Here is a 57,671-nt window from a genome sequence, read left to right as displayed (position 1 = left end):
AGTTGGATATTCTCTTGTTTCACTTCAAGTAGTGTATAAGCTCTGTTAATAACAAGTTCTATTTCCTCTAGTTTTGCTGGTTTTTCTAAATAATCAAATGCACCTGCCCTTATAGCGGATACAGCGCTTTCTATATCGCCATAAGCCGTCATGATGACAAATACCTTTTGAGGATAGAGTGCCATGAATTCCTCTAAAAGTTCCAAACCATTTGCATCTGGAAGATTTAAATCGAGGAAAACAAGGTTGGGGCCGTCTTCTTTCATTCTTCTTCGTGCTTCTTGTCCATTGGCAGCAAGAATTACTTCATATCCCTTCTTGCGAAATGACAATGATAGAACACGCAAAAGTCTAATTTCATCATCCACAAACAGAATGCTCTTCATATTCATTCTCCTCATGTTTTAGTATTTCAATATGTATTGTGGTTCCTTGAGAGAATACGCTTTCCGCCCATATCTTCCCACCATGTTGAACTATAATTTCGTGAGCAATAGATAAACCTAAACCTGTTCCCTCTGGTTTCGTGGAATAAAACGGATTGAAGACCCAGTTTAATTTTTCTTTCCTAATGCCTTCTCCGGTATCCGAAATGGAAAGCTGCCAATATGCCCCTTTCTCTTTAAGCGCAACATGAATATTACCCTCATCTTTTATCGCTTGAATACTGTTCAAAAATATATTTAAAAGCAATTGAGTCAATTTATGCCGGTCCCCCAAAACGGGAGCTTTACTAGAATTGTATTCGGTTGTGACCATAATGTTTGCATCATTAAATTTTCTTCTTAATAAATTTAGCAATTCATCAGTAATCATAACCAAATCTGTCAGAACATGATTGTTATATTCATCATCTTTTGTTAGCTTCAGAAAATCAGTTAACAGTTTGTTCATGCGATCAGATGCTGTTAAAATATCTCCTGTCAATTCATCAATCACTTCTTTTTCTTTAAATTCATCTTCTATTTGTAGGCGAATTGTTTCAGCAGCAACCTGAATAATACTTAAAGGATTTTTTATTTCATGGGCAATCCCAGCAGTGAGCTCGCCAAGTGATGCTAGCCGTTCACTTTGTTTTAAGTATTCTTCAAGCTTCTTCACTTCACTTACATCACGAATGACAAGAATGGCGCCGATGTACTCATCTTGTTCTCCTTTAAGAAGTGATGCATAGATACGGACATCATGAAATCCCTTTTCTTTATCAATAATATAGCTTTCGACTTCTTCAAAAGACTTCCCTGCATTAAACGTTTTTAAAAGAACGAACTTTTGTATATCATGCTTTATCGGCAAATTAAAAATAAGCTGATTTAATACTTCTTCCCGGCTATAAAGCATTAAATCTTCTGCTCCTTTATTAAAGGTCATAATCCTACCATCCTTGTCCGTAGTAATAACACAATATGGAATGGACTCCAGGATATAAAACATACTTCTTTCTTTTTCCCTCAATTCCGTTGCCATCTCTGATAAAACAATCGATAATTCCTCAATTTCATCATTTGTTTTCACTTTAACGAATGCTTTCCGCTTACCTACTTTATATTCTTGTACATGCTTGATGAGAGTCGTGACAGGAAGAATCACTCTTGATGCACTGAACATAGCAAGTCCTATTGCGATAATGAAAACGATGGAAAAACCTTGTAAAAGTAAACTTTGGACCACTTTTGCAGGCATTAGTGCTTGTTTAATTGGTTCTCCCACAATCAAACTAATATCACCCAAGAGAATGGGCCGATACGCAATGGCCATTTCTTTGTTAAAAATCTCGCCATTCCAAACATCAAAATCTTCTTTTTGAAGATGAATCCCAACCTCATGATTCCGAATGGATTTGCCAATATAACTTTGGTCGGTATGTGCAATAATTGTTCCATTACGGTCAATTATTGCATTCACTCCCTCCTTCCCGATTGCAAATTTTTGAAGGTGTTCTGATAAAACGTTTAAATTTATATAAGCTACAACGCTCCCCTTAAATTCTCCCTTTTCATTAATGGATGGATATGCAATCGCAATGGTCTTGCGGCCGTCAGGCAGTTCCATCATATTTGAAATATAGCTTGTCTGACTCCAGGTGAGCCTTTTTAAAATAGAACCATTTTCTATAAAATCAGAAAATGGAACATTCGGAATACGTAGGTTCAACTTATCCTCTTTATATACTTCTATGAACAGATAAAGTGGATCCTGTGCCAAGATCGTCTCTATTTCTACATGAAAAGCATTCTCTGCTTTGTTATCAATATTTGTAACAATGGGCGATATCTGTCGCATATCGGAAATTGAATTTTTGAAGATATTCTCTGTTTGGTTGCCAAGGGTTTTGGCTATAAGTTCATCTCGATATTCCATTTGTGACCGTACAGATCCATTCATTACATGTACGGCAATCAAATAAAGAGAGGCCAGTACAAACAAAATGACAACTAAAACAATAGTTACATAACGCTTCATTAGCCGTGATTGAAATACTTTCATTTACAAAACCTCGATATGTGAGAAATGAAAAAAGCACTTTATACATTGTTATTAAAGTGCTTTTTATGTGTGCTTCTTAACACCCTCACTTTTAATTGTTACCTATTATTAAGTTTACTAACGATTCGAAGCGCTTACAATTGTAACTTCTTTACCAGTTCCCTATAAAAAATCGGCCTTCTTGATAGTAATAGCTTATGTTGATCAAACCACCAATTATGTTCCATTTTAGAATTAGCCACTATCAATGCCTCTTCACTGTGAGAAGAGGCAACTACGGGCAAGTCACTTCCATAAATCGGATCAGGTGTATAAAGGGCACTCCCACCTTTACAATCGATATCTGAACCAATAAAATTCGCAATGAGTGTTTTTGCTTGCGAAAATCTTGCCGTGGCGTCCCATGTCGTCATCGAATTTATCGGAAACTTATTTTCCATTATTTTTTCTGGAAGCGCCAGTGTTGCACCAAATTCACCATGCCAGCATGAGGGGATGGTAATAAAATCGGCACGTTTTACGGCAATAATGCCCGCTACCTCAGGATATGCAGCATCACAACCGACTATTAGGCCCACACGCCCTATATCCGTTACATTTGCTACAACCAATTCCCAACCGGCAGAGGCCCAGCGTTCGTCCGATTCTGACAAATGAATTTTACGGGCTTTAGTAACTATATTGTCAGCTGGCGTCAGAAGAACTACTGTATTATAAAGGAGATTCTCTTCTTCCTCTATCATACCAAAAATGATATTAATTTGATATTCAGTTGAAAGCATTCTCATTTCTCTTATGGTTTCTCCATATATGGGTTCAGCAAGTTTCCGGATTTCCTCAGGGCTAAGTGAATTAACGGGACCTGTTAAGGAAAGTTCCGGGCAAATAACTAGTGATAACAAGCTCTTTTGTTTTTTTGCCTTGAAGCTAGCATCCGCCAGGAGCTTTTTTATTTTCTTAAGATTTTCTTTTTTATCTCCTATTACCGGTTCATACTGCAATAAAGCAGAAGAAGTCTTTTTTTCATAAGTCCCGGTATCCATTTGCTCTGATGGTGATTTTTTATACTCCCAAGGTCCGACATGCAACATTAAATCAGAATATAGGTCTGGCTTTCGTTTTTCCATTCTTTTTTTTGCGGGATTTTCATATAAAGCAGGGTCAATATCCGCATATAAAATGACTGTCTCATCTCTCGCGTGACTTTTTTCTACGTATGGGGTTTCAGCAAGTTTCCTACCTAAAGGTGACCAAATGGCACTTGCACCGATCATATGGTAATCGGTTTCAGTATTGGAACGATTCGCACCTATGACGTACAGACCGTTCATTTCAGCCCATGCCTGCAGCATCGAAAGCGATCCACCTGTTGAATTCGTCGGAAAGCAAAGAATATCCGCTCCCTTCACAGCAACGATCCGGGCCGATTCAAAATAGCTTGAATCCATACAAATAATGACTGCAATCCTCCCAATAGACGTTTCGTATACCGGAATGCCCATGTCCCCCCAATGTGCCCAGCTATCTTCTGTTGCCCATTGATGCACTTTCCTGTATTTTCCGATATATCCCATAGGACCCACAAGCGCAGCCGAATTATAGCAAAGTCCGTCTTCTTCATCTACCTCCGCCATTCCTATGATAATATGTGTATCGTAAAATTTTGCGACTTCTTCAAAACGTTTAGTGGTTTTCCCCGGGATTGTATCTGCAAATGGAAGTATAGACTGACGATTCTCGTAATGATAGCCTGTTGTAGCCATTTCCGGTGTGACAATCAATTTGGCTCCATTTTTTGCTGCTTCTGTTACCGCCTCAAGCAAATGATCAATATTGTTGTCCAATTGATTTAATAGTGGATTAAACTCAATAATAGCTGCTTTGAAAGGATGCTTATTTTTCATAAAATTGCTCCTTTTGATTCAAAATTTAAAAAGACAGATGACAAAATAATTTGCCACCTGTCACGCGATTATCTATTTTACCCTTGCATTTGGATGACTTTAATATTTTCTTCCTTTTTTATTAGAATTTCACCAAAGAAAGCTTTAAGCGTTTCAATTAAATCTTGGAAAACTTCATGCTCATGATACATGAAATCATTATGCTTACCATTTATTATATAAAGTTTTTTCGGTTCATTTGCTGCTTCGTACAGTTCATTTGCCTCATCAAGTGGATGTAATAAGTTATCTTTTCCATGGGCAATGAAAAGCGGCACCGTTACATTTTTCACTTCTAATTCTGCGTTCATGCTAATTATTGAGTCTGTAAACTGCAATACTGTCTGCTTACCAAATGGAGAAAGAACGGCCAGTTCCTTTTCAACATAATCCGCTGTGGCCGGATCAAGCGGATAATGAATAAACGTACTTGCAAGTTGGGACTTCCCAGTTAATACCCGTTGTTCTCGATCTGTTTCAACCGTTTTCAAGATTTCATTCCATTCAACATAGGAATGAATAGAGCGTAACCATCTTTGGCCATTATAAAAACCATTTAGTGCTGCAACTGCCTTAACCCGTTTGTCTCTTGCGGCCACACGGACCACATTCGAACCGCCCATACCCCAACCTATTAATCCTATTCTATCTGAATCTACTTCTTCCTGGAGGGAGAGGAATGTTATCGCATTTTGAATATCTTCTACCTGCTCATCCAAAATAACGCGACCTTCTTCACCTTCACTTTTTGCGAAGCTCCGATAATCAAATCCTAAGCAGACATAACCTGCCGCTGTTAAATTTTTCGCAAATAACTTTGGATAAAATTCATTAAACCCTTGATATCCAGAATTCGGAATAATAGCCGGTCTTTTTTCTCCTTTTTTATAATCGTCTGGAAGATACACTGTGCCCTCTAATTTGTAACCTTCACTATAAAATTGAATTTGACGCTCTATCATGCCCCTACCTCCAATAATTTTAATTAGCTTTCGTTACTAGTAATTGCAAGCAGCGTGCCAGATTGGAATTTGAACATTAGGATAAGAAAAATGGAGAAAATAAAAGGGAAATCTCCAAATTGTCATAGCAAGGATCTATTAAAACAGAAAATGTGTTAAAATTTTTTTACATGGAAAATTATTTTTATGACAAATAGAGTTATGAGCTGTCTATTGAATCTAACATGCATACAAATACTCTTATTAGCTTCAATTGCTTATTAAATTAAACATCATCAACCATCCCTCCTAGTTTTTTCATATTTATAAGCAAGTTATAACAATTAAAAATAAAAAGCCACCATATACGCATCTTTCACTTATCACTTCAATTATTTCAGCACCATAAGAGTTGTCGATTGTCGCGGTTCTTTCCATAGAGAATTTTTTCGTTTGATATATACTTTGAACAAATTCAACTTCTTTAGCAGAGACGTTAGAGAAAAATAGGCGTGCGTGAAGTTCTTGAAAATAAAGATTCATTTCGTGAAAACAGAAAAATTCATAAAAAACGCCATACTTTCTGTATATTTCTACAAAAAGAATAGCGTTTTTTTATATTAATTTTTTTTTAAGAATTGATTGATTGAACCTGAAACAATTTTCCCTTTGTGCATAACCCCATGGCGCCTTGCACGTCTTGCAACTGCTTCTGCTGAACAACTAGCTTCCACAAAAACAGCATCCGCATTATCACCAATAGTCGGCCAAACTCGCTCCCCCTCTGAATTAAGAGGTGTTTTCCCGCCAGTAATAAAACCAAGGGCCCGTCCTAATGACCACTCATCAATCCAAGCGAAACGTTCAGCCATCAGACTAGCTTTGTAAAGCACGTCCCCTGTGCCGAATGGGTCCCAATGATCCGTTATACTGTCATTTACAAGCGAGACATTTATACCCTTTTCATGAAGCAGCGGGATTGGAATTGTGGGAATATCGATAGGTACAGTAGAAGCGATTGAAATACCCGCTTGAGCTAAAGTTTCCGCTGCATCTGCTGCCACTTCAACTGGAACATCCCCGAGTCCAAACGCATGTCCAATTGTAACTCTTCCCTGCCAGCCTGTTTCTTCTGTAAATTTAGCCAATCGTTTCATCGTATAAATTCCCAGGTGACCAGGTTCATGTAAATGCAAATCTATATCTGCATCCGCTTCAACTGCAAGATCTATGAGTGCATGTAATGAAGCTTCAATATTTTCATCTACTATGGCCGGATCCAATCCCCCTGCAGCAGTGGCCCCCATTTGCAATGCTTCCCTTACAAGTGGAACGGAATTACTTCGCAAGAGTCCGTGCTGAGGAAAAGCAACTAACTCGTAAGAAAGCTGTCCATCGTATGATTTTAACGCCCGTAAAACTGCTTCCATGTTTTTCAACCCAATTATAGGGTCAACATTACACTGAGCCCGTATGTGGGTTACTCCATTCTGTAAAAGCAGCTCCAAAATCTTCTTCGCCCTTTCTTCCGTGACAGGAAGAAGTGACGGAAGCATGTCTTCTTCTTCTTTCATTCGGCCAAATACATCCACAAATGGGGTACATGCTTTCCATTTACCTCCATAGTATGTTTTATCCAGATGAATATGCATATCCTGAAAACCAGGCAGTATAAGCAGTCCACCCGTATCCTGAACTGGTAACCCAACAGGTAAATTCTCATGAGCTGGGATTATTCTCGTGAATTTTCCTTCTTCAACAAGGATATGACAGTTTTCTGTAATTGTTTTTGTAACCATGCCATCCTTACGAGTGAAACCGCTTTCAAGTAATACATTTGCTAACCAATAAGATTGTGTCATTAAAGCATCATCCTTTCATTTCATTCATATTTAATTCCGGTGGAAGTTTTTTGAAGAAATTTGTATTGAGTCCTAAGTAAATAACTCCAACTGTCAACCAAATTAAACCTGCAGTCTTTGCATACATATCCAATTTGTATAAAAAGAAGAGCGTGATTAATGCTCCGATAGAAGGGAATAACAAATATCGTACAATGTTTATCCCTTTACGTTTTTTCTGCTTAATAAAATAATAGAATATTACAGATATATTTACGAAGGTACAGCCAAACAGTGCGCCAAAGTTTACTAAAGAAATGACTGTTTTTACGTCAAGAAATAAAGCAGTTAAGCTAAGAGACCCAATAAATAAAATACTATTTGTTGGAGTAGCTTTTTTAGGATGAATGTAGCCAAAAAACTTCGGTATAATTCTGTCGCCACCCATTTTACAAAGCATACGGGAACAAGAGGTTTGTGCAGCTAAAGGACCCGCTATGGCTCCAATCAAGGTGAAAAAAGGATAGATAACTGCAAGGATACCTAATCCAATCTTTTTAAATAATTCAAGTGCCCCCGTATTTACATCTGTGAATTCACTCCAGCCAGCAGGCCAGGCTAACAGCATTAAGTAAGATACAGTTGTAAATAAAAGCCCCGCACCCGCACAAATGATTAATACCGCTCTTGGAACATTAACTCTCGGATTTATAGCTTCTTCCGCTACCATCGTTACAGCATCAAAACCAAAATATGATAGTACAAGTATGGACGCACCAGTAAAAATGACTCCCCATCCTACTTCGGGTTTAGCAAACTCACTAGAGTTTACAAATACATCCCAGGAGAAAAAGGATCCCATTCCTCCACCTTGGGAAATAAATTTAATTAAGAAAATCGTTACAATAGCTATAATGGAGAGCTGAACCAAAACAATTATATTGTTTACTTTGGCAGTAACGTTAATGCCAACATAACTAATCGTTGTCACAAGGACAGTTAATCCGAGGATCCATATCCAATTAGGTATTTCAGGGAAAATCGCATTCATATAATTAGCAGCAATAACGTAAGATAGCATAGGTACAAGAAGATAATCCATCATAACAGTCCAACCTGTTAAAAAACCAATATATGGATTTATCGCCTGTTGGGCATACGTGTATGCAGAACCTGAGACTGGGAAAGCGGCAACCATGCTGCCATAACTAAATGCTGTAAACAGTATAGCAATTGCGGTTAACGCGTGAGTTAAAGAAAACATTCCGTGAGTTATATTCGATACAATTCCATACATATCAAAAATTGTTGTAGGAATTAAATAAGCAAGACCGTAAAATACAAGGGAAGGAAGGGTTAGAACTCTCTTAAAATTCGACTCTTCTTGAATTAAACCAGAAGTAACGGTGGCTTTAGCTCTCAATATAATTCCCCCTATTATTGGTATCAGGTGTATGGGTTTTGGACGCTCTTATACTCCTCTACCATTTTGATATAATGGCTTTTCACATCTTCAATATGTTCTTTCATTAATTTAGAACTTCTATCTGAATCTCCTTTTTTTACCGCCTTCAAGATCTGTTGATGGTAGTAAAGTGCTGTTTTTGGATCATCATAAGTTGCCATTTCAATCCTTACTTTTTTGAAGAATTCAGAAATATTATTGTACATATCAATAATCACTTGGTTGTTTGTTGATCTTGCAAGCGTTCTATGAAATACAAGATCGGGAACGATAATGGAAGATCCCATTTTAATACAAACTTCTAAATCGACAAGCGATTGTTCAAGGATATTGATTTCATTCGGCTTTATCCTTTTTGCAGCCAAATATGCGATTTCAGCTTCAATCACTTTGCGAAGTTCTAATAAGTCTAGAGAATTATCGATATTGACAGATACTTCGAACGTGCTAGAAAACGCCTTGTCATTGGGATGTAAACTTTTCTTAACATACACCCCCTTTCCTATTTTTTTTTCAATAATTTCTTTTTCAAAAAGTGATTGCAATGCCTCTCTTACAGAAGATCTGCTTACTTCTAATAGTTTAGCCAGTTCTCTTTCAGACGGAAGCAGGTCACCACTTGTAAGATTATTCTTGAGAATAAAATCACATAAAAATTTTTGAACAGTTTCACTTACAATTGCCATCTTTAATTTCAACTCCATAGCTTTAGATATCCGACCGGTCAGACCAGTTTAAACAAAAATACCTTCGTTATTTGAAAAATATATTTCTCTCGCCCCCTTTCTTTTTTGAATTTTCTATATTCACTATGCAAGTCCCATTCCAAATTTTAAAATACTGTTATACCGGCTAACTATTATTAAAATCAGCAATATCATCATGCGTATTAGAATAAAAAATTCAGTATTGCATAATTCATTGTTAATTTTTAATATTTCGAGATGCAAAAAAACGAAATATATAGGACATTCGAAACCTAGCATCTCTTAAGAGCATTAGCCCATATGATGATGAAGTGGCTGATTTTTTCTACAACCGCCCTAAGAAGTCCCCGCAAAAATGTGAGCAAATCACTAATGTTGAACAAAACGCGCATCTAGTTGGACAAAATAAAAAAGCCCAAACCCCTGTTATTACAAGGATTTGAGCCTTAGGTTCATCTTTGTTTTTTGCATGTCCCCGGTAACTTGCTTTTATTTGTCATAACCCAATATAGATTACTATAATAACAAACATAGAAAGCAAGAATTGGCGGGATTGAGTGCGGTTCAATACCGCCTTCACATTATTCAATTAACAGCTTAGTAAAAAGCTTTTGGGGCAAAACAGTTAAACGTCCTACTTCACTTTTACCATGAATGGGGACATTTCTACAGTTCCCCCACTCCATCGAGATTATTTGACCCAAAGTTTTCGAGCAAAGCACGCGCTTCATCTGTTGACTTAGTGTTCATTAATTGATTTCTTAATTCACTTGCCCCTCGAAACCCACGGACATATATCTTAAAAAAGCGATGAAGAGCCTTGAACGAACGTAGCTCCAATTTTGAATATTTATCATGGAGATCCAGATGCAACCTTAAGAGATCAAGCAATTCCTTACTGCTATGATCTTTCGTCTCCTTTTCAAAGGCAAATGGATTATTGAAAATACCACGCCCAATCATAACCCCATCAATACCGTATTGATGAGCGAGCTTTAAGCCAGTTTGACGGTCAGGGATATCCCCATTGATCGTCAAGAGCGTATCTGGTGCCACTTGGTCACGAAGTTTCTTAATCTCCGGGATTAGTTCCCAATGAGCATCTACTTTACTCATTTCATTTCTTGTACGCAAATGAATGGAAAGATTAACAATGTCCTGTTTCAGTATGTGTGTTAGCCAGTCGTGCCATTCGTCTATATCTGTGTAACCTAGCCTTGTCTTTACACTTACAGGCAATCCTCCAGCTTTTGCTGCTTGTATTAATTCTGCTGCAACTTCTGGACGACGGATAAGGCCACTTCCCTTTCCATTCTGTGTCACATTAGGTACAGGACAGCCCATATTGATATCCACACCCCGAAAGCCCAGTTCCGCCATACCTATGCTCATTTGCCGAAAGTATTCAGGCTTATCCCCCCATATATGGGCTACAATTGGTTGTTCGTCCTCTGTAAAAGTCAAACGCCCACGCACACTGCGGATGCCCTCTGGGTGACAATAACTCTCCGTGTTTGTAAACTCTGTAAAAAATACATCAGGTCTGGCTGCTTCACTCACTACATGGCGAAAAACTACATCCGTCACATCTTCCATTGGTGCCAGTATAAAAAAAGGTCGTGGTAGATCACGCCAAAAATTATCTATCATATTAAAATTCCAATCCTTTCATTATGGGTTACCAGGCTAACCCCTTATCCCAAAATTAAAAAGCAGAATGTCCCTGCTTCCTTTACACTTATACCATGCTTAAGCACTTTTTATCAAACTGCAGAAATGTTTTTTTTTCACGAAACCATTCCGACTTCCATATTCCCCCTCCTAGTTTAGAGACGCAAATGCTCGAAATGGTTTTTAATACAAGCAAGTACATAATTTCTTGGGGGCAAAGCCAACATATAAGGAAAGAAATTGAAATGGTCGAGGAGGGAATAATTTGAAGGCATCTGATTTGTTTGTAAGATGTTTAGAGAATGAAGGGGTACAATATATTTTTGGTATACCTGGTGAGGAAAATACGGATCTTATTGATTCTCTAATAAGCTCTGATATTGAATTTATCTTGGTTCATCATGAACAAGCTGCAGCTTTTATGGCAGACATCTATGGCCGGCTAACTGGAAAGCCAGGCGTCTGCTTGGGCACATTGGGACCGGGTGCAACCAATTTATTGACAGGGATAGGAAGTGCTTATCTGGATTATTCCCCTGTTGTCGCGATTACAGGTCAGGCGGGCCTTGATCGCATTCATAAAGAGTCGCATCAATATGTGGACATTATTGGCGTTTTCGAGGAAGTAACGAAATGGAATCAACAAATTAAGGTGCCGCATACGATTCCGGAAATTATCCGTAAAGCATTTAAAACGGCTGTCATTGAAAAGCCGGGAGCTGTTCATATAGAACTTCCGGAAGATGTGGCGATGATGGATACAGAAGGGGAACCTCTTCCGGTTACACCAATGCCTAGATCCCGCCCAGCAGAGGAAGAAATCAAAAAAGCCTTCGAATTAATAAATCGCGCTAAAAAGCCTATCATTCTAGCTGGTAATGGCGTGATCCGCGATGGAGCTTCTGAGGTTTTGCGGAAATTTGCAGAAGAGAAGCAAATTCCCGTTGTGAATTCATTCATGGCTAAAGGAGTTTTACCTTCCGACCATCCATTGTCCCTTTTTACAGTAGGGATGCAAGCAAGGGATTATGTTCTATGCGGATTTGATTTGGCCGATCTTATTATCACCGTCGGGTATGATTTCGTCGAGTATTTGCCAAAGTATTGGAACGATGAGGCAATGAATCCGATTGTTCATATTGATGCTCGACCTGCCGAGATTGATGCTTATTACCCCGTTCAAGCAGAATTGATCGGGAACGTTACGGAGGCACTTGAAGCCTTGACGACTGGTGTAGCAAAAAAAGAACTTTGGCCAGAGGTGAAAAGGTTAAGGTCCCAAATCATTGAAAAATTTCATTCTTCGGATGATGTATCAGGAAGCCCTATCATCCCTCAGCGAATCATTGCCGATTTGAAAAGGGCGGAAAAGGGTAATGCCATTGTCATTTCGGATGTGGGTGCCCATAAATTATGGATTGCCCGGATGTATCAGCCGGAAATCCCAAACCACACGATCATTTCAAATGGCTTTGCATCGATGGGAATTGCCATTCCCGGTGCGATTGCAGCCAAATTGGCAAAGCCTGATAAACCTGTCATTGCGGTTACAGGGGATGGTGGCTTCCTGATGAATGGAGTTGAATTAGCAACGGCAAAACGTCTAGGTCTTGCCTTCGTGATAGTCATTTTCCATGATTCTAAATACGGCCTAATTGAGTGGAAACAATTGAATAAATTTGATCGTACGAATGCGATTGAATTTACAGATCCAGACTTTTTAGGGTTCGCAAAAAGTTTTGGGGTTAAAGGTGTGAAAGTAACCCACTCCGATGAATTGCTACCTGCATTAGAAGAAGCGCTTTCGAGTCAGGAAATTGTCTTGATTGATGTGGATGTCGATTATTCGGAAAATGTAAAGCTCTCGAAAACACTAGGTGATTATATTTGTAAATTATAAAGGCAGATATTATTGGAGGGATTTCAGATGAAGAAAAAGTGGCAATTGTGGATCGGTGGTAAATGGCGGGAGGCTAAATCATATGAGCCATTATATAATCCCCATTCAAACGAAGAAATTGCACAAATCGGACAGGCTGAACCAGCGGATGCCATTGAAGCGATTGTTGAGGCAAATGCTGCTTTTCAGAAATACCGATCCTACCCGGCTCATGCACGAGCAGAAATTTTATTTAAAGCTGCAGCAATCATGGAAGAACGCAGTGAAGAACTTGCAAGAATCATTTCTCTGGAGGCGGCGAAAACGATTCGAAATGCTCGTGAAGAAATGAATCGTACGGTTCAGACCTATCGTTTCGCTGCAGAAGCATCTAAGAACAATTATGGAGAACAAATCCCGATGGATGCGGCAATTGGTGGGGTAAACCGTTTTGGATTCACGGTTCGCACCCCGATTGGCGTCGTCACCGCGATTACCCCATTTAATTTTCCCTTTAATCTGGTTGCCCATAAAGTGGGTCCAGCTATTGCCGCTGGAAATTCGATTGTGTTAAAACCTGCCGAACAAACCCCATTGAGTGCACTGGTTCTTGCCGATATTTTTAAAGAAGCCGGATTGCCAGATGGAGTATTGAACATCATACCTGGCAAAGGCGATGTTTTAAGTGAAGCCTTGACGACCCATCCACATGTAAAAAAAGTGACGTTCACAGGCAGTGTTGAGGTCGGACACCTTATCCAGCAGCAGGCAGGCTTCCGTAAGCTTACACTTGAACTCGGGTCCAATTCCCCTTTCATCATTGATGAAGGAGTCGACATCGATCAAATTATTCAAAGAAGTGTAATGGGTTCATTTACGAATAATGGGCAGGTGTGCATCTCGATTCAACGGATTTATGTCCACAAATCACTATACCAACAATTTTTAGATCGTTTCGTCAGTACCACAAAACAGCTTGTCATCGGTTCACCTCTCGAGGAAAATACAAATATTACAGCGGTGATTTCAAAAAAATCATTGGAGCGGTTACAAAGTTGGATTGATGAGGCAGTACAGGAAGGAGCAAAAATTGAGTGCGGCGGTACAGTGGAAGGCAATGTACTATTGCCTACCGTTTTAACCAATGTAAATCGTGACTCAAAGGTATTTCGTTTCGAAGTATTTGGTCCGATTGTCTGCATTTTCCCTTTCGATACACTGGATGATGCCATCAATGATGCAAATGATTCGCGTTACGGATTGAACTCAGGAGTGATGACTCCGAGTATAGAACGAGCTTTTTATGCGGCGGAACGCTTGGAAACAGGTGGAGTCGTAATCAATGATATCCCAACTTACCGAATTGATAATATGCCTTATGGCGGCTGGAAGGACAGCGGTGTTGGCCGGGAAGGCGTCAAATATGCGATGCAAGAAATGATGGAGCAGAAGTTTATCAGCTTTAAAATAAGCGACCATTGAGGAATATTAACCCGTGGTAAATGAGGCGGCGATATCTTAAGGATCTCGTCTTCTTGTTTTGTCGTAAATTTATGTATTGATTGTAGCCGTTGTTCTTATTATTGGGTACAATCATTTCTTCATTTCATCATCACTTCTATACATAGGCAATTTTTTACATACAGATGTAATCTAGTTGTAAAAGATAAAAAGCCACCAAATACGGCAGCTTTCACTTATTACTTCAATTCTTCAATTATTTCAGCACCATAAGAGTTGTCGATTATACAGCGCCATGTATCGGTGGAATCTTTTTTAAATACATATGTCGCGGTTCTTTCCATAGAGAATTCGGAATCTTCCTTTTGATTGGCACTTAGCTGGGCTTGTGCCACAACCAATGCCGTATCACCTGTTTCGATTATTGCCACCTTTTCTTGATTGACGATTAAACTATGATTTAAAGTATTCAGCGATAGCAATGAATGCCCGGCGAATTTCCTCGTCCCTTTTGCGACTGTTCCAGGTTTGACAACTAAAGTCGCATCCTCTGAATAGAACTCCATTAAATGATCGAAATCCTCATTATTTATTGCCCTGTCCGCATTTTTTATGACTTGTTCCAGCTCATGATTCTGCATACTCACCCTCCTATTCAGATTCTCTTCATACTTCTCATCATACTTCTTCATACTCTATGGTGTTCGACTGCGATGATGGGGTATCCTGCTCATATAGTGAATAAAGTAAAGAACAAAGTAAGAATGATATACAATGGTGCCATCCCTGCTCCCTACCTTCACCCTATTAACAAGAAGACTTCTTAAGAACAATGCCTGGCTCCATTTATCGAATTAAAGGGTATATCAATTCTTATGGCATCCCTTCCATACAAAATCAGATTTAAAGGTAAACAATATTCTAGTGTTTATTGGGGATGGATTAGATCACTGCTACCTACAGAAAACACTCAAAAATTCAGAGAAAAATAGCATGTCCTTGGAACATTAACTTTTGCTGAACGTTTTAGTATTTGCAGACGGCTTAAAAAAGGGGTAAAATAACATCATTCAAATCGTAATGATTACGCTTTGCGCAATCATACAATATTTATATGAGAAAGGAGAAATCCAATTGGCAAATAAATAGAAGGTGGAAAAAGTGAAGCAACCCCTGATATTAGTTGAAAATTACGCTTGACCTGAAAAAGGAATTAAAAGCGAAAAGTAGTCTCATCCCCTACTCGATTGCTTAATCGTTTCTAGTTTACAGGAAGACCTTAAGGATATAAGAAAGATTAAGATGTTTAGAATCGCCTTTCGGGAGTTAATACAAAAAGGTTTACTTCTAAGCATCAAAACTCCAGTTGGTAAAAACATCCTTTAAGGATATAGCTCTACTAAAAATGCTTACTCGGTAATTTAGTGAATTTAGTCGTTTAGAAAGTTAAAAATGAGACAATAATTGATTTTAAATCGTAATTATTACGATTTAACTGGAGGGAAAATTAAATATGGCCACATGGAATTTAAGTAATACGAAGCATCATGTACTCATTTGTAATGGTAGCAGCTGTACTGAGGTCGGATCAGAGGAACTGACTCAAGCAATTCGTAAAGAAATCTCAGACCGACAGGTAGACGACACCATTCACACAACTCGCACACGTTGTAATGGAAGATGCCATGATAAGTGCGTTGTCATCGCCTATCCGAAAGGAACTTGGTATAAAAATTTAAAACCTGAGGATGCCTCCCCCTTCGTCGATTCACTCCTTGCTAATGAGGATTATACAGAAAAAGTAAGCCACTCATTCCTTGGGGACGGTTTTAAACGCGCAGAAGGAGTCGTTGCCGGGGTAACAAAAGACAAGGAAAAAGTAATTAAAGTATCAAAAATAAAATAAATGGAGAGAAAAAATATGACTTTGATAGAAACAAACAAAATCCCGGTCACCATTCTGACTGGCTATTTAGGTGCAGGTAAAACAACGCTTTTAAATCGGATCCTAACAGAAAAGCACAATCAAAAGATCGCGGTTATCGTTAATGAGTATGGAGAAGTTGGAATAGACAACCAGTTAGTAGTTGATGCTGATGAGGAGATCTTGGAAATGAACAATGGTTGCATCTGTTGTACGGTTCGTGGGGATTTAATTCGCATCCTACGAACTCTGGTTTTTTCAAGTGAACAGGGGCAGACAAAATTCAATCGTGTTTTGATTGAGACAACGGGTTTAGCTGATCCGGCACCTGTTGCCCAGACCTTTTTTATGGATGAATTACTATCCGAAAAATTCGAAGTGGACAGTATTGTCACTGTCGTGGATAGCAAGCATGTTACAAAGCATTTGGATAGTCATGATGAGGCACAAGAGCAAATTGCTTTCGCTGATGTGATTATTCTAAATAAAACGGATTTAGTATCTGGTGACGACCTGAATACGTTGGAGCGAAGACTTACCAACATGAATCCTGCAGCTAAGAGAATGCATGCTCAAAATTGCAATATTAATTTAAGAGATATTTTAGGAATTAATACGTTCGATGTGAATCGCAAGCTAGAAATTGACCCTCATTTCTTAGAAGATCATCACCATCACCATCATGATGATAAGGTATCATCGATTGCCTTTCGTGAAGAAAAGCCACTCGATTTCGATAAGATAAATGAATGGATGAGTTACCTCGTTCAAGAAAAAGGGGAAGATTTATTACGGTATAAGGGAATTCTTCATATACAAGGAATCCAACAACGAATAGTATTCCAGGGACTTCATATGTTATTTTCAGGAAGGCCAGATCGGAAATGGAAAGACAGTGAAACAAGACTAAGTGAACTTGTTTTTATTGGAAAGGACTTAAATAAAGATGAGTTAGAACAGCAATTTAAAAATTGCATAGCAAACTAACGGAAAGAACCCGATGTAGAGTTTAACTGATAATTTTCAGTTAATCTCTACATTCACAATGAAAAGGGAACTTCCTTACCCCACTTGCTAACTGATCTATTGATAGTGTTTTGAATTAATCAATCAATGCTAAAAAGTTTTTTCCAAGTATATATTCCTTTTGGTTATCAGGAATTTGAAGTGAATCAACCCAACATTTCTTTGTCAAATAGTCATATTCATTAAATTTTTTCATTCCATATGGTCCGTCGCAGCCATAAAGAACTTTACGATATCCTAAAGAATCAACTGCGTTCTTTACAATAGATGGATTAAGATAATCACTTGAGGTATCAACAAATACATTAGGTTGATTCTTGACGTAGTTCCATAGTTTTTTCCAAAAAGGAAGACCGGCGTGAGCATAAATTAATTTAAGTTCAGGGTAATTTTCAGGTAAGTACTTATAGGAGTCTGGTTCTGAAGATAGATGAATAATCATAGGTATACCTTTTGTTTCACACATAGCTGCAACTGGATCAAGTGCCTTAATATTATATTCATGCATGAATGGATGAGCTTTCACTCCAATAAAACCAGGTTTATTAAGATATAATTCTACCTCTTCCACTGATACATGTATCATAGGGTTAACTGCTACCCAGCCTAGAAACCGGTCTGGAAATCGATCAATTGCAGTAGCAACAATATCATTGTCCGGCTTGGTGAAAATCTTGTATGAATTTCCATAAAGTTTCAAATATCCATCCTTTACTAGACCATCATAAATTCCAAGCCCAATTTGAGGTACATTTAGAATTAGAAAACGGAATAAGTGTTGTAAACCTTGTTGAAAAATGCTATCCAATTCAAACATTGTTCCATTCATGGGGGCAATTAGCGCTGTTTTGGTTACATCATTTTTATCCATACCCTCTATCATTTTTTCTAGAGTCAACATTGTTTCATCCACATGAAAATGGCAATCAATAATCATTTTAATCCTCCCCTTCGAATTACTATCTTAATTGTATGATCAAACCACTTAACAGTATCACCATCCATGCCCCGAACTAACCTGCCTCTTTAGCACCTAAAAAAAGAGCTGCCCATGCAACTCCCTACTAATTGAAGAAAAAACCCTTAGATTAAGTCATGAAGTTGGTTTTTATCTTAAATGGTTTTGTATAAAAATATTCTACTAATGCCTTAATCTCACGGCTTTCGGCTCGTTCGATATAGCGGCAGTAGCTATAAATGGTAGAGGAACCTACCGAATTCAAGCGAAGCATGAGTCATACAGGTAGTCGTTAGCGCATCATTTAATGCCGCAGCGATACGTAACATGTAAGGAGGCGGTTAAAACTCCTTACTGTACAATCTGTAGTGCTACCACACGAATTATGTTCAATAAGAAAAAGCGTCCATACTTTCTTGTAGAGCCGCCCCATTTAAAAAATTCGGATGGTAAAAATCGTTCAAGTCGGGTAAATTTAAAATAAGAAAATAATTATTCCATCATCTTCCTCATATTCTGTATCTCTATATTAATCTTCCGTATTTGCTTGTCAATTTCATCAATTTGAAGGTCAGTGACTCCTTGTTTTCTTTTTTCAAACAGTTCGTCTCTTAATCTTTTTAAAAAAACCACTCTACCTAACAAGCCCATCTCATCCCCACCTTTGTTTATAAATTTCTTTAACCAAAGAGGACTAGTATAATTTTTTACCTTTCTGGACCATTGCCTCACATATTTCCCCAATCATTTTTCCTTTATAACTAAACACTTCAATCAAAAACTCTTTCCTGAAATTTAGACAGACTTATATAGAAGGTATTTTTAAATATAATTGGTAATGGAAAAAAAAGCAATTAGCATGTCAGGTTAAATAACATATTTCATTGACCATATTAATCAACTAATATATTTTCTGGTTTAATTAGTACAATGAAGGCCTTTTTAGTAACCATCAAATTATATCGTCCGAGGGATAATTTATTTTTCAAATGCACTTTATCTCTATCTGAAAATGGAAAAAGACGATTAATTACAAATAATCAATAGAATTGATCATTACTTTTAACACCAAAAATAGAAATTATATAACATCGTGGAAAGAACAAGATGATACCCCAGAAATTAAAAAATGAATTTTAATTTCTGCATAACGCTTATAAAAAAATGAGCCGTTCGTGACTTTTACAGACAATAGCAACAATGCTATCCCGCCCATCTCGGAAATATTATATGCTAAGAAAATCCCAATCTGAAAAGTCGATCTCCTCTACTGTAAGGAATCGACTAAAAAAAGAGCACCTCTTGGGCGCTCCTTTTCATGAATATTTTTTCAACGTGATTCACAAACATATCTTGTTGCTTTTCGTTCAACACTATATTGTATATCCTCAATTTAAGCATTATTAACCGCTGTTATGAGTTTAATATAATTAGCAGTATATCGAACCCATAAAAGTATTACTCGTCTCTTTCATGACCTGGAACCACAATCACTTCTACCACATGTTTATTTAAGATTTCCTGCATGTTTTTTGGTACTTCTTTGTCTGTAATCACTATATCAACGGAGTTTAAGTCACATACCTTTTGAAAAAAAGTTTTATTAAACTTCGTTGAATCTGCAATCACAATGACCTGGTCAGAACGCTTAATCATTTCGTGAACGAGGAGACCTTCTTCCTCGATGGATGTAGACAGTCCTTCAGCAGATATACCGCAAGTACCAATGATGCATTTATTCACCTTATAATCTTGTATATCCCTAATGGCTCTTGAACCATAAATGGCTTGGTGTCTAGTGCTTAATGTTCCGCCTAATAAATTAACTTTTATATCTTCCCTCTGGCTTAATACACTGGCAATGTTAATAGAATTAGTCACGACAGTGTTGTTCCGGCTCGTTAAATATTTAGCTAAAAATTGAACTGTTGTAGAGGCATCCAAAATAAGATGATCCCCGTTGTTTATCAAAGAAGCTGCAAATTTTCCTATCTTGCCTTTAGCTTCCGATGCCATGTTCATGCGCTCACCATAATTATGGACTTCATTGGAAAGCAAAGCCTTTTTCGCCCCACCCCGTATTCGAATGATTTTCCTCATCTCTTCTAAATTGATTAAGTCTCTTCTGGCAGTATCTTTAGATACATTATTTATTTTACAAATTGTTTCTATATCAATCCGTTCGTGTTCGTTTAAATATTGAACAATGGCGTCTAGTCGTTCATCCTGTAGCATGATCTCACCTCGTACATTTAATTATAAGTTAATCCAAGTTTAATCACAAAGAAACATGAATTATTTTAAGGATAATTAAGCTTTTGAGGGTAGATTATTAGTTAATACTGAAGACATTATCAATATATTTTTAACAGAATTCCAAATCGGAGATATTAACCAGGGATTAAACATGACGGTTTGCCCATCAAATTATAGATCCCGACCATTGGAAGGATATTTTCCGGGCATGAAAAAAAATCAACCTTAAAATGGAGATGCTACTGTCTTGGTGCAAGTCCCTTTTTAGACAGGTTCATACATCTCTTTTTTACTTTCTTTTTCCCTTTGATGTCGATTATATACGAATTTAGATAAGCTGACACTGCTTTCATATAAGAGTAATAAAGGTATTGTAACTAGGATATCTGATAGAAAGTCTGGTGGAGTAATCAAAATTGAAATAACTATTAAAATAAAGTAAGAATATTTCCTGATTTTTTGCAAACGGTATGGATTTATAATTCCTAAACTTGTTAGAAACATGATAACAACGGGCATTTCAAACAGAAATCCAAAAGGCAATGTCATATGAAGCATAAACCGGAAATATTTCTCCGTTGTAAAGAAAGTAGTAAACATGCCGTTTGATAGAGACATTAAAAAATTTAGGACAATAGGAAATAAAATAAAGTAACCAAAACTGATTCCTAATATGAATAGAATAAATAGAGCTGGAATATAAGCGCTAGTAACCTTGCGTTCTTTTGCTGTTAACGCTGGACGTACAAACAGCCAAGTTTGGTGAGCAGCAACCGGTATAGTAGCCGCGATGGCAACGACGGTGGCAATAATTAAATAAACGAGTATGATATCACTCGGTCCTAACAGGGCTAGCTTAAACGGCAAGTCTTTAACTATTACATTATAAATATCTTGAACATATATAAATGTCAGCACGAGGAACAGCGTGAAAACGACTAACGTGATAATAATACGTTTACGTAACTCCTCAAGGTGCTGAATCATGCTCGTTTTTTTTTGATTTTCCAACTTCATCACTCCAGGAAAAAAAGATGTAAGACAGATCCTACATCCCCTCTTCATTTATTTGATTAGCTTTCTTTCTTATTGGTCACATCTGCATTAGTGTCATCTGCTACAAGGTCTCTGGTAGACTTTTTAAATTCTCTTAATGTTGAGCCAAACGCCCTTCCGATTTCCGGTAACTTTGAAGGGCCGAAAATAATAAGGGCAATCACTAAAATTAGCATCAATCCTGGTATTCCAATATTTTGTAGCATAACTTCCCCCATCGGTATTCATATTTTGTATTTCCTTAAAAACGTTAAACGTTAATGTGCTCATCGAACCTATCCCAATTCTTTATTACCAAGGTTCATTAACATTGTCATACCCTTTTAATTGGTATGAAGCTTAGGCTTCACGCTATCCAGAGAACCCGAAGAGAGAGTTCCCTTATGCAATACGGCAGCACGCATAGGCAGTCGGGCTACGGCTTCGGCCGAGCAGCTTGCTGGAATGAGTACAGCGGTCGCGGCATCGCCTACCTTTGGCCATATTTGCTTGCCAGCCTCGTCTAACGGTGTAATACCACCGGTAGCAAGGGAAAGTGAGCGAGACAGGTTGTATTCGTTTGACCATCCGTACAAATCTGAGGCGAGATGTGCCTTTTGCAGCGTATCTCCAATCCCGAATGGTGACCAGTGATCCGTAATACTATCATTACCTAGCATGACGTTCACCTTATGCTTCTGAAGGAGCGGAATCGGCATTACTTCTTTGCCGATTGGAACGGTTGAGGCAATGGAAATACCCAGGGATGCAAGACGCTTTGCCATTTCTACGTCGGCGCCATCCCCTAACGAAGCGAGCGAAAACGCATGACTGATCGTCACTTTTCCCTGCAGACCCGCTTCCTCAGTCATATCAGCCAATCGACGTATTGCCTTCAAACCCGTTTCGCCACCTTCATGAAGGTGAATATCAATACCTGCTTTGTAGTCAACCGCGATCTGTACCATCGTTTGCAACGATTTTTCCATATCCCCGTCAACTAAGGTTGGATCAAGTCCGCCAACATGTGTAACTCCGAGCTGCATGGCTTCGCGTATCAATCCCTGAGAATTTGAACGAAGTAGGCCATGTTGAGGAAATCCAACGATTTCATGTGATATTTTATCTGAATAGTTCGCTAAGGCCAGATTTAGCTTTTCAAGATTTTTCAAGCCAACGACTGGATCGATGTTGCAATGGCTTCTGACATAAGTTGAGCCATAGCCAAGAATTAGTTCAATTAATTTCTCCGCACGCTCCTGAGCTGTTGGAAGAAGCTCCAGCAGCAGTGTCTGCTCCAAGGTAATCATGTCAAAAATGCCATTTTTCCTCGTCGCAGCCGCTCTCCAAGGACCGCCATAAAAGGTTTTATCCAAATGAATATGCATATCTCTAAAAGAAGGAAGTAGCAGCATGCCTTTCGCGTCGTAGCAATCGACACCTTTTCCATAAGGGGACTTGGTATCTAGTATTCTGGTAATGATGCCTTTTACAATATGGAGGTTCCTCAATACGGTTTCGGTTGCGACGACCTGGCCATTTTTATACTTGTATCCACTTTCCAATCTAACATTCATCAACATGTAGGAACTGTTCTTTCCTGGTTTTTTGGTGTTATGGCCAGCCTTCCTCTCAGCATCCGCACTTGCCGTCTCAGGCATAAATAATCCCACCGTGTCCGTGACACCGAGAACAGCGGAAGCGCTTCCAATTTTACAGACGTTACCTATAAACTTTCTGCGGGACAAACCTTCTTTTTCCTGATTCACCTGTGAAATCCTCCTCTAGTACGTTTGTATTTTAAGATGATCATGATTATAAACTTCATTGGAGAACAAGAGGCATCCAGCCCGGTATTTGATTGGATTTACTCTTTTCTTGCAATCTTTCATATCTCTTCTAGTGGTGTTTTTGGATTTATTTTTTACAATTTCAATCCATTCATATCTGTTGAAATAGTCACTGCTCCAGTTACATGATGTCACCCTATAGATTCAATTATAAGTCTACTTAATTTTAATAGCAATAAAATCTGCATTATTTTAAGTTTTTTTAAGTTTTTCGAGGTAATTAATTGATTTCTCATTTTAATTTCGACATAAGATATCTTTGTTGTTTCATTCCTTGTTAATGGAAAACAAAAAGGAATGGTAAAATCCATTCCCTTTTTGACTGTTTGCAAAGCCCTTGTAGTAAAATTTAACCCTTAACGCCAGAAGGCCGCCAATTGGCGGCCTTCTGGCTTTCAAACACCTTTTATTGATTTCCGTATCCCTTGTCAATTATTCGTTCAAATACGCCCATGCATATTGGGCATAAAGTTCTGAACCGGTAGCAAGGGCATCCTCGTCGATGTTGAATTTCCCGTGATGATGCGCCCATTCCGTATCCTTTTCAGCGTTTCCTGATCCCACTAAAGCGAAGCTTCCGGGTACTTCATCTAAATAGAAGCTAAAGTCTTCTCCCCCCATTGTTGGCTTTTCATAATATATTGCGTCTTCGCCAAAAGCTTGTGAGGCCACCTTTTGCACTAATTTGGCACTATATTCATCATTAATGACAGCTTGCGTGCCACGGTAGTAATCAACCTTTGCGGTCGCACCGTAAATGTTCGCAACATTTTCAGCATAAATCTGGAGCTGCTTTTCAATATGGTCACGTGTTTTAGAATCAAAACAACGGACAGTCCCTTCAATGACGGCATTTTCTGCAATGACATTAAAACGTGTGCCAACGACCATTTTTCCAACTGTCAAAACAGCGGGATTTTGGGGGTCGACCGTTCTTGATACGACAGACTGTACGTTCATGACGAATGAAGAGGCGATAATAGTAGCATCGATACAGTCCTGCGGCATTGCACCATGTCCCCCTCTTCCTTTAAAGGTTACAGTAAAGATATCTGCTGAAGCGAATGAAGGTCCTTGAGTGCAAGCGACTTTATTTGTTGGCATTTGCGACCAAATATGTATGCCAAAAACATTATCAACACCTTCAACGGCCCCCTGTTTAACCATTTCCCTTGCACCTGTTGCCACTTCTTCGGCTGGTTGAAATATTAAGCGCACATTCCCAGGTAATTCTTCTTTTATTTCGTTTAGTGCCTTCGCTGCAATTAATAGCATGGATGTGTGTGCATCATGACCACATGCATGCATTTTCCCTTCTTCCTTTGAAGCATACGGCAAGTCTTTATTTAGTTCTTCTACAGAAAGGGCGTCCATATCTGCTCTTAATGCGACGGTCTTTCCAGCCTTACCGCCTTTAATTTCTGCAATGACACCTGTTGGTTCTGCTTTTCGATAAGTAATTCCTAATTTTTCAAGGTAGTCACAAACAAAGGCAGTTGTATTTTCTTCTTCCCATGATAACTCAGGTTCGCTATGAAGTTTTCTACGTATTTCTGTTAATTCATCACTATAATTTTGAATCGCTTCTTTTATCGTTTGATTAATCATTCTTATTCCACCTCCGTTAAACATTTAGCCACTTCGTAAAATATTTGCACTCCATTTGCCAAATGACGTGCATCAGACCATTCCTCTGGACAATGACTTAGTCCTGCTTTACTTGGAACAAAAAGCATGCCCACATCAGTCACATCGGAAAAAACCATCGCATCATGACCTGCACCACTATCAATGGAACAGTATGGAATTTCCAAATCTGAACTTTTATCTTTTAATAAATCCTTAATCTCATTACTCAATATCTTTGGCGGCATATACAACAGCTGTTCCGCCGTTGAATGGATCCCCTGTACCTGATAGGATTCGATTAATTCTTTCATCCGCCTGATGACATTGTTAATATGTTCTTCCTTGCTTGATCGAATATCTACCGAAAATACCACTTTATTCGGTATGACGTTTGCTCCATTTGGTAAAACATCTAGTCGCCCTGTCGTTATAACCGTTCCTTCTCCTTCCTCAATTGCAAAGCTCGGTAATTGAGAAATAATTTGAGCGGCAGCAACCAATGCGTCCGTACGGCGATCCATTGGGGTTGTGCCTGCATGTCCTGCCTTTCCTTCAATGGTTACTTCAAATTGGGTTAAACCAACAATAGCTTCTACAACACCAATGGGGATATTCTTCTCTTCAAGGATTGGACCTTGTTCTATATGCAATTCGAGAAATGCTTTAATGCTATTGGGATTTCTTCTTTTCGGAAGAGTGAAATCCAGTCCAATTTTTGACATCGCTTCAATTGTGGTGATACCATCTTTATCCTTTAAATTTTTAAAACTTTCCTCACTAAGCGTTCCCACTATTCCTCTCGACCCCATTAGCCCTCCGCCAAAACGAGCTCCTTCTTCTTCAATCAGGGCAACGATTTCTAATGGATATTTAGGTGTTAATTGATTTTCTGCAAATAGGGCAGCCACTTCAAGTGCGACAATTACACCGGCTGGTCCGTCATACGCACCGCCATTTGGTACGGAATCAAAATGTGAACCTAACAGAACGCTCGGTGCATCTTTTAAAGTACCATCAAGCTTTCCAAAAATATTTCCAAATCCATCTTCCTTTACTGTCAGGCCGTATTCCATCATTTTATTTTTTATATAATTACGTGTAAGCAAGTCTTCCTTGCTATACGTAAGCCGGGTAGTCCCTTCTCCGGGTGTTGATGTAAATTCGCTCAAATCATTTATTTGCTTTTCTATACGTTCGCTAAGCCTCACTTAGAATCCCTCCTATTTTACAAGAATTGTACGAATATTCCTGCCAAAATAACAGATACGATTGTTACCGATATAAATCCGCCAACAAGCATCGGCGGCAGCATATGGCTTAGCAATGCTTCTTTTTCATTTTCGTCTTTTGTTAATGAATTGACGACTTCATTGGTGATAATGTAATCAGCTGGAAATCCGTATAATGCAGTTAAAGATACAGCAAAGGCCATTTCTTTGCTGACTTTTAACAATTTCCCTGCTATGAATGAGAATATATACATACCAATCACAGCTAAGATAATGCAAACAACAAGTGGGTAAAGAATCTCCATCATCATACTTGGTGTTGCATTTTTCAATCCATCAAAGACGAAAAGCATAAGGGCCATGATGGCAAATCCAAATCCATTTGCTTTTTGCAGTGTCTGTCTTTCCAAGAAACCGATACTTTTTCCGATAACCCCGAATAGTAAGCAAAGAACAAATGCATTTATAGATATAATCGGCTCTAATCCACTCGAAACAAGGTAAGCAAGTAAGGCAACAACTGCAAGTCTTAAAAATTTGAAATACTCCGTATTATATTTTTCAGGAAGTTTCTTAAACAGCCTAAGTTCCGTCATGCCTTCTGCAGCGGCTGCAGTTTCATCCTTTTTTACCGTTAACTTTCCATTGCGATATTGCCCCAAAAGCTTCTTCCCTTCTTTCTTCAAGACAATTGACGTTAAAGGATATCCGGCGAAGCCTTGCATGACATAAATAACAATGGCAAAAACGGACAAGCTCGTAAGTCCTGCATCTGCCGCTCCTTCTGACATGATTATTGAAGAAACCATACCTCCCACTAATGGTGGAACCGCTACAAGGACAGTTTGCAAATCAAAAATAAAGATGCCAATTCCGAATAATAGTGCAACAATGCCAAGAATACCTGATAAGGAGATGACAATCGTCTTCCATTGATTCACCAATTCCCTTATTGAAAGCAATGTTCCCATATTCGTGATCAATAAGTACATCATCATGGTTGCCACTACCGGTGGAACACCTGCTATTGAAACGATGTCTTGCGGGAAGAATGTCCAATAACCACATAGAAATAGGATCGCCGAAATGAAAACGGAAGGTACCCAGGCTTTTGTTCGAACCGCCACTATGTCTCCTACAAATAAAATCAGAATTACGATAACCAAAGCCAACATCTGTGACATATGAGTTCCCTCACCTTCTCATTTAATAGTTTGAATATTCTTATAAAATAATAACACTGAATCATCTGAATTTAAAGATAATTTCATATTTCCAGGTAATTATACACAGATAATAGGAAATGTAAGTGTTTTAATTTCAATTTCACACACCAAATTTTCCCGAATAATCAAGGATTGGATATATCAAAATAATTTTAATCTTAAAACAGACACTTTATCTCCTTTAAATATCAAAAAGAAAAAGCCGTTTATTGACGGCTCAGACTGTAGACAAATTTGGACGTTGATTGGAACGTAGGGTACTCGCTTTCCGAGAGCGGTCCGCCCTCGGCGCACTTGCGCCTGTGGGGTCTCCCTTGGACTCGCTATTCCCGCAGGAGTCTCGCACCCCTCTCCAATCAACTATGTTTAAAGCTTCAGACGGAACCCTTTTTGATACAAACTTAGCCGACAAAGGACATTTCTGTTAATTAATAAAAAATATCATTAAGTAAATTGCGGCGCAATGAACTCGGATTTATATAGGAGAAGGATGCTTTGGGACCCCAGAATTTCTCTATCAATAAAAAATACTTACCTTAATAATTGTTGCAGTAGAGTCGTCATCGTGATTTGATAACTTTATATTTAAATTGTTGGAGGTATGATCTCTGTTTAAGGTTATTAAGTCACCTTGCTCTAAAACAATTGTCTCTTTTTCATCAATATTCATTCTACTCCTTCCTTTAAAACAATAGAAGGCGTCAGTTCTTTTCGAAGAATCCCGATTATCCAACACTTCAGCATGGGTTCCATCATTCATATGAATCGTGCTGATGTCACCTTCACATCCTTCCGCTAACATCAAATTAAAGTCAGTGACCTTCCCAATACTTCGGGTTGTCCAGCCTCCATCAAACCGATCCTGTTCAAATGGGCTTAAATGCACACTGGGCTTTCCCTGATGTTGCAGCGACATTTCGCCATCAAGGATCATGATGATTCTCTGAATGCCTGGAAGGTGAGTAAATAAGGATTCGTCCACCTCGACTTCTGCTGTGCTTATCCGCCATTTGAAATCACGCTTCGAGTAATCAGCTTCTTCAGGATAAATGGCTAGTTGAGTTGTTTTACCACCTGACCAAAGACTGGTTATTTGTTCACTTTTCTTTATTATTTTTAGTGAAAATGACAATGATTTTCTCCCCTTTAATTATTACATTTTTTCAGTACAATTCAATTTAGGCCAGGATGGATATCATTAACAGAAATTAATAACAGAGCTTAATTCCACTGACCTCTGATCTTCACAGCAGCATTCTTACTAAATCAGGCTGTGAAACGATACGATACATACATGTAGATGATGCGAAATTGATAGGGTTCCGGTGCATTAATAATCATACAGAAAAACCATTGTGAATTACCTACTATATGGGCAATTTCGGAATAAAAAAATCAATACCGAATGTTTTGGCATTCCCAAAAACATTCGGTAACACTATATTTTTTGATTCCTTATTTAATGACAAATTATCATTTAAATAGATTAATACTTATAATGATGATGGGCATGGCAAAAACATCAATAAGAAATGCACCGACTATCGGAACGATTAAATATGCTTTACTTGAAGGTCCATATTTCGCAGTGATTGTTGACATATTTGCCATAGCATTTGGTGTAGCCCCTATACCATGTCCGATGAATCCTCCAACCATAACTGCCGCATCGTAGTTTTTGCCAAGAAAGCGAAACATGATGAATATACTTAAAAGGATGATGAAAATTACTTGTATCACTACAATTAAAATAATTGGTAAAGCAAGGTCAGCAACTTCCCATAATTTTATACTCATTAATGCCATAGATAAGAAAATACCTAAAGTGATATCTCCAATAAAATTAATACTAGGCATTTCGATAATTTTCCCGTTTATTTTATCTATAATATTCCGAACTATTACAGCCACTATCATTGCTCCAACATAGTTCGGTAAAACATAACCTGTCTTTGCCGAAAATAACTCTCCTAGATATGAACCTAAAGCCATACAAAATGTCAGTATTAACACTTGTTTCATAAATGAAGCTACATTTAATTCTATTTTGTCTTCCATTTCTTTCTTTTCTTGAATTTCAATATCCTCTTTACTTGGTGTTAATTTGTGTTTATTAATTAAATACTTTACAGTGGGACCTCCAACTAATCCACCAAACACTAATCCTAATGTAGCTGCTGCTATTCCAATTGCTTGGGCAGATTGAATGCCCAGCGATTCAATCGTACCGCCAAATGCTGTAGCTGCACCTATGCCGCCTTCCATGGAAATTGCTCCTGCCATCATGCCTATCAATGGATCAATCCCAAAAACGGGTGCTAAAGAAATGCCGATTAAATTTTGAGCAAATGCCAGAAACCCACATAACAACCAATATATTAATAATAATTTACCGCCGACTTTTACTAATTGGAAACTGGCACCCAATCCAACGGACGTAAAAAATGTTAACATGAATAATCCCTGGAGTGTCGTATCCAATGAAATGGTTATGTTTAAAAAGGTTTTAAGACTTGTAGCGACGATTGCAAAAAGTAATCCCCCAACAACGGGTGCAGGGATGCAAAAGTGTCTAAATAATTTGACATTCTTAACGATAATCCCGCCTAGTGCTAAAAGCAGTATCGCTAAAAAAATAGTGATCGTTTGATTAATCTCGATGTTCATATTGCTTATCTCCTCTCCACACACATGAATACTTCATTTATTAGGTTTGCAGCTAGTTTGACAGTCCGATTATCACAATCTAATGATGGATTCACTTCACAGATATCAAATGAAATAGTTTTCGTATGTGAAGTAATCTTACGAATTAATTGCCTAACCATTTTTCCTGAAAGACCAAATGAGGAAGGGGCACTCACACCCGGTGCTTCAGAAGCGTTTATAACATCCATACAAAGTGTCAATATAATATAATCATGTTGATTTATAAAATTCAGAATTTTATTTTCATTTTCTTCAGAATTTTCATCTACTAATTCTTCTTCCAATATCCAAGAGCAACCAAGTGTAGTTGCAGTGTCAAATAATTTTTTAGTATTTCCATAACGTTGAATGCCAATTGGCAAATAACTAGCTTGATGATCATTATCTAATATTTGTTTAAACATCGTTCCAGAAGAAGTTATATCTTCATAAGAGCGTAAGTCAAAATGAGCATCAATGTTAAGAATGCCTATTTTGGCATTGGGTCCAACACTCGACCTAATTCCTAGATAATGACCATAAAAGGTTTCATGTCCGCCCCCCAAAATAACAGGAAACATATTTTTAGATAATATTTTCTCTACGTGGCTTCCCAATTCAGCTTGAGCTGCTTCTAACTGTTGATTTTCACAAATGATATTTCCGAAATCAACTAGGCTATCTGCTGATTGGCCGTGCCAAGATAGAGATGATAAAGATTTACGTATTTCATTGGGAGCTTCTTTGCTTCCAAGTCTTCCTTTATTCCTGCGTACGCCTTCTTCACAAGAGAACCCTATTATTCCACATGTATTATTTGCTGATGTTGTTTGATTATCTTTAACTATTTGATGAATTCTAAATTCATCTTTATCTATTAGACTATCTGTTCTGCCTTTCCATAAATCCATATTTGGTAACGCATACATTTATTTTTCCTCCCCATAAATAAAAATACTTCATATTTGCAATCGCCAATAAATTTCGGGATGTACTGTTATAAAAGCTCTGGTTCAATGGCTTGTCCTTTTGTTTTCGTTAAATTTGGATAGGCCATTGACTTATCCTGCCTGATGCATTTTGCACATCCCCGCTTTCGCCGCACTGTAACTTCCAGTCCAGCTCTGTAGACCATTATGTTGTATATCTATGTTCCCTCCATTCTGCTTAATGGTTTTACAACAATTTTATTAAGCAAGTTTCATGCCAGGTTCATTTCCATAAAAACAGTGGAAAATTCAGATATATTCAAAATAAAAAGTAGGCGAAAATTGCCGCTCGGCAATTTCCGCCTACTTTTCTTCCCGATATTTCTTCAACTTGTCCCGCAATGTCCTCTCCCCGATGCCAATTGTTTGCGCTGTCTTCCTTTGATGACCGTTAAAAGCGGCAAGGTTATGAAGTATCACTCTTTTTTCGATTTCTTCAAGCGGTTCGCCGACATATACGGGGATTAGGGTATTGCCGAAAAATGGGCGCGAGCTCTTTTGGATGTCGGAAGGTAAATCGGCTTTCTGTATGTAAGAATCATTCGTAAGCGCTATTGCTCTTTCAATCACGTTCTGCAGTTCACGAATATTTCCTGGAAAGTCATATTGCTGTAAAAGCTGCAGCGCTTCATGGGAAATTCCTTCTACAGGTTTTCCCATTCTATCACTGATTTTTGCAATGAAAAATTCCAACAGCAAAGGAATATCCTCTTTTCGTTCACGTAAAGCCGGAAGGTGAATCGGAATCACATTTAATCTGTAATATAAATCTTCACGAAATCGATTCTCTTTTACTTCTAAAACCAAGTCTCTGTTTGTCGCTGCAATGATCCGGACATCGATGCTGACTTCTTCTATCCCGCCAACGGGCATTACCTTTCTCTCTTGTAGAACGCGCAATATTTTCCCCTGCAGTGCCAAATCCATCTCACCGATTTCGTCAAGAAAAATTGTTCCTCCTTCCGCCAGCACAAAAAGTCCATATTTTCGCTGTGTCGCCCCTGTAAATGCGCCCTTTTCGTATCCAAATAATTCTGATTCCAACAGGTGAGTCGGAATGGCGGCACAATTAATAGCCTGAAACTTTTTGTTTCTGCGCTTGCTTTGATTATGGATGGTTCTGGCGACGACTTCTTTACCGGTTCCACTTTCCCCTTCTATGAGAATGTTGGAATCGATATCCTTCACTTTTTCGATGAGGGAGAATATTTTGCGCATGGCCAAGCTTTCACCGATGAGGCCGTTCACACCTGCCACCTTATCCAATTCTTCACTAAGCCATTTCACTTTGGACTGAAGGGTGTACACTTCTTCTGCTTTTTGCATCAGCACTTCCAATTCATCAATATGAAGCGGCTTTGTCGCATATGAAAACGCCCCCTTACGCATTGCTTCCACGGAAGAAGGAATGGTGCCGTAGGCCGTCATCATAATGACAACAGTCGAGGGGGAGAGGCGTTTGATTTCTTCTAACACTTCCATCCCATTATATCCCCCGATTTTTAAATCCAGCAAAACGATGGCAATTTCTACCCTTTCGAAAAGCGGAAGCGCTTCACGTGGGTCTGTAAACGAATAAACGTGATACTGGTCTTCCAATGCAAACGTAAGTGACTGACATATGGTTGGCTCATCATCAATAATCATGATATCGTGCATCGTTTTCACCCTTTCTGTATTAATGCTTTAAACAAATGGTCACTACTGTTCCCTTTCCTACTTCACTTCTTGTCTCGATAATGCCATCGTTTTCTTTGACAAGCTGATACGTAATAGAAAGTCCTAGCCCGACCCCGTTGGGTTTCCTGGTGTAAAACGGTTCAAAGATCTTATCAATGTCTTCTTCCGAAATCCCAATTCCTTCATCCTCGACTTCAACGACAGTGAACACATCCCGATAGTATGCCCGAAAAATAAGTGTTCCCCCTGTATTGGACGCCTGTATGGCATTGAGAATGACGTTCACCAGTACTTGTTTGATCTGCTGTGTATCTGCAGTTGCCTGAATGTCTCCAGCGAACTCTCGAACAATGCTCAGGTTTTTTTCTTTGATTTTCGGCTTTAGCAATAGCTCAATCCCTGCCATGGCCTCATTCAGCGAAAATGTGACAGGCTCTGATTTTTTAGGGCGGGCATAATCGAGCAAATCGTTAATCAATGTATTAAGTCGGGTAATTTCACTAGTGACCTGTTCGGAAAAGAACGTTCGGAAATCTGCGCTTGCAAATTTTTTCGGCAGCAATTGCGTATAGGTAAGGATGGATGTTAACGGATTTCTTATTTCATGAGCGATACCCGCCACGAGTTGACCCAATGAACGCAAACGGTCATCCTGAGCCACTTTTCTCTCCAGTTGTTTTTGTTCCGTACTATCGAAAAAATTCAACACCGCACCTACACTTTCTCCCCCAATAGTCTGAATTGGATACATGCTGTAAGTTATATGCCTTTTTTTGCTCGCATAATGAGACCATACCGTTTCCTTTTGCAAGAAAACTCTCTTTTTCTCTAATGCAGCCTTAATCTCCTTTTCCGGGATGAAACGGGCAGTTGGCAGATCCTGAAAACGTTTTCCAACAACATTACCGTCCACCTCCAAATATTCCATGGCCCTAACATTAATCATCGATACAAGACCTTGCTGATTCAGTGTAATAAGCGAACTGTAGGCACTGTTTAATACTTGCTGCTGAAAGTTGATGTTTTCCTCAAGAAGCAGCATCTTCTCTTCCAAGTCTTTATTCACGTGCTCAATTTGCTCGGTTCGCTTAGCCACTTCTCGTTTAAGACTGAGATTCCACCATAAGATGAGAGAAATCACAATGAAGGTAAGAATAAGACCAATTTCCAAATACAACAGCGTTTTACGGAGCCGTTGAGTATTTGGCAGGATATATTCGCCGAACCACTTTTTCTCTATCTTTTCATACGTTCCATCTTTCTTGATTTGAGAAATGGCCTGATTGAATAGTGTCAGCAACTCTTTGTTTTTCGGCATAACGGCTACAGCATAATTTGTGGTGTCAAGTGGCTCACCGACAATCTTAATGAGTGATTGCTGCTCATTTTTCTGTAAAAAATATTGACCCGTAATCCGATTTCCAATGAAAGCATCCACTTTACCGTCGATAAGCGACTGAACGGCTTCTTGTTGATTATTAGTTTCCACCAATTGCAAACGATCGACTTTACTTAATAGACCGCTTGCAACATCTCCTTTTTGTACAGCTACTTTCCGGCCTTTAAGATCTTCGATTTTTCGGATATACATGTTTTCTTTCAACACAAAAATCCCTTGTGAACTTGTGAAATACGGAGCTGAAAAATCATAAAACTCTTCACGTTCTTGATTGTACTTCATGCCTTGAATCGCATCCACTTTTCCAGAGCGCATAGCTTGTACTGCCTCGTTCCATGGCATGGGATAGTATTCGAACCTAATGCCAGTCTCGATAGAAATGGCGTTCATTATATCCACATTAAAACCGGTATAAACACCCGAATCGCTCAAGTATTCAAAAGGTGGAAAGTTATTATCCCCTGCAACCCGTATCACTTTTTGGGCTTCCGAATGGGCTGCTGAAGGAAAGAAACAGTAAAAAAAGAAAAGGTAGACGGTTATTACGGCACAGATAGTATGTAAATTTCGCATCGTCTCACCCCTTTTTTCTATACATGCAGTTTTGTATCATAAATGTGTATATATACAATGTACAAAGACTCTATTATGATAACTTTTTAAAGGATATAAGAAAAGCTAATCTGCATTTCATAACACCATACATGGCAGATAGTCGAATTACAATATATTTTGAATGGAAAATGGATTATATATAAAAAAGGCATGCTCCCTTTTTCGGGAATCATGCCTTTATGCAATGTTGTAGCAGCCTAGGCGTTTCTAGCAACATTCTCACTTAAATGATAGGTTTGACTGTGTATAGTATACTTTTTGATTTTTTCCATGCTTGGTTCATAGCCGATTCCAGGCAATTCTGGAACACTGATCATTCCGTTTTCCACTGTAACTTCAGGGTCAGTGATATCTTCTGCCCAATAGAGGGAGGAAGCTGCGGTATCACCGGGAAGAGTGAAGTTCGGCAGTGAAGTGATTGCAATATTATGAGCTCTTCCAATGCCTGATTCCAGCATACCTCCACACCATAGCGGAATGCCATGTTCAAGGCATATATCATGGATTTTCTTAGATTCAGTCAAACCTCCGACACGGCCAATCTTGATATTAATAATTTTACAGCTGCCCAATTTAATAGCTTTCCTGGCATCCTCTAATGAGTGTATGCTTTCATCCAGGCAAATAGGTGTTTTTAACCTTGACTGTAAATCTGCATGGTCAATGATATCATTATAGGCAAGCGGCTGCTCAATCATCATTAAATTAAAATCATCCAAGGCGGATAACCGGTCTATATCTTTTAAGGTATAAGCTGAATTTGCATCGGCCATGAGCGGGATTTCAGGATATACTTTTCGTACCTTGTCTATTAATTCAACATCCCAGCCCGGTTTGATTTTTAGTTTAAAACGTTTATAGCCTTCACCGAGACGAGCTTCAATTATATCCAGAGTCGAATCGATCGAATCCTTTATTCCGATGCTTACCCCCACTTCAATTTTCTTTTTTGTTCCACCTAACACATTTGAAAGAGAAGCACCTTGCTTTTTAGCATACAAATCCCAAACGGCACCCTCTAAAGCGGCTTTTGCCATATAATTTCCGCGAATATGGGTGAAGTATTTTTCGGAAATTTCATCAGGATGCTTGATTTCATTTTTTAGGATTATTGGTATTAGATAGTCTTCTAGAATATGCCAGTTTGTTTTTAAGGTCTCTTCATTATACAGGGGGTCGAGCATCGCAACCGATTCAGCCCAACCGGAAATGCCATCATCGCTTATGGCTTCGACAAGAATAAAATCCCTATCGTATTCCGTCCCAAAGCTAGTTGTAAAAGGTTCAAGCAAGTCTAGCTTAAGATGCCTTAGAATAACCTGTTTAATTTTCACTTAGAAATTCTCCTTTTGTGATAAAACTGTTAAAGAACACAGTCTTACAAATTTTTTATTAATAGGCTTACACAGCCAGAGTTTACTAAACATTATATATATTCTTCTAGTTCATTTCCTTGATAGCATATAAAACTGAACGGGAATTTCCGTCATGGAATTCTTCATAAAACCTGTTACCTGCCATCCTTGCTGAAATAGTCCGGTAAATATGTCCCTGGTTTTCATCCGCCACTCATTGGCCGCTTGAATATTTGTGACTCTTATTGTTCGGAAGTCCTTTGGAAGGGCAACAAAAGCTGTTTCACATTCTTGTTCAGGCAGCGGGCGAGTGAACGATGGAACTGGCAATCCCTTTTCAATGGTATCCCATTGAATAAGCGAGTTTTCCATCACAAAGTCCAGCGGCATTCCCTGTCCGCTAGAAACCGTTGTCTCTTTTTTATCAATATGCCATTCGACAAGAAAGCGGTCAGAAGGAATTCCGCTGTTTAAAAGATCTTCCATTTCACCATAGCAGTTTGCGATATATGTGGAGCATACCCCACCGAGCTTGGCTATATTTAAATACCCATTAACACTTTCCAAAGGATCGTATGTCCAGGTAATAAGGGAATAGCCGAGCTTTAGCGCTTCCTCACGTTGTGCTAACTTTAACTTCTCGCCTATACCTTTGTTGCGAAATTGCTCATCAATTCCTAGTATATGTGAACAAAGATAGGCTGATTGCCCATTGAATCCCGGAAAACTGTATTGAAATCCAATCAGCTTTCCTTCCCAATAAGCTCCTATAACCAAACCGCCGTTTTTCACGGCTGTTAAGGTTTGGTGTGCGGGGATTGAGTCGGTTTCTCCCCAAATGCTGGACTCTAGCTTTCTTACGTCCTCCAGTTCTTCAATTCGGTGAAGAGAACGAATTGCAATTTCATGTGTATTCGTCATGGTCAACCTCCTAGGTATAGCACAAGTGCCCTTATTGACAACATAAGATGACAAGATAGTCCACATCTGACTGCATGTCTAACGAGGCACTGGAGCTATCATGTAAATGGTCTTTCTTAATAAAAAATACTTTCCTGCTTTTTTACAAAAGAGGTTATTCCGCTTTACTGAAATCGGCCTCTTGCAATGGAGTCATTTTTGTTCTCTTTACGATTTTATAACCTAGAAAAGCCAGGAAAAATAAAGGAAGCCCAATATAGGAAATTAAAATTCCATACCAATCAATATCAGGACCGAAAAATGCAGAGTAATTTTGTCCCAGGATTGCCGTAACACATAAAAGTGTGGCTAATATCGGACCGAATGGATACCATTTTGATATATAAGGCAAATCTTTCAAATCTCTACCTTGTGCAATATATGCCTTCCGGAAACGATAATGTGTAATCGAAATTCCTAACCAGGATAAAAAACCGGATAATCCTGCAGCGTTCAATAACCAAGTATAAATCGTGCCTTCACCGAAAAGAGAGGTCAGGAAAGCTGCCATCCCAACGATGGTAGAAAAGTACACAGCGTTCACTGGAATGCCGCCTGAATTCACTTTTTTTAGAAACGAAGGGGCTTTGCCTTCTTTCGCCAGCACCCAAAGCACGCGAGAAGCTCCGTACATGGCCGAATTGCCTGCAGAAAGAACGGAAGTAAGAATGACCACATTCATAACGGATGCAGCTATGGCAAGCCCAGCGTTTTGAAAAACTAGAGTGAAGGGACTTACCGCAATATCTTCAATATCCGAGCTTAACAAACGCGGATCATTATAGCTTATTAAAAATCCAATCACAATTATCGCCAATACATAAAACAAGAGGAGTCTCCAGAAGATTTGCTTAATGGCCTTTGGTATATTTTTTCTCGGGTTTTCACTCTCGCCGGCCGCAATTCCTACTAACTCGGTACCTTGAAAGGCAAATCCTACCACCATAAAGACACTTATAATAGATAAAAAGCCTCCTTTAAACGGTGCCTCCCCTTTGGTGATATTTTCAAAACCTACGGCATCCCCTCCCATGATTCCTACAATCATTAATAAACCTACTGCAATAAAAATGATAATCGTCAAAACCTTTATAATGGCAAACCAGAATTCTGATTCTCCATATCCTTTTACCGATAAAATATTAAGGCCAAATATGACTGCAAGAAATGATGCGCTCCAAATGATGCCCGGAACAGAAGGAAGCCAATATTTCATTATCAGGGAGGAAGCTGCTAATTCCAGTGCGACTACGATTGCATTGTTATACCAATAGTTCCACCCAATCGCAAATCCCAATGCAGGATCAACAAACCTTGATGTATAGGTACTAAAAGAGCCTGTAATAGGAATAAGGGCAGCCATTTCGGCTAAGCTTGTCATCAGAAAGTAAACCATGATCCCGGCAATAATATAGGCAGCCACAGCTCCTCCAGGACCCGCAGTATGAATAATGGAACCGCTCGCTAAAAATAGCCCCGTTCCAATGGTGCCGCCGATTGCAATCATCGAAAGATGCCTTGGTTTGAGTTTTCGCTCCAGTTGTTTTTCATCAGCTGCTGTTTGGTCCCCGGTATGTGATGTTTGTGCGGTATTTTCCATAAAACACCCCTTCATTAATTTTTTAAGTGAAAAATTTTACTATTCTGCCGCCATCATGACTGTGTTAATTAGTATTTTCGTTCCATAAATAAGTGCTTGTAAATTAAACTTCATATCCGGATGGTGCAGACCAGGCGTTAGATCGCAGCCTAACCCTATCATGGTTGCAGTTATATCAGGATTTTCGGCTGTATAAAAATGAAAATCCTCTCCTCCTTGAGAAACACAGACTGAAACGACATTTTCCATCCCAAGGATATCTGCAATTGCGGCCTCAGCCAGCTTTATCGCCTTTTCATTCAAGGTCGCAGCTGGGACAAATTCTTCCGCGGACCAGGAGATCGATGTTTCAGTTTGTTCCATTGTTTGTTCAAAAGCTTCCTTTGTTAAGCGATTTAGTTCATTCATTACATCATTTGACTGTGCTCTGGCATCAATAGCAAAGACAGCTGTTTCCGGGATAACGTTTGATGCTTTATTGTTTGTTTCAAATTGAGTCATTTTGATGGAATAAGGAATTTCGGTTTCCAGATTAATCTGCTGTAATTTTTGGACAAGCAAAGCTGCTGCTTCAATTACATTTATTCCATCTTTCGGACGGGATGCATGAGCCTGAAGGCCTTTGATTGTACCCCTTATTGTTTCGGCTGAGCCATGGACAATGACGGGGGAAGCCTTCATATAAGGAACCTCCGTACTTGGTCTTACATGTACCCCGAATAAATATGTAACATTCTCCAACGCACCATCATTGATCATTTGAAGAGCGCCTTCCCCTTTTTCTTCTGCAGGCTGAAATATAAATCGGAAAGTTTGTTTAGGCCGGATTCCGCTGGAGGCAATGGCCAATGCTGTATATAAAACCATTGTGCTATGTGCGTCGTGTCCACATGAATGATTGGCCTTAACAACTCCATCTACTTCCTGAACAAGCGCATCCATATCAGCCCTTAATGCCACAACCTTTTTTGAAATGCCTGGGATCTCGGCAATGATTCCATAATGGCCCTGAAATGTTTTTACGGTGATGCCCGCTTCCCTAAGACATTTTAAAATATAGCAAGACGTTCTTTCTTCCTGCCAGCTTGGCTCAGCCAAAGAATGCAAGTGATGGTAGGACTTCATCAATGTTTCTTGATGCTGATCAATATATTGAATCGGGTCCATAATGATGCCTCTCCTCCTTTACATGAATTTTAACTTTATTAAAAACTCATTCATTAAACACCTCATAACTTGAATATAGTCTTTCTAATTTTTGCTGATGGGTATATATCCGTTTTGCGTCTTTTTGATGGATGCCTGCAATGACCAAGTCCAACAAGCTAATAACGGAAGCGATTGAATTGGTTCCGGTTTCTGCGTTTTCTTCAGTTGTCAGAGAAATATCGGAGATGCGTCCAACTGGTGACAGAAGGCGGTCTGTAACTGAAATTAAACAAACTCCTTGTTCTTTGGCACACTCAGCAACTTTTAATGTTTCATTTGCATATCTTGGAAAGGAAAAAACAACTAATGCAGACTTATTTGTGAGATTACAAAACTTTTCATAGAAGTCTCCTGTAGGTGAACATAAACTTACATTTTCCCTTAATGAACTTAGCGTATAGGAGAACCAATAGGCGGCAGCATGGGAAACCCGATGTCCGGCAATCAATATTTGGTCAGCCTGGATCAGAACATCGACTGCTTTCCATATATCCTGAACGTTCGTATGATCTAATAGATGTCTTAAAATATGAACTTCGTTTTCTATCACTTTTGTAAAGGGATCTTGCTTGTCATCAATGTGGAGAATGGAATCAGTATTCGATAAGTCTATTTGATTTTGGTGCAGCAGCTGTTTTTGAATCCTCGACTGCATTTTACTAAACCCTTCAAATCCCAATGAATACGAAAACCGAATGACCGTTGTTTCACTAACCTCCGCTTCCCTACCAATTTGAAATGCCGTTTTAAAGGCGGCTTCATCCAAATTTTCAATCAGATAAGCGGCAACTTTTTTTTGACCTGCCGATAGATGGTCAAATTTGTCTTTTACTAATAATTTAAATGGAAGATGTTCCACCATATCACTCCTTTCTGATGAATTAAATACTTCTTTTCAAAATTATGATGAAGGTAATACTTCTCTTTTTTATACACTATCACAATTTAATTAGAAAAAGAAGAAGTTTTTGATTTTTTTGACAATTACCAACTTCGAACTTCCCTACAGTTTTTTATAAAATAATATTCCAGTTGATTTCAGAAATCCGCTCCCTATCCGCCGACTGTCTGCCGAGCCTCCTTGACGCAAGCGCCTGTGGGGTCTAGGCTAGACAGTATTTCGGCAGGAGTGTCGCAATTTTCTTCCATCCATTATTTATTACAGTAAAAAAACTTGAAGGATTATCTAGTTAAAAATAATTCGGGATGAGGCTAGCCTGGAGTTTTTTCTTAATGGACGTTCCCGGTGATTTCTGAAATCCGCTCCCTTTCCGCCAACTGTATGCCAAGCCGCATCAAAGCAAGCGCCTGTGGGGTCTAGGCCAGACAGGATTTCGGCAGGAGTTCCGCAATTTTCTTCCATCCTATGAGGATTACTCTGAAAAACTTAAAGTATAAACTAGTCTAAACTTGGTTCCGAATAGAGCAGCCTACAATTTTTTCTTTTAAAACACAAAGTTGATTGGAACGAAAGGTACGAGACTCCTGCGGGGAAAGCGTGGCATGGGAGACCCCGCAGGCGCGGCCGAGGAGGCTCCCGCCCGCCCGCGGAAAGCGAGTGCCTGAAGTGGAAATCAAATCCACCACCCAATTACATTTCTTGGTTGGGGGTGTGACCATTTCCGAACCACTTTTTAGACAAAAGGGTTTCATCTGAATTTTTATACAAGTTGATTGGAACGGGTGTGCGAGACTCCTGCGGGAAAAACGTGTCTAGGGGAGACCCCGCAGGCCGAAGCCGAGGAGGCTCCCCGACCGCCCGCGGAAAGCGAGTAACTGGAGTGGAAATCAGATCCACCACCCAATTACATTTATTGGTTGGGGGTGTGACCATTCCCGAACCACTTTTTTAAACAAAAGGGTTTCATCTGAATTTTTTATACAAGTTGATTGGAACGGGTGTGCGAGACCCCTGCGGGAAAAACGTGTCTAGGGGAGAACCCGCGGGCGGCAGCCGAGGAAGCTCCCCAGACCGCCCGCGGAAAGTGAGTGCCTGGGGTGGAAATCAAGTCCACCACCAAATTACATTTCTTGGTTCGGGTCTCTAATTACTTTATTTGTAAAATCAATAACTTCATTGACACTAAGATATATGTTAGAATATTCTGTAGTTTCAACTTATTCAAGGGGGGCATTTTAATGGGGGAACCATCTAAAGGAAACGAGCTTTTACAAGTTATTACAGAGGGGAAACAACCTCCGAATTGTGATCTAACGTTACAGATTGAAGCAAATTATGCCCAGGATGGAATTGCGCGAGGTGTATGGAAAGTTGATGAAAAGTTTATTAACGGAATTGGTGTAGCAATGGGTGGATTTGTCACTTCTGCCGCAGATATTATGATGGCTTATGCGATATCATCTAAATTAAGCATCGGACAATCCTTCGCATCCATTGATTTACATACTACCTTTCATCGACCTGTAAGATTAGGAGAAGTACAAGTTGAAGCAAAAGTAGACCGAATCGGAAAAAAAACAGCTTATGTACTTGCAGATTTATTTCAAAATGATAAAAAAGTGGCTAGCGTTGTGTCATCAGTTATGATCCTTTAAACCATAAAAAAAGCATGTTGCACAAAAAAACCCTTCGTAACATGCTTCTTTCATTTAGACTATTCGATAAAATCAAGAGAGCACAAGATTCACCGCTTCGCCTAATCACCTCATTGTAAATCAATTTTATATTTTCTTTGGATAGACACCTCATCAAACAAGCCATCGCAGCACGGGGCTTTTGAGATCCATGGTGAATAGACCGTAATCAATGACGACCATTTCATCATTCTCGTTATATCCGACATTATCTAAACGCAAATCTATTGGGATAATACCGTGCCTCAGGAATTTTAATTCCAACTTGATCAGTTTCGTATATTCCTTGATCGCAAACGGCACTTTCGTGTCCACCTTCTTCATGATTATCCAGCCCGTCCCATACTCCTTAACTGGACATAAATACTTTTTGACTTCCTCATTACAGTTATTGTATATATAGGCTTCATTTGCATTGCTTATTAGTCCTACTTGTGACAATGCAATTTTTAAAATATAGCCATTATTTAAATCATAGACAACCCGGTTAAAACCATGCCCGATTATTTTATACTTGAACTTGAGCGTTTTTCTGGCAGTAGATACTAATTGTCCAGCGGTTATATATATTTGGAATATCCCTATTTGAGATATCCAGGACTCAATGGCTTTTATCTCTTGCATGGACAGCATTGCACTTTTATTTGGCTGATGTAACCTTTCCTTACCATTGTTAATTGGCCACAACATTCCCTAAACGTCTCCTTTTTTTAAAATTTGTTACTAGAGAGGTCTCCAGGGATGAGAAAACTATAAAAGAATAAAAGAATGTTCTCAGTTTTTCAAGATTTCCCCTTCGTTATAAATATGATATGAATCTTTTATAAAACGGCTTGTACTGTAGCTGAGAAATCATTATCATGGCCAGGGAACTTCGAATCATTTGGATGAACATGTTCTAGTAATCATAAGGATCAATCTTCAGGCACTCCCCTTTCCTTCTTTTGCAAAAAAAATGGTATATTATTCTTTGACATCAATGGTTTAAGACAAGGAGTGATGAAGTATTCGTAAAAGTTGGATCATTTCAGCAATGGTTGGATTATTGCTTATTTGTTTAAGTGTGATTGCCTTAAATTATTTCAAGAGCGATAAAACTGAAAAAGGGGAAAATGCGGAAGCCAAGGAATCCAAAATTCCTGAGGTTGATGAATATGGCGGGATCCATCTTGAAAAAGTCGGGGATAAGGTTCGCCAAAAAAATTGGGGAACCTTCAGATTACTAGAAACGAAGTCTATTAATGAGGCTTTTGAATTGGCACCGATGGTCATCACAGTCAAGGATATCCGCAGGATTCAATTATCTTCACTCACAGATGAAGCAAAAGAGGAACTCAAGTCCTATACGGGATTGAGTTTTGAAAAGGCCTATTCGATATATTATAAAGAGAATTTATCCATGGAGGAAATCGATCAACGGGCGGCGTTGTCTAAAACGAATATCGATGAACAGGTTTCTTATCTAGAGATAGCTTAATCTGTTGAAAATAAAGATTCGAAGGAACTTCAGTTCTTCAGCATGGAAAATGTTACTTTCAATGATGATCTTACATATGATGTGCCTTCTAAAAATTTCATCCATTCCGGGGATACTTTTATGGGGACAAAAAAAGTAAGTCGATTAGATTACCAATCAGGAGAATTAAGAAAAGGCACAATTGGTTTATTGGTTGATCCAGAGGCAAAATTAGATCGGCTCGATTCCTTTTCATTCACTACCGATGATATAGCGGATGGTGAGTCTCATGAATTATTGGTGGATGGGACTTCATTTGAAATTCCCCTAAAAGGAAAGTAGATTTATCGTCTATAAATCCTAAATAAGGGGAACCTCGAATAAAGGTTTCCCTTATTTAGGGTTTCATCTGAGCTCCCTTACGATAACTGCTATGCTTATCTGCCCCCGGCAGTAGGGCTCTGTGCTTCCTCCATTAAAATTCTGCGCAATATTTTCCCGACAGCTGATTTTGGCAATTGCTCCCTGAACTCAAAACTTCGCGGCACTTTATATCTGGCCAGTCGCTGCACGCAAAACTCCCTGATTTCCTGCTCCGTGACTGACTTGCCATTCTTTAAAACTATGGCCGCTCTTACCGTTTCCCCACGATATGAATCCGGTACTCCATATACACATGTCTCTTTCACGGCTGGATGCTGATAAATAATATCTTCGACTTCGATTGGATATACATTATAACCGCTTGCAATGATCATATCTTTCTTCCTGCCTACGATATAGAAATATCCCTCTTCATCCATCGTCGCGATATCCCCAGTGTAAAGCCATCCATCCCGCAAAGCTGTTGCGGTTTCCTCTGGATTTTCCCAATATCCCTTCATTACTTGCGGACCTTTAATGATCAGTTCGCCTCTTTCTCCTGCTTGCAATTCATCAACGCCTGTTTTCAAATCGACAATTTTAGCATCGGTATTTGGATATGGAATTCCGATACTTCCTTGTTTTTGCTGTCCTATGACTGGATTACGGTGTGTAGTGGGGGAAGTTTCCGACATCCCGAATCCTTCTAATATTGTAACCCGTAATTTTTTTTCGAACTGTTGAATGATTTCTATCGGGAGCGGCGCAGAACCACAGCTGCAGTACTTAAAGCAGCATAAATCGTCCGCCGTCAAATCCGGGTGATTCAATAAAGCAATATACATGGTCGGGACACCAGGAAAAATGGTTGGCCGATGTGTTCGAATCAAATCTACCACCTTATCTATTTCAAATTTCTCTAATGTGATATAAGTTGATCCGGCATATATGGCACTATTCAATCGTCCATTACCAAAGACATGGAATAATGGGGTCAATCCAAGCATCCGTTCGCCAGGACTTTGGAGTTGAAGGGCATGAGCCGTGAAAGCAAAATCTTGAAATACATTCGAGATCAAATTAAAATGCGTGAGCATGACCCCTTTTGATTTCCCTGTAGTTCCCCCTGTATATTGAAGAACAGCCACAACTTCCTTTGGGTCGATGTCCAGAACAGGAAGTTCCTTATCTTTCCTTGATATACCCGTTCCAGTTTCCATTAATTGCTCGGCAGATATGAACGTTAACCTTTCAGAAAAACTTGTTAGCGCTAATATTTCCCGTTGTACCTCCCGCCCAATGAACCAATTGGCTCCGGAATCCCGTAATATATAGTCCAATTCAATCGACTTATACAGTGGGTTCACTTGAACGACCATACCTCCCAAACGATGGGTGGCATAATAGGCAATGATATATTCTAGACAATTTGGCAGCATGATTGCTATACGATCGTCTTTTTGAAATCCACGGTTGTCTAAATTCACAGCAAAACGATCTGCGGCATCCTTTAATTCCATATATGTCATCTCCCGATCCCCATCTATTACGGCCTTGCAGGTTGGGTAAAGTCGGGCCGAACGTTCAAGGAGTCCATATAAGGACAATACTGGAATGTCAATTTCTGCTGGGGTTTCTTTCGGATAAAATCGATGCCAAGTTCTAGTCAAATTTTTCACACCTCATTTTTTACTATTAAAATGGAGCATAGTCACTTGTCAGCCAATTTGATTATCCTTGCCTCATTTATCGCGAATGATTTTAAAAATTCCTGTGCCCTTAGCAATGATGTTGCCTTCAGCATCTTTTATTTCGCCTTCAGTAAAGGCAATTTTGTATCCTTTTTGCAGGACTTTTGCTTCCGCAAACAGTTCCCCGCTTGATATGCTGGCTAAATAATGTACTGTTAAACTTGTCGTCACGACTTTAGATTTGGTAACGGAACGAGTCACCATTCCTAGGATGGTATCCAGCATAGTGGCATGAATGCCCCCGTGCAGTGTTCCATTGACATTAAGTAAATGTTCTTCAATGTTTAGCTTTATCGTTACATTTCCTTCTTCAAACCGAATGATTTCAAACCCAATATGCGAAAAGAATGCACTACTTTCGAATTGATTCCGTATATCCTCCACTTCAACAGGCAATCTTCCTCCCCCTCACTTATGCGCGATTCAAATTATATACGGAAAGGAGCAGAAACGTATGGGGTTTCCGCTCCTTTAACGTTGGACTATATCGTTTCAATCATGATTGCCATTCCCTGGCCGCCGCCTACACAAAGTGTAGCAACTCCATATTTTTCTTTTCTGCGAATCAGTTCATGTATTAGCGTTGTCACGATCCTTGCGCCCGTCGATCCGACTGGGTGTCCAAGTGCAATGGCGCCTCCGTTTACATTCACCTTGTTTTCATCTAACGATAAATCCCTGATTACTGCCAATGCTTGTGAAGCGAACGCTTCATTTAATTCGAAAAGTCCAATTTCTTCAACTTTTTTCCCGGTGCGCTCCATAAGTTTTCCAACGGCTGGTACTGGACCAATTCCCATCACTTCAGGAGAAACTCCGGCAGTCGCCCAATCGACGATCTTTGCGATTGGCTGTACTTGCAACCGTTCCGCTTCACTGGCCTTCATTAACACCAATGCAGCTGCCCCGTCATTACGGCCACAAGCATTCCCTGCAGTGACGGTTCCGTTTTCCCTGAATACCGGTTTTAAGCTCGCAAGCTTTTCCATTGTGGTATCGGGGCGTGGATATTCATCCGTTTCAATGATAACCGTACTCTTCCTGTCAGATACCTGGACAGGAACGATTTCATCTTTGAACCTTCCTTCTTCCATAGCTTGCGCCGCTCTTCGTTGACTTTCCACTGAAAAGGCATCCTGTTCTTCCCTGGAAATGTTGTATCGCTGTGCGACATTTTCAGCGGTGATTCCCATCCCCAAACTTTTCCCATAAATTTCTTGAGGCTGCTGCCCAGCTTCAGTATTGGAATCAACTAGTTGGGTCCTGTCTCCCCCAAAACGGGCACTTCTTAGATAAAGCGGTGCCCGGCTCATGCTTTCCGTACCCCCGGCAACGACTATATTTGCTTGACCTGAGCTTATCTGCTGTGCTGCTGAGGTGATGGCTTGCATTCCAGATGCACATAACCGGTTTACCGTAAAAGCCGGTACAGAATCGGGAATCCCTGATCGCAATGCTGCCACCCTCGCGACATTCGAGGATTCGGTCGTTTGCCTTACCTCCCCGAAAATGACTTCATCCACTTGTTCCGCTGCAATATTTGCCCGCTTGATCGCTTCTTTAATGGCAATGCTAGCCAAATGACCGGAACTAATCTCTTTAAATGCTCCACCGTACCTACCAATTGGTGTTCGTACAGCACTCACGATCACGATATCTTCTCCCATTTCGTTCCTCCCCCTTGAAACTCCAGATACTTGGGCAAAAGACTACCTGCCCGAGCAAAACAGTAAACATTCAGCACTCTTCCAAGACATTTCTTGCAATGATTAAACGTTGGATTTCATTCGTTCCTTCATAGATCTTCGTTATGCGGGCATCCCGATAAAAACGTTCTACTGGATATTCAGCCATATATCCCATCCCGCCATGAATTTGTACCGCTTTATCCGCCACCCGATTAAAGACGTCAGAAGCGAACAGTTTGGCCATTGAAGCTTCCTTGATCACTTTTTTTCCTTCATCAATCTTTTGTGCCGCCATCATCGTCAATGCTCTTGCGGCTTCCGTTTCGGTTGCCATATCAGCAAGCATCCATTGAATCGCTTGGTTGTCGGCGATCGGTTTACCGAATTGGATGCGCTCTTTGGCATATTTGGCTGATAATTCAATTAATTTCCCGCTTGAACCCACTGCTCTTGCAGCCAATCCTACTCGCCCTTCACCTAAAATTTTAAGTGCAGAAATATATCCCATTCCAACTTCGCCGATTACATTTTCTTCAGGTATGATACAATCTTCAAAAATGACCTGTGAGGTATATGATCCTCTTAATCCCATTTTTTTGTCCTTTTTGCCGACAGTCAAACCAGGAAAGTCTCTTTCCACTAAAAAAGCGGTAATCCCTCCCTTTGCCCCTTTATCTTTATCCGTTAAAGCAAATACGGTATAAACATCAGCTATCGGCCCATTCGTGATGAAATGTTTCGTCCCGTTCATCACCCAGTAATCACCCTTCTTTTCTGCACTCGTTGCCAAATTGGTTGCATCCGATCCCGCTTCGGGTTCAGATAAAGCAAAGGCGCCAATTTTCGTGCCTGCTGCCATTTCAGGCAAGTATTTATTTTTCAAATGCTCGGATGCCAGCTTAACCAGACCTGTACTGCCAATCCCGGTGTGAGCGCTTATTAATGAAACGAAACCATTATGGGTCCTTCCTAACTGCTCTAAAACGGTAGCCTTTCCCACCGCATTTAAGCCAATTCCACCGTATTGTTCGGGAATGCTTATCCCGAATAAGCCAAGGTCTTTCGCTTTTTCCACCAAATGCTCTGGGATGGCATCTTCTTCTTCAATTTGTATGGCGAAGGGCTCCACTTCCCTTTCAACAAAATTACGGATCATTTCCTTCATTTGCTGCATTTCCTTGGTTAAAGTGATTGTCATGAGTTTATTCCTCCTTAGTTCTGTTCATGTATAGTAGCCATCGACAAGTAGGGCATTTAGGTCTGAATGCTGTGCTAAATTGATTGTTTTTTTGTAAACACACATATAAAATCAGCCTTCACGTTCAATTATCGTAGCAATTCCCTGTCCGCCTCCAATGCATGCTGTAATAAGGGCGAACCTTCCGGCAGAACGCTTCAATTCATGAACCGCTTTAGTAATGAGGATGGCACCCGTCGCACCTAGTGGGTGTCCATGTGCAATGGCTCCCCCGTTCACATTCACTTTTGCTAGATTCATATCAAGCTCCCGATTACAAGCAATGACTTGAGCGGCGAATGCTTCATTAAACTCAATGATGTCCATTTCATTTAAGGAAAGTCCTGATTTCTCCATTACCTTTCTTATAGCGGGAACAGGTCCTATTCCCATATAATTTGGATCTACCCCTGCAACTGCCTGTGCCCTGATCGTCGCTAAAGGCTTAATCCCCAATTCAACCGCTTTTTCCCTCGACATGATGACCAATGCTGATGCGGCATCATTCAATCCCGAACTATTGCCTGCAGTCACGGACCCGCCTTCTAGAAATGCAGGCGATAATTTGGCTAGCCCTTCTTTCGTTATTTGCGGTCGAGGATGTTCATCCAATTTAAATTCGATATCGTCACCTTTTCTGACGGGAATGTGAATAGGCACAATTTGTTCATTGAACCGGCCCTCTTCCACGGCTCTGACCATATTTATTTGGCTTTGTAGAGCAAAGGCATCTTGTTCTTCCCTGCTGACCTCATATTTTCCCGCTAAGTTTTCAGCCGTGATTCCCATCGGGGGATCGCCAATCTCTTTAGGGGACAACCTGGACTTTCTGAACTGCGGCGGCTTAGCACTATATGGTTTTTCCGGTCGGTCCATCAAGTATGGCGCCCTGCTCATGCTCTCGACCCCACCGGCGATATAGACATCGCCTTCGCCAGCCCTGATCGCTTGTGCAGCCAAGTTGACAGCATTTATTCCCGAGCCGCATTGTCGGTCGACAGTCAGACCCGGAAGATGAATCGAGAGGCCCGTTTCCAGTGCAGTTAACCTGGCAATGTTTCCACCCCCGCTTAACACATTCCCCATGATTACATCATCTACCATACGAGGTTCTACATTCGCTCGTTTCAAGGCTTCTTTCATCACTTCTGCTCCAAATACGTGGGCAGGAACAGATGCAAGTGCACCTCCCTGTTTTCCAATTGCTGTTCGAACTGCAGAAACTATGACGGCTTCTCTATTCATGTCCAATCCGCTCCTTTTCCTTTTATTCACGCCATTATTTGATGGCATGACTTCATTTCACCAGTTTCATTGAATGTAAGCAGGTTCGGCCTGCTTATGAAGACTTAAGGTCAAAGTTATCCGAACTTTTATTTTTAAGTTTCCCGGCCGGTTTAACGAATATCGCAAACAGGATGCCAAAAGCCAGGACAAGGATGGCCATGAACAATATCGATAGGTTATAGCCCAATAGTTGATTTCCTCCAGCAAAACTTATGATATAGCCAGTTAATAGAGGTGCAATAATGCCCGCTAGATTTCCTGATGATGTTAAGATGCTTGTCATCAATCCCCCCCGCTCCTGCATTTCATTGATCATGATCGTTGGTCCAATTGGTAAAATGGCGTATGTAAGACCCTTTGCTAAACACATGGCGACTATCACCCAGATTGGATTTTGAAATATCATGATTGAGGAAAAGAACAATGCACCAAGAATCATGGCGCCCGCAACGACGAATACCCTTGATGATCGCCAATTCTGATTCTTCTTGAATAAATAATCGGACGCCATCGAAACACCCATATAAATACATACGGAAACGACTCCGATTATCGCAACGCTGGTTCCCATTTGACCTGGAGTCATTTTTACGGCTTCCACTAAATAAATCGGGAGCCAAACGGAAAACCAAACAACTAAAATATACGTTGAAAAATAAGCGAGCGTAGTAAACAAAGCAGTTGGCGAGGCCAGTAGCAACAAAAAGTCTTTCACTTTTATTTTTTCCAGTTTTTGCTTCTTTTTCTTTTGGACGTTTTCGTATACTTCAACTGGGTTTTCCTTTGTTAAAAATTGAAAGAGGAAGAACCAAACAAGGCTTGCTGCACCAAGGGCGGCAAAAGCAACCTTCCAGCCGAATATCGTAATTAAGGATACGAGGATCGGTGCCACGATCATCGCGCCAACGGTCCCTCCTCCAACAACCACCGAATTGGCAAAACCTTTCAGCTTCGGCGGAAACCACTTATCGGCATGACTGTAAGCAATTGGGCTATAAGGCCCTTCGAATGCGCCAAGTAAAATCCTGTATAGAATTAATAACGGAAGAGCGGTGATGGCTAAAACGCCGAATTGCAAAACGGTCCATGTCAGCATGATGAACCCCAGCACTTTTTTAGCCCCCAGCCGATCAGCCCATGCTGCCCCAAAAATCCCTGTTACTGGGTAAAGCCAATAATAACTGCTTCCAACAAGCCCCCACTCTGCATAGGTCAGATTGAATTCCTTCATGATGGGAACAGCTGCGAGGCCCACGATCGATTTATCTGCAAAATTGATGACGGCTCCAAAGAATAATAGAATGAGAACAACCCAACGCATATGAATCCCTCCTCTTCTTTATTTTTGTTTACAATGGCATACCAACCAACGTAAGGTTCAACTTAGATGGTTGAAATCACGCTCCCCCACTTTCAACCCTTTTCTAATTCCTCCTTAACTAACAATCTTTTTAATAGTTTACCCACTGTATTACGCGGAAGTTCTTTTCTTAATTCAAATACTTTTGGTACTTTATAAGGCGTCAATTGGGAATAGCAATATCCTTCTATTTCTTCAAGATCCACGGAAGCGCTTTCTTTAGGTACGATGAATGCTTTCACTATTTCTCCTTTTTCTTTATGTGGGATGCCGACCACAGCTGCCTCTTTAATGGCCGGATGTTCATACAGAACCCCTTCTACCTCCTGCGGGTAAATATTGAATCCGCCGACGATGATCATTTCTTTTTTCCTGCCGACGATATAGAAATATCCTTCGTCATCCATCACAGCAAGATCGCCAGTATATAGCCAATCATTCTGTAAGGCCTTTTTGGTTTCGGCTTCGTTATTCCAATAACCCTTCATGATTTGCGGGCCTTTTATGAGCAACTCCCCGACGCATGTGTTAGGCACTTCATTATTTTCATCGTCAATGATCATACAGTCCGTGCCTGGAAAAGGGATGCCAATGCTTCCTATTTTCCTTTTTCCGAAAGGCGGATTACGATGAGTGGAAGGTGAAGCCTCAGACAAACCGAAACCCTCTCCGATTTTGGCACCGGTCAGCCCCTCAAATCGCTTTATTACTTCAACCGGCAGGGGCGCCGATCCACAAGAACAACTTTTTAAACAATTCAGTCCATAGTTTTCAATTCCTGGATGATTGACGAAAGCGTTATACATCTTTGGAACTCCTGGAAAGAAAGTCGGACGGTACTTTTTTATTTTTGCAAGTACATCTTCAAGTTCAAATTTAGGAAATAAGAGGATGGCAGCTCCAATATAGATACCTAGATTCATTGCGCTCGTCATGGCATAAACATGGTAAAGAGGCGTAGCTGCCAAAACGATTTCTTCGCCAGGTTTCAGGGAATCACCATACATTTCAAAGCTCTGCACGACATTGGAGGTTAAATTATGGTGAGTAAGCATGACACCCTTCATCTTCCCAGTGGTGCCGCCAGTATATTGGATGACTGCCGTATCTTCATGCGGGATTATCACTACGGGCTTCTTAATCGCATCCCCTGTTTCAATCATCGTTTTAAGGGAATAGGAGCCATTTTGATCATTTTCCGTATCAATGCATACATCAAATTCATATATCGCCTTCGTTTCTTCGATTGTATTTGCGGCCGTTTGGTCAAATACAATATTCTTGGTATCCGAGTCTATTAATATTTGCAATAGTTCCCGCGGTTTATACATGGGATTAATTTGTACAACCAACAGACCCAGTGCCTGGGCAGCATAATAACTGATTATGAAATAAGGGTGGTTGGCCATCATCAGTCCAATCCGTTCACCTTTAACAAAGCCCATTTCTCTCCATTTACCTGCAAGTTTGTCTACCTGCATTTTTAGATTCTTATAATCCATGGACTGGTCTTCATAAATGATGGCTGTATGGTGTGGAAACTTACTCGCTGTTATATCAAGCAGTGAATAGACGGATATATCCGGTAGCTTCATAGATTTCATTCTTTCAACATACCATTGCTCCCATGGTTTATTTATTGTTTTTCGCACCATTTATCCCTCCGCACATAAACGAATTTCATATCGTGCATGTTTGATTTATAACTATTATTATGCAACTAGCATGCCAAGACCCAATTTAATGTAAAATCGCTTATTATTAACTTCAGTCAATTCATTAATGAATTTTATTCACAAATAATGCCTTTCTATAGGGGATTCATCGAAATGCCCATAATTCATTTTTGAATTTAAACAAACTCAGATCTTTACTAACGATATTGAAAAGTTGACTTTTACCATATTATAGATTATACCTACTCACAAATCGTGTTATAGACTTTTCGAATTTTATTGACCTACGGTTATAAAAAAAATCTATAGCTCCCTTTCCATTCCTGGATTTTTAGATTTTGCGCGTTCGTAGACTTTTTTGCCACCGCTGAATCCAAGAAATCATCAAAGCCACACAACTGGTTCAATCGATCGGACCATCCTGTAAAGACCTAGATATCACGTTCTTTAAGAACATTATCCAACATGGCCTGAAGTTGTCGTCCTTCATTTTGATCTTTGCTACTCATTCTTATGTATCCAAATTTACGGACATCCATTTTTTTACTCCTTCATCTACTTTTCTCTCTCTTATTCTATCAAAAGCGTTCGTAAATGTTTTTCTAACTTTTACGAACGGGTGTAACAATGCTATACAGACCATTTCGGAAATTTTTTAGCTTTAAACGGCGCTCAACCATTTTTGTGAAATACAACATTTTCTTTTTTGGATATTATTAAAATAATAAATCTGCTGATTTTGTTAATTTCAGCCCCTTCATCCTATCAGCCTGTCACCCTTTTATCATACCAAGAGGTTTTTGCTCGAATTTCCAAATGAAATTCTTGACAATGTAAGCGCTTTCTTTTATGATGATAATAGGTTGGATGGCATGCGTGGCCGTCATAGTATCTGGCGTAGGTGGGGCCAATACCCGGAACAGTACATAAAAAGAATAGCTTCTTCCGAATAGGAAACAGTGATTCATCAATCATATTATTCAAATACAAAAAAAACTCTGTATTCGATCAAATTCAGGGTTTCCCTAGCTTAAAAGCTCCCCTTAAGATCCCTTATGTTTTTATTACAAATATGTATGTTAGTTTTATTGTAGAATGAGGAGGTACTTTATGAAGATCAAAAAAAGTTCCCTTTACGATGAATTACCGTTAGAATTATTGGCAGGATTTTATTATGAAATAAATAAGAACATTGAAAATGGAATCTTGTCTGGTGCTATGCAGCATGAAATTAGATTAATTGAACAAACAGCATTAAAAAGGAGTATCTCACTTGAATACCTACATGACAAGGGTGCTTGTATAATTGAAGCCGAGAAACTACTAAGAGAAACTACCCTGCAACCCTAAATTGTAGAATAAGAAGTCCAATGATGTTTTCTAGTCTACCCTAGGTAAAGAATAAATTCCTTCTAATTAACCCTCTTGGCTACCAAAGGGTTGTTTTGGGTGGCATTCACCAAAAGAGATCTTCGCCTTAAAAATTCCTAGTCATTTTAATCTGTCCTTTAAAAGGCCTACAACTATAAAAGAAATGCTATTTTTAAATCATCAGCATTAAATTCCCCGTGCTATTGGAACTTATGAAGGAAAACTTCTTGTATATCGTTAAGTATTCCCAATCCTACAAATTATCAAAAGTATTTTCAATGGCTGATTCCAATTCTTCTTTTCCTTCTCCTATATAACGTTTGGTCATGTTCAAATCTTTATGCCCCATCAATTTTGAAACGGTTTGAAGGTCTATCCCCTTATCGATTAATGTTTGGCAAAACGTATTCCGCAGCCTATGGGGAGTCGTATTATATTTAGTCAACATATATTGCACGGACCTTGGCGTTATGCGTTGATTCACACTGGATATGAAGATGGCTTCCGTTTCCATATTTAAAAATTCCTTGTATGCCTTGATCTTTTCACTAGCAGTCATGGAGAGTGGAATCTTCCTGTCTATATCACCTTTTGAATCCCGAATGAGGATATATTGCCTTTCTCCCTCTTTTTGAATGTCACTATGGTTCAAATCACAAAGTTCGGACACCCTGATACCCGTATGAATCATTGTGTAGACAATAGCAATATTCCTGAAATGCCCAGAGGCCTCGATTTCTTTTAGGAGAGCAGCTTGCTCAAGCATGTTCAGGGCTTTTGGCGGATCTTCTTTCTTTTCCTTTGCTTTACGATCGATGTTGAGGACGATTTCGGGTTTATCAAGGAACCTGGAAAACATGGTAATGGCTGAATAATGTTTTTCAATCGTTCCTCCACTCTTGTTTGACTGTTCCATATCGTCTAAATAGGTTTGGACGTGGAATTTTTCAATCTCTTCCGCCTCATCTTTAAACCATTGAAGAAACTGGGAGATGACTCCCACATAGGTTTTAATCGTACCATCGGATTTATTTTGACCCATTAACCATTTCGCAAAAGAATGAAGAATTTGTTTATTGTCCAGGATTTCTTCTTTACTGGTCATTCGAGAAGCCCCCTACCAAAATCATGCTATTAATAAGCCTTTCCAACGAATTGTGGAATTTATACAAAAAAACCTTAGGATAATCCTAAGGTTTAGATACGTAGATAGGATTTGAACCTGTTTATACGGGTTTATGAATCCTAATTGATGTGATAAACATTGCTTGGCGGCGTCCTACTCTCACAGGGGGAAACCCCCAACTACCATCGGCGCTGAAGAGCTTAACTGCCGTGTTCGGAATGGGAACGGGTGTGACCTCTTCGCTATCGCCACCAAACATAAAAGGAACGTTGTTCCTTCAAAACTAGATAATAAGAAGGTATTTCATTTTTTTAAAAGCGTTGGTTAAGTCCTCGATCTATTAGTATCAGTCAGCTCCACATGTCACCATGCTTCCACCTCTGACCTATCAACCTGATCATCTTTCAGGGATCTTACTAGCTTGCGCCATGGGAAATCTCATCTTGAGGGGGGCTTCATGCTTAGATGCTTTCAGCACTTATCCCGTCCGCACGTAGCTACCCAGCTATGCCTTTGGCAAGACAACTGGTACACCAGCGGTGCGTCCATCCCGGTCCTCTCGTACTAAGGACAGCTCCTCTCAAATTTCCTGCGCCCGCGACGGATAGGGACCGAACTGTCTCACGACGTTCTGAACCCAGCTCGCGTACCGCTTTAATGGGCGAACAGCCCAACCCTTGGGACCGACTACAGCCCCAGGATGCGATGAGCCGACATCGAGGTGCCAAACCTCCCCGTCGATGTGGACTCTTGGGGGAGATAAGCCTGTTATCCCCGGGGTAGCTTTTATCCGTTGAGCGATGGCCCTTCCATGCGGAACCACCGGATCACTAAGCCCGACTTTCGTCCCTGCTCGACTTGTAGGTCTCGCAGTCAAGCTCCCTTGTGCCTTTACACTCTACGAATGATTTCCAACCATTCTGAGGGAACCTTTGGGCGCCTCCGTTACTCTTTAGGAGGCGACCGCCCCAGTCAAACTGCCCACCTGACACTGTCTCCCACCCCGATAAGGGGCGCGGGTTAGAATTTCAATACAGCCAGGGTAGTATCCCACCAACGCCTCCACCGAAGCTGGCGCTCCGGCTTCTCAGGCTCCTACCTATCCTGTACAAGCTGTACCAAAATTCAATATCAGGCTGCAGTAAAGCTCCACGGGGTCTTTCCGTCCTGTCGCGGGTAACCTGCATCTTCACAGGTACTATAATTTCACCGAGTCTCTCGTTGAGACAGTGCCCAGATCGTTACACCTTTCGTGCGGGTCGGAACTTACCCGACAAGGAATTTCGCTACCTTAGGACCGTTATAGTTACGGCCGCCGTTTACTGGGGCTTCGGTTCAAAGCTTCGCTTGCGCTAACCTCTCCCCTTAACCTTCCAGCACCGGGCAGGTGTCAGCCCCTATACTTCGCCTTGCGGCTTCGCAGAGACCTGTGTTTTTGCTAAACAGTCGCCTGGGCCTATTCACTGCGGCTTTTCTGGGCTATTCACCCTAAAAAGCACCCCTTCTCCCGAAGTTACGGGGTCATTTTGCCGAGTTCCTTAACGAGAGTTCTCTCGCACACCTTAGGATTCTCTCCTCGCCTACCTGTGTCGGTTTGCGGTACGGGCACCTTACATCTCACTAGAGGCTTTTCTTGGCAGCGTGGAATCAGGAACTTCGGTACTATATTTCCCTCGCCATCACAGCTCCGCCTTAATGGAAACGGGATTTGCCTCGTTTCCGGCCTAACTGCTTGGAC

Annotated in this window: 46 protein-coding genes, 2 rRNA genes and 1 pseudogene (2 of these 49 only partly in view); 9 read left to right on the top strand and 40 right to left on the bottom strand. The window is 39.9% G+C overall.

Annotated elements, in window-relative coordinates:
- From NYE65_RS22685 to NYE65_RS22655, 7 genes are all read right to left on the bottom strand, one after another.
- Positions 1-368, bottom strand: partial view of a sigma-54-dependent transcriptional regulator gene (locus tag NYE65_RS22685; RefSeq protein ID WP_340861752.1) — the start only. It extends 1,030 nt beyond the left edge of the window; only the first 368 of its 1,398 coding nucleotides appear in the window; the start codon lies at positions 366-368; its stop codon lies beyond the left edge, outside the window.
- Positions 361-2,487 carry an ATP-binding protein gene (locus tag NYE65_RS22680; RefSeq protein WP_340861751.1) on the bottom strand — a complete coding sequence of 709 codons (2,127 nt, stop codon included), beginning with the start codon at positions 2,485-2,487 and terminating at the stop codon, positions 361-363. Before NYE65_RS22680 ends, NYE65_RS22685 begins: the two co-directional genes overlap by 8 nt.
- 134 nt (positions 2,488-2,621) lie before the next feature.
- Positions 2,622-4,391, bottom strand: a complete 1,770-nt coding sequence (locus NYE65_RS22675) for a nitrilase-related carbon-nitrogen hydrolase (protein WP_340861750.1) — start codon at positions 4,389-4,391, stop codon at positions 2,622-2,624.
- Between the two features lie 77 nt (positions 4,392-4,468).
- Positions 4,469-5,392: an alpha/beta hydrolase gene (locus tag NYE65_RS22670; protein ID WP_328110019.1), complete on the bottom strand. Its 924-nt coding sequence runs from the start codon at positions 5,390-5,392 to the stop codon at positions 4,469-4,471.
- A gap of 599 nt (positions 5,393-5,991) precedes the next feature.
- The gene (locus tag NYE65_RS22665) at positions 5,992-7,233 is read right to left on the bottom strand and encodes an amidohydrolase (protein ID WP_340861749.1); all 1,242 of its coding nucleotides are present in this window, start codon (positions 7,231-7,233) and stop codon (positions 5,992-5,994) included.
- 7 nt (positions 7,234-7,240) lie between these two features.
- Entirely contained in the window at positions 7,241-8,635 is a 1,395-nt protein-coding gene (locus NYE65_RS22660) for an APC family permease (RefSeq protein ID WP_340861748.1), read from the bottom strand.
- A gap of 23 nt (positions 8,636-8,658) precedes the next feature.
- Positions 8,659-9,363 (bottom strand): FadR/GntR family transcriptional regulator, encoded by a 705-nt coding sequence (locus NYE65_RS22655; RefSeq protein WP_340861747.1) that lies wholly within the window; start codon positions 9,361-9,363, stop codon positions 8,659-8,661.
- Positions 9,364-9,892: 529 nt separating this feature from the next.
- On the opposite strand from NYE65_RS22655, the gene NYE65_RS27350 reads away from it, so the two are divergent.
- On the top strand, positions 9,893-9,985 hold the full coding sequence (locus NYE65_RS27350; protein WP_369316616.1) for an IS3 family transposase: 93 nt from the start codon (positions 9,893-9,895) through the stop codon (positions 9,983-9,985).
- 65 nt (positions 9,986-10,050) lie between these two features.
- Here the strand turns inward: NYE65_RS27350 and NYE65_RS22650 are convergent, their stop codons facing one another.
- Entirely contained in the window at positions 10,051-11,034 is a 984-nt protein-coding gene (locus NYE65_RS22650; protein ID WP_106028673.1) for a tRNA dihydrouridine synthase, read from the bottom strand.
- A 286-nt stretch (positions 11,035-11,320) separates the two neighbouring features.
- On the opposite strand from NYE65_RS22650, the gene NYE65_RS22645 reads away from it, so the two are divergent.
- Both NYE65_RS22645 and NYE65_RS22640 read left to right on the top strand, forming a co-directional pair.
- Positions 11,321-12,955: an acetolactate synthase large subunit gene (locus NYE65_RS22645; protein WP_328177868.1), complete on the top strand. Its 1,635-nt coding sequence runs from the start codon at positions 11,321-11,323 to the stop codon at positions 12,953-12,955.
- Between the two features lie 27 nt (positions 12,956-12,982).
- The gene (locus tag NYE65_RS22640; protein ID WP_340861746.1) at positions 12,983-14,416 is read left to right on the top strand and encodes an aldehyde dehydrogenase family protein; all 1,434 of its coding nucleotides are present in this window, start codon (positions 12,983-12,985) and stop codon (positions 14,414-14,416) included.
- Positions 14,417-14,634: 218 nt separating this feature from the next.
- Here the strand turns inward: NYE65_RS22640 and NYE65_RS22635 are convergent, their stop codons facing one another.
- Positions 14,635-15,036: a YybH family protein gene (locus NYE65_RS22635; RefSeq protein WP_340861745.1), complete on the bottom strand. Its 402-nt coding sequence runs from the start codon at positions 15,034-15,036 to the stop codon at positions 14,635-14,637.
- Between the two features lie 872 nt (positions 15,037-15,908).
- Here NYE65_RS22635 and NYE65_RS22630 point away from each other — a divergent pair.
- Together NYE65_RS22630 and NYE65_RS22625 are read left to right on the top strand one after the other, a co-directional pair.
- The gene (locus NYE65_RS22630; RefSeq protein WP_340861744.1) at positions 15,909-16,301 is read left to right on the top strand and encodes a (2Fe-2S) ferredoxin domain-containing protein; all 393 of its coding nucleotides are present in this window, start codon (positions 15,909-15,911) and stop codon (positions 16,299-16,301) included.
- Positions 16,302-16,316: 15 nt separating this feature from the next.
- Positions 16,317-17,306 carry a CobW family GTP-binding protein gene (locus NYE65_RS22625; protein WP_264896999.1) on the top strand — a complete coding sequence of 330 codons (990 nt, stop codon included), beginning with the start codon at positions 16,317-16,319 and terminating at the stop codon, positions 17,304-17,306.
- Between the two features lie 115 nt (positions 17,307-17,421).
- Here the strand turns inward: NYE65_RS22625 and NYE65_RS22620 are convergent, their stop codons facing one another.
- The 19 genes from NYE65_RS22620 to NYE65_RS22530 form a co-directional block, all read right to left on the bottom strand.
- Positions 17,422-18,282, bottom strand: a complete 861-nt coding sequence (locus NYE65_RS22620; protein WP_340861743.1) for an amidohydrolase family protein — start codon at positions 18,280-18,282, stop codon at positions 17,422-17,424.
- Between the two features lie 513 nt (positions 18,283-18,795).
- A complete protein-coding gene (locus tag NYE65_RS22615) occupies positions 18,796-18,954 on the bottom strand; it encodes a hypothetical protein (protein ID WP_156319545.1) in 159 nt (52 codons plus the stop codon).
- An 807-nt stretch (positions 18,955-19,761) separates the two neighbouring features.
- A complete protein-coding gene (locus NYE65_RS22610; RefSeq protein ID WP_268592166.1) occupies positions 19,762-20,538 on the bottom strand; it encodes a DeoR/GlpR family DNA-binding transcription regulator in 777 nt (258 codons plus the stop codon).
- Positions 20,539-20,823: 285 nt separating this feature from the next.
- Positions 20,824-21,546, bottom strand: coding sequence for a twin-arginine translocase subunit TatC (tatC, locus tag NYE65_RS22605; RefSeq protein WP_340862171.1), 723 nt, complete (start codon positions 21,544-21,546; stop codon positions 20,824-20,826).
- Between the two features lie 86 nt (positions 21,547-21,632).
- Positions 21,633-21,821, bottom strand: coding sequence for a twin-arginine translocase TatA/TatE family subunit (locus NYE65_RS22600; protein ID WP_063236065.1), 189 nt, complete (start codon positions 21,819-21,821; stop codon positions 21,633-21,635).
- A gap of 117 nt (positions 21,822-21,938) precedes the next feature.
- A complete protein-coding gene (locus NYE65_RS22595) occupies positions 21,939-23,177 on the bottom strand; it encodes an amidohydrolase (RefSeq protein ID WP_340862170.1) in 1,239 nt (412 codons plus the stop codon).
- A 699-nt stretch (positions 23,178-23,876) separates the two neighbouring features.
- The gene (locus NYE65_RS22590; protein ID WP_340861742.1) at positions 23,877-25,052 is read right to left on the bottom strand and encodes a M20 family metallopeptidase; all 1,176 of its coding nucleotides are present in this window, start codon (positions 25,050-25,052) and stop codon (positions 23,877-23,879) included.
- 2 nt (positions 25,053-25,054) lie between these two features.
- Positions 25,055-26,281 (bottom strand): Zn-dependent hydrolase, encoded by a 1,227-nt coding sequence (locus tag NYE65_RS22585; protein ID WP_328177875.1) that lies wholly within the window; start codon positions 26,279-26,281, stop codon positions 25,055-25,057.
- A gap of 17 nt (positions 26,282-26,298) precedes the next feature.
- The gene (locus NYE65_RS22580; RefSeq protein WP_063576622.1) at positions 26,299-27,486 is read right to left on the bottom strand and encodes a hypothetical protein; all 1,188 of its coding nucleotides are present in this window, start codon (positions 27,484-27,486) and stop codon (positions 26,299-26,301) included.
- Positions 27,487-28,045: 559 nt separating this feature from the next.
- On the bottom strand, positions 28,046-28,660 hold the full coding sequence (locus tag NYE65_RS22575; RefSeq protein ID WP_328177876.1) for a HutD/Ves family protein: 615 nt from the start codon (positions 28,658-28,660) through the stop codon (positions 28,046-28,048).
- 341 nt (positions 28,661-29,001) lie between these two features.
- Complete coding sequence (gene gltS / locus NYE65_RS22570; protein WP_340861740.1) at positions 29,002-30,195, bottom strand: sodium/glutamate symporter; 1,194 nt, start codon at positions 30,193-30,195, stop codon at positions 29,002-29,004.
- A gap of 5 nt (positions 30,196-30,200) precedes the next feature.
- The gene (hutG, locus tag NYE65_RS22565; RefSeq protein WP_268592157.1) at positions 30,201-31,145 is read right to left on the bottom strand and encodes a formimidoylglutamase; all 945 of its coding nucleotides are present in this window, start codon (positions 31,143-31,145) and stop codon (positions 30,201-30,203) included.
- A 363-nt stretch (positions 31,146-31,508) separates the two neighbouring features.
- The gene (locus NYE65_RS22560) at positions 31,509-32,864 is read right to left on the bottom strand and encodes a sigma-54-dependent transcriptional regulator (RefSeq protein WP_340861739.1); all 1,356 of its coding nucleotides are present in this window, start codon (positions 32,862-32,864) and stop codon (positions 31,509-31,511) included.
- A gap of 19 nt (positions 32,865-32,883) precedes the next feature.
- Entirely contained in the window at positions 32,884-34,857 is a 1,974-nt protein-coding gene (locus NYE65_RS22555; RefSeq protein ID WP_340861738.1) for a transporter substrate-binding domain-containing protein, read from the bottom strand.
- 239 nt (positions 34,858-35,096) lie between these two features.
- Positions 35,097-36,233, bottom strand: coding sequence for an o-succinylbenzoate synthase (gene menC / locus NYE65_RS22550; protein WP_328110037.1), 1,137 nt, complete (start codon positions 36,231-36,233; stop codon positions 35,097-35,099).
- A 111-nt stretch (positions 36,234-36,344) separates the two neighbouring features.
- Complete coding sequence (locus tag NYE65_RS22545) at positions 36,345-37,175, bottom strand: GNAT family N-acetyltransferase (protein ID WP_328177880.1); 831 nt, start codon at positions 37,173-37,175, stop codon at positions 36,345-36,347.
- A 154-nt stretch (positions 37,176-37,329) separates the two neighbouring features.
- Positions 37,330-38,814 (bottom strand): amino acid permease, encoded by a 1,485-nt coding sequence (locus NYE65_RS22540; protein ID WP_340861737.1) that lies wholly within the window; start codon positions 38,812-38,814, stop codon positions 37,330-37,332.
- Positions 38,815-38,853: 39 nt separating this feature from the next.
- On the bottom strand, positions 38,854-39,981 hold the full coding sequence (locus tag NYE65_RS22535) for an amidohydrolase (protein WP_340861736.1): 1,128 nt from the start codon (positions 39,979-39,981) through the stop codon (positions 38,854-38,856).
- 46 nt (positions 39,982-40,027) lie between these two features.
- Positions 40,028-40,885, bottom strand: coding sequence for a MurR/RpiR family transcriptional regulator (locus NYE65_RS22530; RefSeq protein WP_063576631.1), 858 nt, complete (start codon positions 40,883-40,885; stop codon positions 40,028-40,030).
- A gap of 1,277 nt (positions 40,886-42,162) precedes the next feature.
- Here NYE65_RS22530 and NYE65_RS22525 point away from each other — a divergent pair.
- A complete protein-coding gene (locus tag NYE65_RS22525) occupies positions 42,163-42,579 on the top strand; it encodes a PaaI family thioesterase (RefSeq protein ID WP_268592150.1) in 417 nt (138 codons plus the stop codon).
- A 153-nt stretch (positions 42,580-42,732) separates the two neighbouring features.
- Here NYE65_RS22525 and NYE65_RS22520 read toward each other — a convergent pair whose 3' ends face one another.
- Positions 42,733-43,308 (bottom strand): hypothetical protein, encoded by a 576-nt coding sequence (locus NYE65_RS22520; protein WP_063576634.1) that lies wholly within the window; start codon positions 43,306-43,308, stop codon positions 42,733-42,735.
- 343 nt (positions 43,309-43,651) lie between these two features.
- On the opposite strand from NYE65_RS22520, the gene NYE65_RS22515 reads away from it, so the two are divergent.
- On the top strand, positions 43,652-44,095 hold the full coding sequence (locus NYE65_RS22515) for a hypothetical protein (RefSeq protein ID WP_340861735.1): 444 nt from the start codon (positions 43,652-43,654) through the stop codon (positions 44,093-44,095).
- A gap of 120 nt (positions 44,096-44,215) precedes the next feature.
- Complete coding sequence (locus NYE65_RS22510; RefSeq protein WP_340861734.1) at positions 44,216-44,416, top strand: hypothetical protein; 201 nt, start codon at positions 44,216-44,218, stop codon at positions 44,414-44,416.
- A gap of 95 nt (positions 44,417-44,511) precedes the next feature.
- Here NYE65_RS22510 and NYE65_RS22505 read toward each other — a convergent pair whose 3' ends face one another.
- From NYE65_RS22505 to NYE65_RS22470, 8 genes and pseudogenes are all read right to left on the bottom strand, one after another.
- Complete coding sequence (locus tag NYE65_RS22505) at positions 44,512-46,116, bottom strand: long-chain-fatty-acid--CoA ligase (protein ID WP_340861733.1); 1,605 nt, start codon at positions 46,114-46,116, stop codon at positions 44,512-44,514.
- 63 nt (positions 46,117-46,179) lie between these two features.
- A complete protein-coding gene (locus NYE65_RS22500; protein WP_063576637.1) occupies positions 46,180-46,584 on the bottom strand; it encodes a PaaI family thioesterase in 405 nt (134 codons plus the stop codon).
- Positions 46,585-46,670: 86 nt separating this feature from the next.
- On the bottom strand, positions 46,671-47,855 hold the full coding sequence (locus tag NYE65_RS22495) for a thiolase family protein (RefSeq protein WP_340861732.1): 1,185 nt from the start codon (positions 47,853-47,855) through the stop codon (positions 46,671-46,673).
- 70 nt (positions 47,856-47,925) lie between these two features.
- Positions 47,926-49,074 carry an acyl-CoA dehydrogenase family protein gene (locus tag NYE65_RS22490; RefSeq protein WP_328177888.1) on the bottom strand — a complete coding sequence of 383 codons (1,149 nt, stop codon included), beginning with the start codon at positions 49,072-49,074 and terminating at the stop codon, positions 47,926-47,928.
- Between the two features lie 111 nt (positions 49,075-49,185).
- Positions 49,186-50,358: a thiolase family protein gene (locus NYE65_RS22485; protein ID WP_340861731.1), complete on the bottom strand. Its 1,173-nt coding sequence runs from the start codon at positions 50,356-50,358 to the stop codon at positions 49,186-49,188.
- 94 nt (positions 50,359-50,452) lie between these two features.
- Entirely contained in the window at positions 50,453-51,721 is a 1,269-nt protein-coding gene (locus NYE65_RS22480) for an MFS transporter (RefSeq protein ID WP_340861730.1), read from the bottom strand.
- 92 nt (positions 51,722-51,813) lie between these two features.
- Complete coding sequence (locus NYE65_RS22475) at positions 51,814-53,412, bottom strand: long-chain-fatty-acid--CoA ligase (protein WP_340861729.1); 1,599 nt, start codon at positions 53,410-53,412, stop codon at positions 51,814-51,816.
- A gap of 458 nt (positions 53,413-53,870) precedes the next feature.
- Positions 53,871-53,975, bottom strand: a pseudogene (locus NYE65_RS22470) (recombinase family protein); the annotation flags it as partial.
- Between the two features lie 571 nt (positions 53,976-54,546).
- Between NYE65_RS22470 and NYE65_RS22465 the strand changes: the two are divergent.
- Positions 54,547-54,786: a hypothetical protein gene (locus tag NYE65_RS22465; RefSeq protein WP_096338764.1), complete on the top strand. Its 240-nt coding sequence runs from the start codon at positions 54,547-54,549 to the stop codon at positions 54,784-54,786.
- A gap of 274 nt (positions 54,787-55,060) precedes the next feature.
- On the opposite strand, the gene NYE65_RS22460 is transcribed toward NYE65_RS22465, so the two are convergent.
- The 3 genes from NYE65_RS22460 to NYE65_RS22450 all read right to left on the bottom strand — a co-directional run.
- Positions 55,061-55,912, bottom strand: coding sequence for a tyrosine-type recombinase/integrase (locus NYE65_RS22460; RefSeq protein WP_057277192.1), 852 nt, complete (start codon positions 55,910-55,912; stop codon positions 55,061-55,063).
- 161 nt (positions 55,913-56,073) lie between these two features.
- Positions 56,074-56,189, bottom strand: a 5S ribosomal RNA gene (gene rrf / locus NYE65_RS22455).
- Between the two features lie 64 nt (positions 56,190-56,253).
- Positions 56,254-57,671: ribosomal RNA gene (locus tag NYE65_RS22450) — 23S ribosomal RNA — on the bottom strand (it continues 1,515 nt past the right edge of the window).

Origin of the sequence: Peribacillus sp. FSL R5-0717, assembly GCF_038002945.1 — a bacterium.
GTDB classification, from domain to species: Bacteria; Bacillota; Bacilli; order Bacillales; family DSM-1321; genus Peribacillus; species Peribacillus frigoritolerans.
The sequence above is the reverse complement of the archived record's forward strand: the minus strand, read 5'-3'. Positions and strand labels throughout refer to the sequence as shown.

What these genes read in the sequence shown, in the direction of transcription:
- NYE65_RS22495 (WP_340861732.1), bottom strand. Translation starts at nt 47,855, where the DNA reads ATGGGAGAAGATATCGTGATCGTGAGTGCTGTACGAACACCAATTGGT.
- NYE65_RS22465 (WP_096338764.1), top strand. Translation starts at nt 54,547, where the DNA reads ATGAAGATCAAAAAAAGTTCCCTTTACGATGAATTACCGTTAGAATTA.
- NYE65_RS22555 (WP_340861738.1), bottom strand. Translation starts at nt 34,857, where the DNA reads ATGCGAAATTTACATACTATCTGTGCCGTAATAACCGTCTACCTTTTC.
- NYE65_RS22560 (WP_340861739.1), bottom strand. Translation starts at nt 32,864, where the DNA reads ATGCACGATATCATGATTATTGATGATGAGCCAACCATATGTCAGTCA.
- NYE65_RS22510 (WP_340861734.1), top strand. Translation starts at nt 44,216, where the DNA reads ATGGGGACAAAAAAAGTAAGTCGATTAGATTACCAATCAGGAGAATTA.
- NYE65_RS22595 (WP_340862170.1), bottom strand. Translation starts at nt 23,177, where the DNA reads ATGTTGATGAATGTTAGATTGGAAAGTGGATACAAGTATAAAAATGGC.
- NYE65_RS22515 (WP_340861735.1), top strand. Translation starts at nt 43,652, where the DNA reads ATGGTTGGATTATTGCTTATTTGTTTAAGTGTGATTGCCTTAAATTAT.
- NYE65_RS22625 (WP_264896999.1), top strand. Translation starts at nt 16,317, where the DNA reads ATGACTTTGATAGAAACAAACAAAATCCCGGTCACCATTCTGACTGGC.
- NYE65_RS22655 (WP_340861747.1), bottom strand. Translation starts at nt 9,363, where the DNA reads ATGGCAATTGTAAGTGAAACTGTTCAAAAATTTTTATGTGATTTTATT.
- NYE65_RS22630 (WP_340861744.1), top strand. Translation starts at nt 15,909, where the DNA reads ATGGCCACATGGAATTTAAGTAATACGAAGCATCATGTACTCATTTGT.
- NYE65_RS22665 (WP_340861749.1), bottom strand. Translation starts at nt 7,233, where the DNA reads ATGACACAATCTTATTGGTTAGCAAATGTATTACTTGAAAGCGGTTTC.
- NYE65_RS22650 (WP_106028673.1), bottom strand. Translation starts at nt 11,034, where the DNA reads ATGATAGATAATTTTTGGCGTGATCTACCACGACCTTTTTTTATACTG.
- NYE65_RS22620 (WP_340861743.1), bottom strand. Translation starts at nt 18,282, where the DNA reads ATGATTATTGATTGCCATTTTCATGTGGATGAAACAATGTTGACTCTA.
- hutG (WP_268592157.1), bottom strand. Translation starts at nt 31,145, where the DNA reads ATGTATGCGTTACCAAATATGGATTTATGGAAAGGCAGAACAGATAGT.
- NYE65_RS22635 (WP_340861745.1), bottom strand. Translation starts at nt 15,036, where the DNA reads ATGCAGAATCATGAGCTGGAACAAGTCATAAAAAATGCGGACAGGGCA.
- NYE65_RS22525 (WP_268592150.1), top strand. Translation starts at nt 42,163, where the DNA reads ATGGGGGAACCATCTAAAGGAAACGAGCTTTTACAAGTTATTACAGAG.
- NYE65_RS22670 (WP_328110019.1), bottom strand. Translation starts at nt 5,392, where the DNA reads ATGATAGAGCGTCAAATTCAATTTTATAGTGAAGGTTACAAATTAGAG.
- NYE65_RS22615 (WP_156319545.1), bottom strand. Translation starts at nt 18,954, where the DNA reads ATGGGCTTGTTAGGTAGAGTGGTTTTTTTAAAAAGATTAAGAGACGAA.
- NYE65_RS22535 (WP_340861736.1), bottom strand. Translation starts at nt 39,981, where the DNA reads ATGGACCCGATTCAATATATTGATCAGCATCAAGAAACATTGATGAAG.
- NYE65_RS22600 (WP_063236065.1), bottom strand. Translation starts at nt 21,821, where the DNA reads ATGCTACAAAATATTGGAATACCAGGATTGATGCTAATTTTAGTGATT.
- gltS (WP_340861740.1), bottom strand. Translation starts at nt 30,195, where the DNA reads ATGAACATCGAGATTAATCAAACGATCACTATTTTTTTAGCGATACTG.
- NYE65_RS22580 (WP_063576622.1), bottom strand. Translation starts at nt 27,486, where the DNA reads ATGTCACAGATGTTGGCTTTGGTTATCGTAATTCTGATTTTATTTGTA.
- NYE65_RS22490 (WP_328177888.1), bottom strand. Translation starts at nt 49,074, where the DNA reads ATGACAATCACTTTAACCAAGGAAATGCAGCAAATGAAGGAAATGATC.
- NYE65_RS22610 (WP_268592166.1), bottom strand. Translation starts at nt 20,538, where the DNA reads ATGCTACAGGATGAACGACTAGACGCCATTGTTCAATATTTAAACGAA.
- NYE65_RS22680 (WP_340861751.1), bottom strand. Translation starts at nt 2,487, where the DNA reads ATGAAAGTATTTCAATCACGGCTAATGAAGCGTTATGTAACTATTGTT.
- NYE65_RS22480 (WP_340861730.1), bottom strand. Translation starts at nt 51,721, where the DNA reads ATGCGTTGGGTTGTTCTCATTCTATTATTCTTTGGAGCCGTCATCAAT.
- NYE65_RS22545 (WP_328177880.1), bottom strand. Translation starts at nt 37,175, where the DNA reads ATGACGAATACACATGAAATTGCAATTCGTTCTCTTCACCGAATTGAA.
- NYE65_RS22675 (WP_340861750.1), bottom strand. Translation starts at nt 4,391, where the DNA reads ATGAAAAATAAGCATCCTTTCAAAGCAGCTATTATTGAGTTTAATCCA.
- tatC (WP_340862171.1), bottom strand. Translation starts at nt 21,546, where the DNA reads ATGATTCAGCACCTTGAGGAGTTACGTAAACGTATTATTATCACGTTA.
- NYE65_RS22530 (WP_063576631.1), bottom strand. Translation starts at nt 40,885, where the DNA reads ATGGTGGAACATCTTCCATTTAAATTATTAGTAAAAGACAAATTTGAC.
- NYE65_RS22640 (WP_340861746.1), top strand. Translation starts at nt 12,983, where the DNA reads ATGAAGAAAAAGTGGCAATTGTGGATCGGTGGTAAATGGCGGGAGGCT.
- NYE65_RS22460 (WP_057277192.1), bottom strand. Translation starts at nt 55,912, where the DNA reads ATGACCAGTAAAGAAGAAATCCTGGACAATAAACAAATTCTTCATTCT.
- NYE65_RS22520 (WP_063576634.1), bottom strand. Translation starts at nt 43,308, where the DNA reads ATGTTGTGGCCAATTAACAATGGTAAGGAAAGGTTACATCAGCCAAAT.
- NYE65_RS22485 (WP_340861731.1), bottom strand. Translation starts at nt 50,358, where the DNA reads ATGAATAGAGAAGCCGTCATAGTTTCTGCAGTTCGAACAGCAATTGGA.
- NYE65_RS22540 (WP_340861737.1), bottom strand. Translation starts at nt 38,814, where the DNA reads ATGGAAAATACCGCACAAACATCACATACCGGGGACCAAACAGCAGCT.
- NYE65_RS22590 (WP_340861742.1), bottom strand. Translation starts at nt 25,052, where the DNA reads ATGATTAATCAAACGATAAAAGAAGCGATTCAAAATTATAGTGATGAA.